This is a genomic window from Achromobacter sp. 2789STDY5608621, from assembly GCF_001299375.1.
GTDB lineage: Bacteria > Pseudomonadota > Gammaproteobacteria > Burkholderiales > Burkholderiaceae_B > Achromobacter > Achromobacter insuavis.
Genome location: NZ_CYTU01000045.1, coordinates 1 through 47,018, shown reverse-complemented (window position 1 = coordinate 47,018; position 47,018 = coordinate 1). Strand labels below are relative to the sequence as shown.

40 protein-coding genes and 1 pseudogene are annotated in these 47,018 nt (G+C 69.3%); 23 read left to right on the top strand and 18 right to left on the bottom strand.

Annotation, left to right across the window (positions count from 1 at the left end):
* A pseudogene (locus AOZ53_RS34865) lies at positions 1–207 on the top strand (mannitol dehydrogenase family protein); the annotation flags it as partial.
* Positions 208–238: 31 nt separating this feature from the next.
* On the opposite strand, the gene iaaH reads toward AOZ53_RS34865, so the two are convergent.
* Positions 239–1,684 carry an indoleacetamide hydrolase gene (gene iaaH, locus AOZ53_RS27390; RefSeq protein ID WP_082385790.1) on the bottom strand — a complete coding sequence of 482 codons (1,446 nt, stop codon included), beginning with the start codon at positions 1,682–1,684 and terminating at the stop codon, positions 239–241.
* Positions 1,685–1,874: 190 nt separating this feature from the next.
* Between iaaH and AOZ53_RS27385 the strand changes: the two genes are divergently transcribed.
* Positions 1,875–2,693 (top strand): helix-turn-helix transcriptional regulator, encoded by an 819-nt coding sequence (locus AOZ53_RS27385; RefSeq protein WP_054490173.1) that lies wholly within the window; start codon positions 1,875–1,877, stop codon positions 2,691–2,693.
* Between the two features lie 190 nt (positions 2,694–2,883).
* Here AOZ53_RS27385 and mutY read toward each other — a convergent pair whose 3' ends face one another.
* Positions 2,884–3,960, bottom strand: coding sequence for an A/G-specific adenine glycosylase (mutY, locus tag AOZ53_RS27380; RefSeq protein WP_054433169.1), 1,077 nt, complete (start codon positions 3,958–3,960; stop codon positions 2,884–2,886).
* A gap of 170 nt (positions 3,961–4,130) precedes the next feature.
* On the opposite strand from mutY, the gene AOZ53_RS27375 reads away from it, so the two are divergent.
* A complete protein-coding gene (locus AOZ53_RS27375) occupies positions 4,131–7,742 on the top strand; it encodes an indolepyruvate ferredoxin oxidoreductase family protein (RefSeq protein ID WP_054490172.1) in 3,612 nt (1,203 codons plus the stop codon).
* 62 nt (positions 7,743–7,804) lie between these two features.
* Here the strand turns inward: AOZ53_RS27375 and AOZ53_RS27370 are convergent, their stop codons facing one another.
* Positions 7,805–8,494, bottom strand: a complete 690-nt coding sequence (locus AOZ53_RS27370) for a M24 family metallopeptidase (RefSeq protein WP_054433171.1) — start codon at positions 8,492–8,494, stop codon at positions 7,805–7,807.
* A 287-nt stretch (positions 8,495–8,781) separates the two neighbouring features.
* Here AOZ53_RS27370 and AOZ53_RS27365 point away from each other — a divergent pair, with 287 nt between their 5' ends.
* A complete protein-coding gene (locus AOZ53_RS27365; protein ID WP_054433172.1) occupies positions 8,782–9,738 on the top strand; it encodes a GlxA family transcriptional regulator in 957 nt (318 codons plus the stop codon).
* A 13-nt stretch (positions 9,739–9,751) separates the two neighbouring features.
* Here AOZ53_RS27365 and cheD read toward each other — a convergent pair whose 3' ends face one another.
* From cheD to AOZ53_RS27350, 3 genes are all read right to left on the bottom strand, one after another.
* The gene (cheD, locus tag AOZ53_RS27360; RefSeq protein WP_054490170.1) at positions 9,752–10,528 is read right to left on the bottom strand and encodes a chemoreceptor glutamine deamidase CheD; all 777 of its coding nucleotides are present in this window, start codon (positions 10,526–10,528) and stop codon (positions 9,752–9,754) included.
* A gap of 288 nt (positions 10,529–10,816) precedes the next feature.
* Positions 10,817–11,725: a cell division protein FtsX gene (locus AOZ53_RS27355; RefSeq protein WP_054477822.1), complete on the bottom strand. Its 909-nt coding sequence runs from the start codon at positions 11,723–11,725 to the stop codon at positions 10,817–10,819.
* A complete protein-coding gene (locus tag AOZ53_RS27350) occupies positions 11,722–12,435 on the bottom strand; it encodes a cell division ATP-binding protein FtsE (protein ID WP_054433175.1) in 714 nt (237 codons plus the stop codon). Before AOZ53_RS27350 ends, AOZ53_RS27355 begins: the two co-directional genes overlap by 4 nt.
* Positions 12,436–12,750: 315 nt before the next feature.
* On the opposite strand from AOZ53_RS27350, the gene AOZ53_RS27345 reads away from it, so the two are divergent.
* From AOZ53_RS27345 to AOZ53_RS27325, 5 genes are all read left to right on the top strand, one after another.
* Entirely contained in the window at positions 12,751–13,767 is a 1,017-nt protein-coding gene (locus AOZ53_RS27345; RefSeq protein ID WP_054433176.1) for an amino acid ABC transporter substrate-binding protein, read from the top strand.
* Between the two features lie 126 nt (positions 13,768–13,893).
* Entirely contained in the window at positions 13,894–15,084 is a 1,191-nt protein-coding gene (locus tag AOZ53_RS27340; protein ID WP_054433177.1) for an amino acid ABC transporter permease, read from the top strand.
* A gap of 1 nt (position 15,085) precedes the next feature.
* A complete protein-coding gene (locus AOZ53_RS27335; RefSeq protein ID WP_054490168.1) occupies positions 15,086–16,189 on the top strand; it encodes an amino acid ABC transporter permease in 1,104 nt (367 codons plus the stop codon).
* Between the two features lie 60 nt (positions 16,190–16,249).
* Positions 16,250–16,990, top strand: a complete 741-nt coding sequence (locus AOZ53_RS27330) for an amino acid ABC transporter ATP-binding protein (protein WP_054490166.1) — start codon at positions 16,250–16,252, stop codon at positions 16,988–16,990.
* 256 nt (positions 16,991–17,246) lie between these two features.
* A complete protein-coding gene (locus AOZ53_RS27325) occupies positions 17,247–18,263 on the top strand; it encodes a Bug family tripartite tricarboxylate transporter substrate binding protein (RefSeq protein ID WP_054433180.1) in 1,017 nt (338 codons plus the stop codon).
* 113 nt (positions 18,264–18,376) lie between these two features.
* Here the strand turns inward: AOZ53_RS27325 and AOZ53_RS27320 are convergent, their stop codons facing one another.
* Positions 18,377–18,736 (bottom strand): hypothetical protein, encoded by a 360-nt coding sequence (locus AOZ53_RS27320; RefSeq protein WP_054490164.1) that lies wholly within the window; start codon positions 18,734–18,736, stop codon positions 18,377–18,379.
* A 98-nt stretch (positions 18,737–18,834) separates the two neighbouring features.
* Between AOZ53_RS27320 and AOZ53_RS27315 the strand changes: the two genes are divergently transcribed.
* The gene (locus AOZ53_RS27315; protein WP_054433182.1) at positions 18,835–19,197 is read left to right on the top strand and encodes a glyoxalase superfamily protein; all 363 of its coding nucleotides are present in this window, start codon (positions 18,835–18,837) and stop codon (positions 19,195–19,197) included.
* A 101-nt stretch (positions 19,198–19,298) separates the two neighbouring features.
* On the opposite strand, the gene AOZ53_RS27310 is transcribed toward AOZ53_RS27315, so the two are convergent.
* The 8 genes from AOZ53_RS27310 to gtdA form a co-directional block, all read right to left on the bottom strand.
* Entirely contained in the window at positions 19,299–20,474 is a 1,176-nt protein-coding gene (locus tag AOZ53_RS27310; protein ID WP_054433183.1) for an ABC transporter substrate-binding protein, read from the bottom strand.
* Positions 20,475–20,501: 27 nt separating this feature from the next.
* Positions 20,502–21,725 (bottom strand): 3-hydroxybenzoate 6-monooxygenase, encoded by a 1,224-nt coding sequence (locus AOZ53_RS27305; RefSeq protein ID WP_054433184.1) that lies wholly within the window; start codon positions 21,723–21,725, stop codon positions 20,502–20,504.
* 19 nt (positions 21,726–21,744) lie between these two features.
* Positions 21,745–23,097 (bottom strand): FAD-dependent oxidoreductase, encoded by a 1,353-nt coding sequence (locus tag AOZ53_RS27300; protein WP_054433185.1) that lies wholly within the window; start codon positions 23,095–23,097, stop codon positions 21,745–21,747.
* Positions 23,098–23,178: 81 nt separating this feature from the next.
* On the bottom strand, positions 23,179–24,183 hold the full coding sequence (locus AOZ53_RS27295; protein ID WP_054433186.1) for a Bug family tripartite tricarboxylate transporter substrate binding protein: 1,005 nt from the start codon (positions 24,181–24,183) through the stop codon (positions 23,179–23,181).
* On the bottom strand, positions 24,176–24,574 hold the full coding sequence (locus AOZ53_RS27290) for a chorismate mutase (RefSeq protein ID WP_006392672.1): 399 nt from the start codon (positions 24,572–24,574) through the stop codon (positions 24,176–24,178). Before AOZ53_RS27290 ends, AOZ53_RS27295 begins: the two co-directional genes overlap by 8 nt.
* On the bottom strand, positions 24,571–25,209 hold the full coding sequence (maiA, locus tag AOZ53_RS27285; RefSeq protein WP_054433188.1) for a maleylacetoacetate isomerase: 639 nt from the start codon (positions 25,207–25,209) through the stop codon (positions 24,571–24,573). Before maiA ends, AOZ53_RS27290 begins: the two co-directional genes overlap by 4 nt.
* 12 nt (positions 25,210–25,221) lie before the next feature.
* Positions 25,222–25,920: a fumarylacetoacetate hydrolase family protein gene (locus AOZ53_RS27280; protein ID WP_054433190.1), complete on the bottom strand. Its 699-nt coding sequence runs from the start codon at positions 25,918–25,920 to the stop codon at positions 25,222–25,224.
* Between the two features lie 59 nt (positions 25,921–25,979).
* A complete protein-coding gene (gene gtdA, locus AOZ53_RS27275; protein ID WP_054433192.1) occupies positions 25,980–27,032 on the bottom strand; it encodes a gentisate 1,2-dioxygenase in 1,053 nt (350 codons plus the stop codon).
* A 170-nt stretch (positions 27,033–27,202) separates the two neighbouring features.
* On the opposite strand from gtdA, the gene AOZ53_RS27270 reads away from it, so the two are divergent.
* Together AOZ53_RS27270 and AOZ53_RS27265 are read left to right on the top strand one after the other, a co-directional pair.
* Positions 27,203–28,138 carry a LysR family transcriptional regulator gene (locus AOZ53_RS27270; protein WP_006386930.1) on the top strand — a complete coding sequence of 312 codons (936 nt, stop codon included), beginning with the start codon at positions 27,203–27,205 and terminating at the stop codon, positions 28,136–28,138.
* Complete coding sequence (locus tag AOZ53_RS27265) at positions 28,138–28,695, top strand: hypothetical protein (protein WP_054490163.1); 558 nt, start codon at positions 28,138–28,140, stop codon at positions 28,693–28,695. Before AOZ53_RS27270 ends, AOZ53_RS27265 begins: the two co-directional genes overlap by 1 nt.
* A 19-nt stretch (positions 28,696–28,714) precedes the next feature.
* On the opposite strand, the gene glpK is transcribed toward AOZ53_RS27265, so the two are convergent.
* Both glpK and AOZ53_RS27255 read right to left on the bottom strand, forming a co-directional pair.
* Positions 28,715–30,238 carry a glycerol kinase GlpK gene (gene glpK / locus AOZ53_RS27260; protein WP_054433196.1) on the bottom strand — a complete coding sequence of 508 codons (1,524 nt, stop codon included), beginning with the start codon at positions 30,236–30,238 and terminating at the stop codon, positions 28,715–28,717.
* Positions 30,225–31,679, bottom strand: a complete 1,455-nt coding sequence (locus AOZ53_RS27255; RefSeq protein WP_054490161.1) for a DHA2 family efflux MFS transporter permease subunit — start codon at positions 31,677–31,679, stop codon at positions 30,225–30,227. The genes glpK and AOZ53_RS27255 overlap by 14 nt, the downstream gene beginning before the upstream one ends.
* Positions 31,680–31,777: 98 nt before the next feature.
* Here AOZ53_RS27255 and AOZ53_RS27250 point away from each other — a divergent pair, with 98 nt between their 5' ends.
* The 4 genes from AOZ53_RS27250 to AOZ53_RS27235 all read left to right on the top strand — a co-directional run bounded on the left by AOZ53_RS27250 (position 31,778) and on the right by AOZ53_RS27235 (position 34,381).
* Positions 31,778–31,966 (top strand): DUF3460 family protein, encoded by a 189-nt coding sequence (locus tag AOZ53_RS27250; RefSeq protein WP_054433199.1) that lies wholly within the window; start codon positions 31,778–31,780, stop codon positions 31,964–31,966.
* 16 nt (positions 31,967–31,982) lie between these two features.
* Positions 31,983–32,873: a segregation and condensation protein A gene (locus tag AOZ53_RS27245; RefSeq protein ID WP_054433201.1), complete on the top strand. Its 891-nt coding sequence runs from the start codon at positions 31,983–31,985 to the stop codon at positions 32,871–32,873.
* Between the two features lie 37 nt (positions 32,874–32,910).
* Positions 32,911–33,765: a pantoate--beta-alanine ligase gene (gene panC / locus AOZ53_RS27240; RefSeq protein ID WP_054433202.1), complete on the top strand. Its 855-nt coding sequence runs from the start codon at positions 32,911–32,913 to the stop codon at positions 33,763–33,765.
* Between the two features lie 115 nt (positions 33,766–33,880).
* Positions 33,881–34,381: a response regulator transcription factor gene (locus AOZ53_RS27235; RefSeq protein WP_054490159.1), complete on the top strand. Its 501-nt coding sequence runs from the start codon at positions 33,881–33,883 to the stop codon at positions 34,379–34,381.
* Positions 34,382–34,528: 147 nt separating this feature from the next.
* Here the strand turns inward: AOZ53_RS27235 and AOZ53_RS27230 are convergent, their stop codons facing one another.
* Positions 34,529–35,293: a copper resistance protein NlpE N-terminal domain-containing protein gene (locus AOZ53_RS27230; protein WP_054490157.1), complete on the bottom strand. Its 765-nt coding sequence runs from the start codon at positions 35,291–35,293 to the stop codon at positions 34,529–34,531.
* Positions 35,294–35,486: 193 nt separating this feature from the next.
* Here AOZ53_RS27230 and AOZ53_RS27225 point away from each other — a divergent pair, with 193 nt between their 5' ends.
* From AOZ53_RS27225 to AOZ53_RS27195, 7 genes are all read left to right on the top strand, one after another.
* Positions 35,487–36,341 (top strand): prepilin peptidase, encoded by an 855-nt coding sequence (locus tag AOZ53_RS27225; protein WP_054477844.1) that lies wholly within the window; start codon positions 35,487–35,489, stop codon positions 36,339–36,341.
* A 79-nt stretch (positions 36,342–36,420) separates the two neighbouring features.
* A complete protein-coding gene (gene coaE / locus AOZ53_RS27220) occupies positions 36,421–37,068 on the top strand; it encodes a dephospho-CoA kinase (RefSeq protein WP_054433209.1) in 648 nt (215 codons plus the stop codon).
* Positions 37,069–37,110: 42 nt separating this feature from the next.
* Positions 37,111–37,863: a cell division protein ZapD gene (gene zapD, locus AOZ53_RS27215; RefSeq protein ID WP_054433256.1), complete on the top strand. Its 753-nt coding sequence runs from the start codon at positions 37,111–37,113 to the stop codon at positions 37,861–37,863.
* A gap of 135 nt (positions 37,864–37,998) precedes the next feature.
* A complete protein-coding gene (locus AOZ53_RS27210; protein ID WP_054490155.1) occupies positions 37,999–39,276 on the top strand; it encodes an MdtA/MuxA family multidrug efflux RND transporter periplasmic adaptor subunit in 1,278 nt (425 codons plus the stop codon).
* Positions 39,277–39,291: 15 nt separating this feature from the next.
* Positions 39,292–42,390: an MdtB/MuxB family multidrug efflux RND transporter permease subunit gene (locus tag AOZ53_RS27205; protein ID WP_054433211.1), complete on the top strand. Its 3,099-nt coding sequence runs from the start codon at positions 39,292–39,294 to the stop codon at positions 42,388–42,390.
* A complete protein-coding gene (locus AOZ53_RS27200; RefSeq protein WP_054490153.1) occupies positions 42,387–45,497 on the top strand; it encodes a multidrug efflux RND transporter permease subunit in 3,111 nt (1,036 codons plus the stop codon). The genes AOZ53_RS27205 and AOZ53_RS27200 overlap by 4 nt, the downstream gene beginning before the upstream one ends.
* A partial coding sequence (locus AOZ53_RS27195) for an efflux transporter outer membrane subunit (RefSeq protein ID WP_054490151.1) occupies positions 45,494–47,018 on the top strand: 1,525 nt, incomplete at its 3' end. The genes AOZ53_RS27200 and AOZ53_RS27195, both read left to right, overlap by 4 nt.

Below are 47,018 nucleotides of genomic sequence, written 5' to 3'. Positions count from 1 at the left end.
GCGGCGGCGCGCGACGCGCCGCCGGGGCCGGCCGCCGCGCTGGCCTGGGCGCGGGAGATGACGGCCCTGGCCGCCGTGTTCGGCGACCTGGGCGGCGACGCGCGCTTCGTGCGCGAGGTGGCGCAGGCGGCGCAATCGCTGCGCACGCTGGGCGTGGCCGGCGCGCTGGACGCGACCCTGGCCGCCATGCGCGCGGACCCCGCCTGAGGCGCAGCCGCCGCCTGGGCGGGCAGGCGCATCATGCTTGCGGCGGCGCCAGCCGGCCCAGCAGCGGTTCGAGCGCCATGCCGACCGCGAGGATCTGGCGATCCGCGCCGGGCAGCCCATCCACTTCCAGTCCGATCGGCAGCCCGTCCGCCGACAGGCCGGCCGGCAGGCTCAGGCCGGGCAGCCCGGCATTGCTGCCCGGATCGACGTTGCGCGCCAGCCGCTGGAACGTTTCCAGGCTGCTGGCTTCCGGCGCGGCCAGCGGCGGCGGCACCGGCACCGTGGGAAACAGCAGGCCGTGCAGCGCGTGCTGCTCGAACGCGCGGCGGTAGACGTCGATGAGCGCGTCGCGATGCACCGCGATGGCGCTGTCGTACAGAGGCCGCAGCGGCAACACCTCGCCCGATGGCGTGGGCAGCACGCCCGGCACGATCAGGTTGTCGAAGATGGCCTTGACGTCCGGGCTGGAGATCTGCGCGACGACGTCCTCGAAGCTCACCCCGACCGCATGGCGTTGCAGGTAATCGATCAGGTCGGGCTTCTGCTCGTACAGGCAGAGCGGCATGCTGGTGGCGGCGTTGCTGGCTTCCAGGCCGGGCATGTCGAGCGGGACCAGGGTCACGCCGGCCGCGCGCAGGCGCGCCAGGGCGGCCTGCGTCGCGGCCTCGACCTGCGGGTCCAGGTCCTGCCAGAAATAGGCGGGCAGGCCCAGCCGCAGGTCGGCGGCCTTCAGCGTCGGCAGCGGCGCGGCGTCGCCGCTCAGCACGGCGTCCAGCAGCGCGATGTCGGCCATTTCGTTGGCGATGGGGCCGGGGGTGTCGCGGGTATGCGAAATCGGCGTGATGGCGGCGCCGTCATAACGCCCCACCGATGGCCGGAAACCGACGGCGCCGTTGAGCGCGGCCGGCAGCCGCACCGAGGCGCCCGTGTCGGTGCCGAGCGCGGCCGGGACCAGCCGCGCGCCCACGGCGGCGCCGCTGCCCGAGGACGAGCCGCCGGCGATGCGCTCGGGGTCATAGGCGTTGCGGGTGCCCGCGCCGCGCGGGCCGGGATAGGCGGTGTTGAAGCCGGACACGCCGAACGCCAGTTCATGCATGTGCGTCTTGCCGACGATGACGGCGCCGGCCTCGCGCAGCCGCCGCACCACCGGCGCGTCCTCGGCCGGACGGAAGTGGCGCAGGGCGGGGGTGCCGGCGGTGTTGGGCAGTCCCGCGACGTGGATGTTGTCCTTGATGGCCACGGGCACGCCCTCCAGCGGTCGGGCGGCGCGGCCCGCGGCGCGCGCGGCATCGGCGGCCCGCGCCTGGGCCAGCGCGCCGTCGGCGTCGACGGCGATGAAGGCGTTGAGGTCCTGGCGGGACGCGATGCGGTCCAGGCAGCTGCGGGTCAGGGCTTCACTGGTGACGCGGCCCTCGCGAAACAGCGCCGCGGCTTCGGTCACGGTCGGGCAGGTCGGGGGCGTCCGGGGGGTGGGCATGGCGTGTTGTCTCCTTGTGGCTGCCATTTTGTCGGTTCGATCCCGATCTATACCTGTTCGACCGTGGCGCTGTCGAGCACGGCGCGTCGAGCGGGCGCTCCGGCCCGTGGCTGGAGCCGTCCCGCGGCGCCGCCGCAGGCGCTAACATAGACGGCACTTATACACGTACAAGTCCCCCGCTTATCCTGGTATGAACACTTCCCCCCAGGCCGGCGCCGCCGGTCACGAAGGCTCCCGCCTGCGCCGCCAGGCGCTGGGCGAGTTCGTGCGCAGCGCCCGCTCGCGCATCACCCCGCAGATGGCCGGCCTGCCCGAAGGCATGCGGCGCCGCACGCCGGGGCTGCGGCGCGAAGAGGTGGCGCAGCTGTGCGGCATCAGCGTCACCTGGTACACCTGGATCGAGCAGGGACGCGAGGTGTCGGTGTCGCCGTCGGTGTGGTCGCGCATCGCGGGGGTGCTGCAGCTGGCGCGGGCCGAGCGGGCCTATCTGTTCGACCTGGCCGATTGCGCCGACCCGCAGCATGCGCGCGACGATGCGATGGGGGCGCCGGGGTCGTTGCGCGAGTGCGTGGATGCGATCACCGCGCCGGCCTACGTGCTGGACCGGGCCTGGAACCTGCTGGCCTGTAATGAGCCGCTGCGGGATCTGTTCGACGACTGGCCGGCCCGGGATCCGGAGCCCAACCTGCTGCGCTACATCTTCCTGGATCCGGCGGCGCGCGAGCTGGTGGTGGACTGGGAGCAGCGGGCGCGGCGCGTGGTGGCCGAGTTCCGGGCGGATGCGGGGGCGCATCTGGATGAGCCGGCGGTGCTGGCGCTGATTGACGCCCTGAACCGGCAGAGCGCCGTGTTCGCCCATTGGTGGACGCGGCACGCGGTGGTGGAGCGCGAGGGCGGTCTACGCGAGTTCCAGCACCCGCGCCGTGGCACGTTGGCCTATCAGCAGATCACCTTTCGCCTGGCGACGCATTTGGATCTGAAGCTGGTGATGTTGCTGGGGGAGGAGTGATCTTTAGGCGCGAGTGACTTAGCAGCGGATGTTGGGGCGGGCGGTTTGCTTGGCGTTTTTGCCAGCAATCTTTGGGGTGGGAAGGGGCTTGCGGGGTCGCCAAAGACGGCCGCGCGGGCGGCCTTCTTTGGCGTTTGGGTGTCTGGCGTCGGGGCGGTGACGCTGCGCGCGGGGGGGCGGTCGGAGGGCGCTACTTGCTGTTGACCAGCAGGTCGCCGGGGAGGCCGGCTTCGATCAGGCCCAGCAGGAGTTTCTTGACGGGGGCGGGCAGGGCGGTGTCGGGGAGCTCGGCCTGGGTGATCCAGCGCTCGGGTTGCGTGGGCTGGCGCAGCGAGGCGCTGCGCACGGGCACGTACCAGGGGCGGATGTGCAGGCGGTAGTGGGTGAAGGTGTGGGCGAAGGCGGCGAGTTCGAAGCGCTGTTCGGGGTCCAGGCCTAGGGCGCGGGAGGCGGCCAGGGGGTCGCCGGCGGCGTCGAATTCGGGCAGGCTCCAGAGGCCGCCCCAGATACCGGGTTCGGGGCGCTGCTGCAGCAGGAAGGCGCCCTGGTGCTGCAGCACCAGCATGGCGGTCTCGCGTTCCGGAATCGCCTTGCGCGCCTTGGGCGTGGGCAGCTCAGCCTGGCGGCCGTCGCGCTTGGCGACACAGGTATCGGCGACCGGGCAGCGCTCACAGGCCGGCTTGCCGCGCGTGCAGAGGGTGGCGCCCAGGTCCATCAGGCCCTGGGTGTAGGCGGCCATGTCCAGGCCGGGGGCGGCGTCGACGTTGGCGTCGGCCAGGGCCCACAGGCGTTGTTCGATCTCGCGCTTGGCGGGGTCGCCGGCGATGCCGAATTGGCGGGTGAAGACGCGCTTGACGTTGCCGTCGAGAATGGGCGAGCGCTCGCCGTAGGCGAAGGCGGCGATGGCGGCGGCGGTCGAGCGGCCGATGCCGGGCAGGGTGGCGATGGCTTCGGCGGTGGGCGGGAAGCGGCCGTTCCAGTCGCGCGCGATTTCCTGGGCGCAGCGGTGCAGGTTGCGGGCGCGGGCGTAGTAGCCCAGGCCGGCCCAGTAGGGCATCACGTCTTCCTGGGCGGCGGCGGCCAGCGCCGCGACGTCGGGGAAGCGCTGCAGGAAGCGTTCGTAGTAGGGGATCACGGTGGCCACCTGCGTCTGCTGCAGCATGATCTCCGAGAGCCAGATGCGGTAGGGATCCCGGGTGTTTTGCCAGGGGAGATCGTGGCGGCCGTGCTGGCGTTGCCAGGCGACGATGCGAGGGGCGAAGTCCATGCCCGCAATTATCGCATCGCCCTATTGCCGGGGGTGGGGCGAGCGGTTACAACCGTAGGACAGAGGCGCATCGAGCGCCCGGAATTCACCTCCCGCCGCTTGCCCGCATGCGCTTCAAGAGGGCGTGGTGCGTTGGCTGCCGCGGGCGTTCCACGACCCTCGGAGTAGACATGAATGCCCCCCTCACGCCCGCGCTGCGCGCGGCGCTCGAATCCGTCCAGCTGGACGACAAATACACCCTCGAAAGTGGCCGCGCCTGGATGAGCGGCATCCACGCCCTGGTGCGCCTGCCGATGATGCAGCGGCTGCGCGACCTGCGCGCGGGGCTGAACACGGCCGGGTTCGTGTCGGGCTACCGGGGCTCGCCGCTGGGCGGGGTCGACCAGAACATGTGGAAGGCGGCCAAGTACCTGAAGGCGCACCACGTCGAGTTCCAGCCGGGCATCAACGAGGACCTGGCGGCCACCGCGGTGTGGGGCACGCAGCAGGTCAACCTGTTCCCGGGCGCCAAATACGACGGCGTGTTCGGCATGTGGTACGGCAAGGGGCCGGGCGTGGACCGCTGCGGCGACGTGTTCAAGCACGCCAACGCCGCCGGCACCTCGCCGCACGGCGGCGTGCTGGTGGTGGCCGGCGACGATCACCCGGCCAAGTCGTCGACGCTGCCGCACCAGAGCGATCACATCCTCAAGGCCTGCATGATCCCGGCGCTGTTCCCGTCGAGCGTGCAGGAGGTGCTGGACTACGGCCTGCACGGCTGGGCCATGAGCCGCTACGCCGGGGTCTGGGTCGGCATGAAATGCATTACCGACATCGTCGAGGTGTCGGCCTCGGTGGACGTGGATCCGTACCGCGTGCAGATCGTGCTGCCCGGGGATTTCCAGCTGCCGCCGGACGGCCTGAACATCCGCATCCCGGACACGCCCCTGCAGCAGGAGGCGCGGCTGCTGGACTACAAGCTGTACGCGGCGCTGGCCTACGCCCGCGCCAACAATCTGAACCGCGAGCTGTGGCAGGTGCCGGCGCGCGACGCGCGCTTCGGCATCATGACCTCGGGCAAGGCCTACCTGGACACGCGCCAGGCGCTGTCCGACCTGGGGCTGAGCGAGGCGGTGTGCCAGCGCATCGGCCTGCGGCTGTTCAAGGTCGGCATGGTGTGGCCGCTGGAATCCACCGGCATGGCGCAATTCGCCGACGGCCTGGACGAGATCCTGGTGGTCGAGGAAAAGCGCCAGGTGCTGGAATACCAGTTGAAGGAAGAACTGTTCAGCTGGATCGGCAGCGGCAAGAAGATCCCGCGCGTGGTCGGCAAGTTCGACGACAAGGACGGCGGCGAGTGGTCGGTGCCGCAGGGCAACTGGCTGCTGCCGGCGCACTACGAGTTTTCGCCGGCGATGGTGGCCAAGGCCATCGCCGCGCGCCTGCTGCGCTTCGAGCTGCCGGCCGACGTGCGCGCCGGCATCGAGGCGCGGCTGGCCTTCATTGCCGGCCGCGAACAGGCGCTGGCGCGGCCGCGCGTGGTGGAGGACCGCAAGCCGTGGTTCTGTTCGGGCTGTCCGCACAATACCTCGACGCGGGTGCCGGACGGCTCGCGCGGCATGGCCGGCATCGGCTGCCACTACATGGTGACCTGGATGGGCCGCAATACCCAGGTCTACACGCAGATGGGCGGCGAGGGCGTGCCGTGGCTGGGGCAGGCGCCGTTCACCGAAGAGAAGCACGTGTTCGCCAACCTCGGCGACGGCACCTACTTCCATTCGGGCCTGCTGGCGATCCGCGCGGCGGTGGCGGCCAAGGCGCCGATCACCTACAAGATCCTGTTCAACGACGCGGTGGCCATGACCGGCGGGCAGCCGGTGGATGGCCCCATCAGCGTGCCGATGATCAGCCGCCAGGTGGCGGCCGAGGGCATCGACAAGATCGTGGTGGTGACCGACGAGCCGGAAAAGTACCAGGGCATGGCCGGCATGGCGCCGGGCGTGCCGGTGAAACACCGCGACGAGCTGGACGCGGTGATGCGCGAGTTGCGCGAACACCCCGGCGTGTCGGTGCTGATCTATGACCAGACCTGTGCCACCGAGAAGCGCCGCCGCCGCAAGCGCGGCGCCTATCCCGATCCGGCGCGGCGCGTGGTCATCAACGAGCGCGTGTGCGAAGGCTGTGGCGACTGTTCGCAGAAATCGCACTGCCTGTCGGTGGAGCCGCTGGAGACCGAGTTCGGCCGCAAGCGCGCCATCAACCAGTCCAGCTGCAACAAAGACTTCTCCTGTCTGAAGGGCTTCTGCCCCAGCTTCGTCACGGTGGAAGGCGGCAAGCTGCGCAAGCCGCGCGCGCTGGCGCCGGAAGGCGCGGTCGACGACGAGGTGCCGCAACCGGCATTGCCGGGCCTGGCGCAAGCCTATGGCGTGTTCATCGCCGGCGTCGGCGGCACCGGCGTGGTCACCATCGGCCAGCTGCTGGGCATGGCCGCGCACCTGGAAGGCAAGGGCTGTTCGGTGCTGGACATGGCCGGCCTGGCGCAGAAGGGCGGCGCGGTGTATTCGCACGTGGTGCTGGCGCAGACGCCGGACCATTTGATGAATACGCGCGTGGCGATGGGCGAGGCCGACCTGATGCTGGCCGGCGACCTGGTGGTGGCGACCAGCGCCGACGCCATGGCGCGGCTGCGCCCGGGCCGCTCGCGCGCGCTGCTCAACAGCGACACCGCGCCCACCGCGGCGTTCGTGACCAATCCCGACTGGACGCTGCCGGGCGCCAACCTGACGGCGGACCTGCAGGCCGCCTGCGGCAAGGACAACCTGCACACGGTGGACGCGTCGGCGCTGGCCGTGGGCCTGCTGGGCGACGCCATCTACTCCAACCCGCTGATGATGGGCTACGCCTACCAGAAGGGCTGGCTGCCGCTGTCGCGCGAGTCCTTGCTGCGCGCCATCGAGCTGAACGGCCAGCAGGTGCCCAACAACCTGGCCGCCTTCGCCTGGGGCCGCCGCGCGGCCCACGATCTGGCCGGCGTCACGCGCCTGCTGGCCAACGGCGGCGCGCCGGCGCATCCGGACGACATCATCGAGATCCGCCGTCCGCGCGCGGCCAGTCCGGTGGTGGAGCTGAAGAAGCCGGCCGGCGAGCTGGAGCGCCTGGTCGAAACGCGCCGCGCGTTCCTGACGCAGTACCAGGACGCCGCTTATGCGCAGCAGTACGCCGAGCTGGTGGACAAGGTGGCGCATGCCGAGCACGAGGCCACCGGTACCCAGCGCCTGGCGCTGGCGGTGGCGCGCTACTACTTCAAGCTGCTGGCCTACAAGGACGAATACGAAGTGGCGCGGCTGTACACCGATGGCGCGTTCCTCAAGCGCATCGGCGAGCAGTTCGAGGGCGACTGGAAGCTGCGCTTCCACCTGGCCCCGCCGCTGTTCGCGCGCCGCGGCCCTGACGGCCATCTGGTCAAGAAGGCCTATGGCCCGGGCATGTTGCGGGTGTTCCGCCTGCTGGCGCGCATGAAGCGCCTGCGCGGCACGCGCTTCGACCCGTTCGGCTATACCCGCGAGCGTCGCGCCGAGCGCGAGCTGGCGCGTGAATACCGCGAGACGCTGACGGCGATCCTGTCCAAGCTCAACCGCGGCAACCTCGACCGCGCGGTGGCGCTGGCCAGCGTGCCGGAGGAGATCCGCGGCTACGGCCACGTGAAGGAGGCGGCCATGGAAAAGGCCGCCGCGCGGCGCGAGGCCCTGCTCAAGGACTTCACCGCCAACGTGGTGTCGATCGGGGGCGCGCGGGCGGCGTGAAGGGCGACGCCTGGCCAGGCTGTTCCTGGCCGGCACCGCCGGGAGGGCGGCGGCGCGTGCGGCTAGGCCGGATAGTGCGCGTCGTCCAGCAGCATGTCCTCGAAGAACGCGCCGTAGCGGCCCTGCGGGTCGCGCAGGTGGATCTCCAGGATCCAGCGCATCTCCGAGGGGCTGATCGCCAGGTCGGCCAGCGAGCCGGTGTGGATCGCCGCGTGCGGGAAGTCGGACACGCGGTGGCCGGGCAGGTCGAAATTCAGTTCCCAGCCCATGGCGCGCGCCTGGCGGTCGGCGTAGGCGTACAGCGCCTGCCCGCTCAACCGCTCGCGCAGCCAGACGCCGCGCACATCATGGAACAGCGCCTCGGCGTCGCGCGCGCAGCGCGCCTGCCCGGCGTCGTCGCCCACCACGTAGCTCTTGCCGCCGTCGCCTTCCCAGGCGTCCAGCCGCGGCGCGATATCGAGAAAGAAGATGTCGTGTTCGCCCAGCGCCACGCCGGGCGTGGACGCCTGGCGCATCGCCTTCATGGTGTTGGCGCCGAAGCGCACGCGGGTGGGGTGCCAGCTGAGCGCCAGGCCGGCGTCGATCAACGTCTGCTTGGCCAGGGCGACGGCGTCTTCCTCGATCATGCCGGGGCGGATGCGGGCGGCGATGTCCTCGATGGCCTGGCGCGTCTTGTTGCGGGCCAGCAGCATGCCGTCCACGGAGAAGGCGGGACCGACGCGTTCGCTGGGGTCGGAGGAGGGTGTTTGCATGATGCGTTTCCTTGCGTGGCGAGCCCGGAGGGCGATGCAGGCAGTGTCGGCGCGCGCGCCGTGGCGGACCAGCGCCGCGTGGGGCGGATTGCGGCCAGGATGGCGCGTCCGGCGGCCAGGGCCCGGGGCGGCGGCGGATGGCGGCCGCCATGGCACGGTTTACGGCCAGGCCCGGCGGCGGCGGGCCGCGCGCCCAAGGGCTTGGGCTAAGGTAGCGTGTCGCGGCGCCGTTGCCGCGTTGTCCGTGGCGTACCGCGCGGCGTTCCCCCTTTCGCCTTCCCGATCCCATGAAATCCGTCGCCATCCTCGTCTTTCCCGGCGTGCAGTCGCTGGACGTCAGCGGACCGCTGGACGTGTTCGCCGAGGCCAACCGCTTCCTGCTGCCGGCCCGGCAGTACCGGATGGAGCTAATCGGCCTGACGCGCGGCGCGGTGCCCTGTTCCAACGGCATGCTGCTGACGCCGCAGCGCCATTACGCCGACGTCGCGGACGCGCCCGACCTGCTGCTGGCCGCCGGCGGCCCGGGCCTGCCGGCGGCGCGGGAATCGGACGAGGCGCTGGCCTGGCTGCGCGCGGCCTGCGCGCGGGCCGAGCGCTATGGGTCGATCTGCAACGGCGTCTTCCTGCTGGCGCGCGCCGGCCTGCCCGCGGGCGCCATGGTCACCACCCACTGGAACGATGCGCCGGCGCTGGCGGCGCGCTATCCGGACCTGCGGGTCGAGACCGACCGCCTGTACGCGCAGGATGGCCGCTTGCACACGTCGGCGGGGGTGACGGCCGGCATCGACCTGGCCCTGTACCTGGTGGCGCAGGACCACGGGCCGGAGGTGGCGCTGAACGTGGCCAAGCGGCTGGTGGTGTTCATGCAGCGCGCCGGCGGGCAGTCGCAGTTCAGCCCGTTCCTGACGCCCTTCGTCGAGGAGACCTCGGCGGTGGCGCAGGTGCAGCAGTACGTGCTGGGGCACCTGGCCGACGACCTGGGCGTGGACGCGCTGGCGGCGGTGGCCAACATGAGCCGCCGCAATTTCTCGCGGGTGTTCCTGCGGGATGCCGGCGTCACGCCGGCGGATTTCGTCGAGAGCGCGCGGGTGGACGCGGCCCGCGCGCGGCTGGAGCGCGCGTCGGCGCCGCTCAAGACCGTGGCGTTTGATTGCGGCTTTCGCGATGCGCGGCACCTGCGCGAGGTGTTCCAGCGGCGGCTGGGCGTGTCGCCCAGCCAGTACCGCGCCAGTTTCGGCTGCTGACGCGGCGGCGGATTCAGCCGCCCGCGGTTTCCGGCTTGCGGCGGCGGGTGACGCCGGTGTCGAAGCGTTCCACGCCGGGACGCGTGGCGGGACGGTCGAAACGCTCGACGCCGGGGCGATCGAAACGTTCCACCCCGGGGCGGGCGGCGGGGCGGTCAAAGCGTTCCACGCCGGGCCGCGCGAAACGTTCGACCCGCGGCGGGCTGTGGGTCTTGGCCTGCACGCTTTCGGCGGCGGCCTGTTCGCGCTTGGCGATGATCTCTTCGGCGCGCTGGTGGTGCGGCGCCATCTTGCGGACCATCACGCGGCCATCGCGCGGGAAGTAGTTGATGCGGCGCGCGTGCACGTCGCCCAGGTCCTGCGCCTTGACCGGAATGCCTTCCGTGCGCAGGTAGTTGAGCACGAACTGGCCGTTGCGCTCGCCGATGTTCATCTGCTGCATGGCGGAGAGCACCGCGCCGCCGCCGAACACCTTGGCCTCGAGGCGCTCGCGCGACGCGCCGGCCTTGAGCAGCTCGTTGATCAGGACTTCCATGGCGAAGGCGCCATAGCGCATGGTGGCCGAGGCGGGCGACTGCATGTCGCCCTCGGGCAGCATGAAGTGATTCATGCCGCCCACGCCGTTGACGGGATCGTGGATGCAGGCAGCCACGCACGACCCGAGCACGGTCGAGATCATGATGTCTTCGTCGGTGACGTAGTACTCGTTGGGGAGTACCTTCACCGCCTGAGACTGGAACGCGCTATCGAAATAATGGCGCGTTGCACGGGCTTCAAGACGGGCGACCATGGAACGGAATCAAGGGCAAGAACAACGATTGGGACACGAAGGCAGCGCTCGGCAGGACAGTAAACGTTTCAAAATATGAGGAAAGATGTCGCTTTATTCTTGCACATCTGGCCCGTAATAGGGGGAAAACCTGTGTAACCGCAACTTTGTTATGTCCCTGATACATATGGCCGTTTCCCCGATAGCGAGGGCGCGCGCGACCCATGGCGGGACGGTGTTTCCATCCTAACCAGGGTCGGGCGGGGCCGTTCCCCGGATCACGGGGAAGAAGGGGGGCTATACGCGGGTTTAGAAGCGCGTGCTGCGGGTCACGGACCAGCGGGCCGACAGCGCGCCCAGGGCGGCCGAGGCCACGATGGCCGTCAGCAGCACTGGGGCGCCGGGCAAATGTAGGGCGAATTCCGCCCCGTAGCTGTGGGCCAGGCCGAGCAGGGCGTTGTTCAGCGGCGACAGCGCCACCGCCGCCACGCCGATGGCCAGCAGCGAGGCCAGGGCGCCGGACAGCGCGCCCAGGTACAGGAACGGCCGCCGTACGAACGATTCGGTGGCGCCCACCAGGCGCGCCACCGCGATTTCCTCGCGCTGCGACAGGGCCTGCATGCGCACGGTGTTGAAGACCGTGGCCAGCACCACCACCGCCACGCAGGCGGCCAGGAAGCCCAGGCCGATGCGGGCGAAGCGCAGGATGGCCTCCAGCCGCTGCACCCAGGCGCTGTCCAGTTGCACCAGGTCCACCTGGTTCCATTGTTTCCAGGCCTGCGCCAGCTTGTCGGCGCGGCCGGCCAGGTCTTCGCCCTCGGCCAGGGTCACCACCACCGCGTCGGGCAGGGGGTTGCCGGGCAGCACGGCCAGCGCCTGCTGCCAGGCGGGGTTGGCGCGCAGGTCGGCCAGGGCGTCGTCGCGGCCGACCACGCGCACCGCGCGCACGTCGTTGGCGTACTCGCCCTGGATGCGCCTGGCGATGTCGGCGGCGGCGCCGGCGGGGGCGTCGACCCGCAGGAAGACGGTGACCTCGGGGGTGACGGACATCTGCCGCGCCACCGGCTGCACCGACACCAGGATGGCGCTGCCCAGCAGCGGCAGGGCCAGCGCCAGCGCCATCACCAGCAGGTTGGCGAGCGAGGAGAACGGCTGCTTGACCAGCCGGCGCAGGGTGACCATGAGCGCATAGCGATGCTGCCGCAGCCAGGCGTTCATGCCGGTTCTCCGGCGCTGCCGTGGCCGGCGTCGGCCGAGGGCGTGGCGGGACCGTGCGAGTCGGCGAACTTGCCGGGGTCGATGCGCAGGGTGCGGGTGGCGTAGCGCGCCATGAGTTCCTGGTCGTGCGAGGCGATCAGCGTGGTGACGCCGACGCGGTTGAAGTCGCGGAACACATTCATGATGCGCTGCGCGTTGTCGTGGTCGAGGTTGGCGGTGGGTTCGTCGGCGATCAGGATGGCGGGCCGGTTGACGATGGCGCGCGCGATCGCCAGGCGCTGCTGCTCGCCGCCCGACAACTCGATGGGGTTGAGATCTTCCTTGCCCGACAGGCCGACCTTGTCCAGCGCGGCGCGGGCGCGGGCGGCGGCCGAATCGCCGGGGTGGCCGGTGACCGCCAGCGGCAGCATCACGTTTTCAAACGCGCTGCGATCGAACAGCAGGTGCGTGTCCTGCAGGATCACGCCGACGGCGCGGCGCAGGTAGGGCCGGGCGCGGGCCGGCAGCTTGTCGAGCCGCTGGCCGTTGACCTGGATCGAGCCGCGGCTGGCGGGCTCGAGCCCCCCGATCAGCTTGAGCAGGGTCGACTTGCCGGCGCCGGATGGCCCCGACACGAAAACGAACTCTCCCGCGCTCACGCGGAAGTTGATGTCGGCCAGGATATTGCGGCCGCGGCCATACGATTTGAATACGTGCTGGAATTCGATCATGGCGGCTGTCGGATGAAGCCGCAATATTAACTCGGGGACAGTAAGCTGGCCTAAAACCGCGAGAGGGGCGCGCGGGAAAAAGTGTCCTGATGTGACCGCCGGCCCCACGCAAAAGTGACCGGTTGGACACGTTTTTTCGAACGAAAATGTGTCCCCGTTTTTATCGCAAAACCCCGTTTGATTTCATCCAGTGTCCCTATATTTCAAGGGAATTCCCGGATGCGGAGGCCGCTTTGTGGACGCTACCATCCGCCCCATGCGTAAAGCCCAACCCGGCCTTGCGTTCGGCTTCGCTACACCCCTACGGAGATCACGATGAAAGTACTGAAACTCGCTGCCATTGGCACCGCCCTGTTCGCTGCGTCCGCGGCTGCCAATGCGGGTGCGACCTTCGATAACGTCAAGAAGAAAGGGTTTGTCCAATGCGGCGTTTCGACCGGCATCCCGGGCTTCTCGATCGCGGACAGCAAGGGTGAATACAAGGGCCTGGACGTGGACCTGTGCCGCGCCGTCGCCGCCACCATGTTCGGCGACGCCACCAAGATCAAGGTCACGCCGCTGAACACGCAGCAGCGCTTCACCGCCCTGCAATCGGGCGAAGTGGACGTGCTGACCCGCAACACCACCGTCACGCTGACCCGCGACACCACGCTGGGCCTGATCGGCGTGGGCGTGAACTACTACGACAGCCAGGGCGTCATGGTCTCGAAGGACCTGAACGTCAAGAGCGCCAAGGAACTGAACGGCGCCACCATCTGCGTGCAGCCCGGCACCACCACCGAGTTGAACCTGGCCGACTGGTTCCGTGGCCAGAAGATCGAATTCAAGCCGGTCGTGATCGACAAGTACGACGAAATCATCCGCGCCTTCTCGGCCGGCCGTTGCGATGCCTTCACGACCGACAAGTCGCAGCTGGCCTCGACCCGCACCACGCTGGAGAATCCGGACAAGTACATCATCCTGCCGGAAGACTTCTCCAAGGAGCCGCTGGGCCCCATGGTGCGCCAGGGCGACGAGCAATGGTTCAACGTGGTCCGCTGGTCGCTGAACGCGATGCTGGAAGCCGAGGAATACGGCATCACCAAGGCCAACGTCGATGAAATGACCAAGAGCACCAACCCCAACATCCAGCGCATCCTGGGCGTGACCCCGGGCATGGGCAAGAACCTGGGCGTGGACGACAAGTGGGCCTACAACATCATCAAGCAGATCGGCAACTACGGCGAGAGCTTCGAAGCCACGCTCGGCAAGAGCAGCGCGATGAAGCTGGACCGCGGCCTGAACGCCAGCTATAAGCAAGGTGGCTTGATGTACGGCTGGCCGGTGCGCTAACACACGGCTGCCCGGCATGGCGCCCTCGCGGCGCCATGCCTAGCCCGCCTTCGAGCGGGCGGCAGGAGTGGGCGGCGCGGTCTTTCGGGCCCAGCCGCCCGGTGTCCGACTTCTGTAGATTCATTCATGACGACTCCCAATAAAAACGCCCCGATTTCGGCACCCCCCCGGCGTCTGAACTGGAACGATCCCGGCGTGCGCGCCGTGGTCTATCAAGTGATAGCACTGGCCGCCGTTGCCACGGCGGTGTGGTTCCTGGTTTCAAACACGCTTCACAACCTGTCCGTGCGCAACATCGCCACGGGCTTCGGTTTCCTTCAACGCGAGGCCGGCTTCGCCATCGGCGAAACGCCCATCGCCTATACCCCCGCCGACACCTATGGCCGCGCCATCTGGGTGGGCCTGCTCAACACGCTGCGCGTGGCCGTGCTCGGCATCGTGCTGGCGACCATCCTCGGCACGCTGATCGGCGTGGGCCGGCTGTCCAAGAACTGGCTCGTCGCCAAGATCACGTCGATCTACGTCGAAGTGATGCGCAACGTGCCGCTGCTGCTGCAGCTGTTCTTCTGGTATGCGCTCATCACCGAGAACATGCCGGGTCCGCGCCAGGCGCACAACCCGCTGCCGGGCGTGTTCATCTCCAACCGCGGCCTCAAGGTGCCGGCGCTGGAGGGCAACTCGCTCGACTGGATGCTGGCCGGCCTTGGCCTGGCCATCGTCGCCATCCTGTTCCTGGGCCACTGGGGCAAGAAGCGCCAGGAAGCCACCGGCCAGGTGTTCCCGCTGGGCCGCGCGGCCATCGGCCTGTTGATCGGCCTGCCGGTGATCGGCTGGCTGGTCAGCGGCGCCTCGCTGACGCTGGACATGCCGGAACTGAAGGGCTTCAACTTCAGCGGTGGCCTGACGCTGTCGCCGGAGTTCGCCGCGCTGCTGGCGGGCCTGGTGATCTACACGTCGGCCTTCATCGCCGAAGTGGTGCGCTCGGGCATCCAGGCGGTCAACAATGGCCAATGGGAAGCGGCCGGGGCCCTGGGCCTGCGCCGCAAGCAGGTGCTGCGCCTGGTGGTGCTGCCGCAGGCGCTGCGCGTGATCATCCCGCCGATGACCAGCCAGTTCCTCAACCTCACCAAGAACAGCTCGCTGGCCGTGGCCATCGGCTATCCGGACATCGTGTCGGTGGTCAACACCACGCTGAACCAGACCGGGCAGGCCATCGAGGGCATTCTCATCATCATGGGCGCGTACCTCACGGTCAGCCTGTCGATCTCGATCTTCATGAACTGGTACAACAAGCGCATTGCGCTGGTGGAGCGTTGATATGAGCAGCACTACGCAACCCCCCAGCGAAGGGCTGCCGCCGCCCAAGACCCATGTCGGCGCGTGGGCGTGGCTGCGCTCGCGCCTGTTCTCCTCGCCGCTGAACATCCTGATCACGGTGCTGGTGGCGTGGTTCCTGTTGATGTCGGTGCCGGCGCTGGTCGAATGGGCCTTCATCAAGGCCAACTACACCGCCGCCAACGCGCAGGAATGCCGCGCCTCGGTGGGCGGGGCCTGCTGGGCCTTCATCATCGAGAAGCACCGGCTGATCCTGTTCGGCACCTATCCGTTCGACGAGCAATGGCGGCCGCTGATCGCGACCATCATCCTGGTCGCGGTGATCGTGTGCAGCGGCATCCGCCGTTTCTGGAACTGGAAGCTCGCCATCATCTGGACCGTCGGCCTGACCGCCGTGGCGATCCTGATGTGGGGCGGCGTGCTGGGCCTGACCTACGTCGAGAACGCGCGCTGGGGCGGCCTGCCGCTGACGCTGATCCTGTCGACGTTCGGCATCGCCTTCGCCTTCCCGATCGGCGTGCTGCTGGCCCTGGGCCGGCGCTCGAAGATGCCGGCCATCAAGGCGCTGTGCGTCGTGTACATCGAGCTGATCCGCGGCGTGCCGCTGATCAGCCTGCTGTTCATGTCGTCGGTGATGTTGCCGCTGTTCCTGCCGGAGGGCTTCTCCATCGACAAGCTGCTGCGCGCGCAGATCGCGATCATCATGTTCGCGGCCGCGTACATCGCCGAAACGGTGCGCGGCGGCCTGCAGGCGATCCCCAAGGGCCAGTACGAGGGCGCCGATTCGCTCGGCCTGAACTACTGGCAGCAGATGCGCAAGATCATCCTGCCGCAGGCGCTCAAGATCGTGATCCCGCCGCTGGTCAGCATCTTCATCGCGCTGTTCAAGGACACCTCGCTGGTGGTGATCATCGGCATCTTCGACCTGACGCTGGCGGCCAAGGCGGCCCTGTCCGACGCGGCATGGCGCGGATTCGGGGTGGAGGCGTATCTGTTCATCTCGCTGATCTACTTCGTCTTCTGCTTCTCCATGTCCAAATACAGCCAGGCGCTGGAAAAACGCCTGGCCACCGGTCACGCACGATAGAACCTTGCCGCGGGTCCGCCCCGGGCGGGCCCGCAACGCGATATTTACGGGAGTACAGGCATGTCTGATGCCATCATTCGACTGCAGGACGTGAACAAGTGGTACGGCCAGTTCCACGTGCTGCGCAACATCAACCTGGACGTGGCGCCGGGCGAGCGCATCGTGGTGTGCGGGCCGTCCGGCTCGGGCAAGTCCACCATGATCCGCTGCATCAACCGGCTCGAGGAGCACCAGAAAGGCCACATCATCGTGGACGGCACGGAGCTCACCAACGACCTCAAGCACATCGAGACCATCCGCAAGGACGTCGGCATGGTGTTCCAGCACTTCAACCTGTTCCCGCACCTGACGGTGCTGGAGAACCTGACGCTGGGCCCGATGTGGGTGCTGAAAAAACCGCGCGCCGAAGCCGAGGCCACGGCCATCAAGTACCTGGAGCGCGTGCGCATCCCGGACCAGGCCAAGAAATTCCCCGGCCAGCTCTCGGGCGGCCAGCAGCAGCGCGTGGCCATCGCCCGTTCGCTATGCATGAGCCCCAAGATCATGCTGTTCGATGAGCCGACCTCGGCGCTGGACCCGGAAATGGTCAAGGAAGTGCTGGACGTGATGGTCAGCCTGGCCCAGGAAAGCGGCATGACGATGCTGTGCGTGACCCACGAAATGGGCTTTGCGCGCAAGGTCGCCAACCGCGTCATCTTCATGGACCGCGGCGAGATCATCGAGCAGAACAGCCCGGACGAGTTCTTCGACCACCCGCAGAACGACCGCACCAAGCTGTTCCTGAGCCAGATCCTGCATTGAGGCCGGGCGGGCCCTGGCCCGCCGCGACCAGACCCGGAAAACCGCCCTCCCTGGAAGGCGGTTTTTCTTTTTGAACCCCGGCGGCTGCCCGGATGCCCGAGGCGCGCGGAAGGGGCTCGTCCGCCGCGCCGGTCCCCCGGGGACGACGGCTGGCGCGGGAAAAGCACCCGCTTTTCCCGGTATCCCTTTGTTACGGTGTTCATGCCACTGCGGTATGCTACCGACCGCCATCGATGCAATGAGAGGAGCAAACGAGATGAAACCGACCCCCCGCAGCGCCCTGCGCCGCGCCTTGCTGGGCGGCGCCGCGGCGCTGGCCGCCACGCTGGCCTTCGGCGCGCCCGCGCTGGCCCAGGCTACCGATTTCCCCACCAAGCCGCTGCGCTTCGTGGTGCCTTACCCGCCCGGCGGCCCGCTCGACACCATGGCCCGCATGCTGGCCGAGAAGGTGCGCGGCTCGCTCGGCCAGCCCGTGATCGTGGAAAACCGCTCGGGCGCCGGCGGCAACATCGGCGCCGACCTGGTGGCCAAGGCCCCGGCCGACGGCTACACGCTGGTGATGGGCGCCGTGGCCACCCACGCCATCAACCCCTGGCTGTTCGCCAACCTGCCGTATGACCCGGTGAAGGACTTTGCGCCGATCACCATCGTGACGTCGGTGCCGAACGTGCTGGTCATGAACGTCGAGTTCGCCGCCAAGAACAAGATCGAGACGCTGGCCGACCTGATCGACTACGCCAAGAAGAACCCGGGCAAGCTGAACTACGGTTCGGGCGGCAACGGCAGCGCCGGCCATCTGTCCGGCGAACTGCTCAAGGCGCGCGCCGGCATCAACGTCGAGCACATTCCTTACCAGGGCGCGGCGCCGGCGCAGTTGGCGCTGCTGTCGGGCCAGTCGGACTTCATGTTCGACAACCTGGCGGCGTCCGCCCCGCTGATCAAGGACGGCAAGGTCAAGGCGCTGGCCGTGACCACGGCCAAGCGCTCGTCGCTGCTGGCCAATGTGCCCACCGTGGAAGAGTCCGGCATCAAGGGCTTTGACCTGGGCACCTGGTTCGGCGTGTTCGCCACGGGCGGCACGCCCGCCCCGGTGGTGGCCAAGCTGCACAAGGCCTTTGCCGACGCGATGGAACTGCCCGACGTGAAGCAGCGCTCGCTGCTGATGGGTTCGGAAGTGGGGCCGATGACGCCCGAAGCCTTCGCCGAATTCGTCAAGAACGAAAAGGCCAAGTACCAGGAGATCGTCAAGATCTCCGGCGCCAGCCTGAACTGAGGTTGGCGCGTTCCGCCTGGAACGCGCCCGTCCGCATGCCGCCCGCCGCGAGCGGGCGATGCATCCGCCGGGGGCCGCGATCGCGGCCCTCGCGCTTTGTTCCTGTCTTGCGGTTATCCGCGCGGGGGGGCCAGCAGGCCGTCCACCAGCCGCGCCAGCAGCTTGCGGTCGGTTTCCAGGTCGGTGCAGCCGTACTGGTCGGCCTCGCGGTTGACCCAGGCGTCATGCGCGCGCCATTGGCCGTCCATCGCGTCCAGCCGCAGCGCGTAGATCCAGATGCCAGTCCAGCTGCGATGAAAGCGCAGCACGCCGTCATCCAGATAGATGAACCACTTGTCTTCCATCTCCGCGGGGATGCGCCCCTGGCGCAACCGCGTGTATTGCTCGGCCGTGTAGACGGCGTCGAACGGCAGCTTGGCGCGCTTCTTCGGCGCGGGCAGGTGTTTCCAGGATGCGGCGTGAGCGTCGGGCATGGCAACTTTTTTGGTCTATGCTGGCTGGTGCGCGTGGCGTGTGAGCGGCGCGTCGTTTTCATGGGCGCGCGCGACCCCTCGCATACTAAGGCCTGATCATGCATTTGTCCCCCGCCATTCCCATCCTGCGCATCTTTTCGGTCGACAAGGCGCGCGAGTTCTACCTGGATTTCCTCGGTTTCGAGTGGGACTGGGAACATCGCTTCGAACCGGGCCTGCCGCTGTACGCGCAGGTGCATCGCGGCGAGCTGGTGCTGCACCTGAGCGAGCACTATGGCGATGCCACGCCGGGCGCGGCCATCTTCGTGCGCACCACCGGCGTTGACGATTACCAGGCCGAGCTGATCGGCAAGCAATACGGCTACGCGCGGCCGGGCGTCGAGGACGCGCCCTGGGGCCGGCTGCTGCGGGTGACCGACCCGTTCGGCAATCGCCTGACGTTCTGCGAATCGCAGGACTGAGTCCGCGAGCCGCGCTACCCGGGCGCGCGGCTCACATGCCCAGGTAGCGCCGCGCCCGCTCCAGCGTTCCTGGCGGATCCGCGGCGTCAGGTCCTCGGCGGCTACATCTTGCAGTCGGCCGCGTGCACATCGGTGTGGTCGCGGGCGATGACCTTGAGGTTCTTGTAGACCAGCTTGCCGTCCGCGCCGGCCTCGATGTGCAGCAGATACCAGTCCTGCACCGGATGCTGGTTGGGACCGAACTTGAACTTGCCGCGCACGCTGGGGAAGTCGGCGCGGCGCAGCGCGTCGCGGAACGCGTCGGCCTTGCCGGTGATGTCGCCGTTCACGGCCTTCAGGCCCGAGGCGATCAGGTTGGCGGTGTCGTAGGCCTGCGCCGCATAGGCGGTGGGCGCGCGGTTGTAGGTCTTGGTGAAGGCTTCGACGAAGTGCTTGTTCTGCGCGTTGTCCAGGTCCGCGCTCCACAGCGAACTCAGGTAGAAGCCCTTGCCGGCGGTGCCGGTGGCGGCCAGCATGCGTTCGTCCATCGAGTAGATGGGCGTGATCATCTTGATCTTGTCGGCCAGGCCGGAGTTGGCGTACTGCTTGGTCAGGTTGATGCCGGCGCCGCCCGGATGGAACTGGAAGATGGCGTCCGGGTTGAGCGAGCGGATGCGCGCCAGCTCGACCGAGAAATCGGCCTGTTCGAGCTTGGTGTAGATCTCCTCGGCGATCTCGCCCTTGTAGGTGCGCTTGAAGCCGGCGACGGCGTCGCGCCCGGCCTGGTAGTTCGGCGCCATGACGACGACGCGCTTGGCGCCCAGCTCGTTGGCGGCGATGCCGGCGGTGTCGGCGTACGAGTCGTTCTGGAAGGCGACGGCGAAGTAGTTGGGGTTGCAGGCCTTGCCGGCGTAGTTGGAGGGGCCGGCGTTCAGGCTGACGTAGAAGCCGCCCGCGTTGAGCACCGTCGGCCCGACGGCCGCCATGACGTTGGAGAAGTTCACGCCGGTGAACAGGCGCACGCCGCCCTGCACCATCTTGTCGGCGATCTGCTTGGCGTTGGCCGGCTTGAGCGCGTCGTCCTCCACGCGCACGTTGACCGGCACGCCGCCGAGCTTGCCGCCGCCTTCCTTGACCGCCAGCATGAAAGCATCGCGCTCGTCCTCGCCGATGTAGCCGGCCGGCGTGGACAGCGTGCCGATGAAACCGATGTCCACGGGTTTCTGCTGGGCCTGGACGCCGCCGGCGGCCAGTGCCAGCAGCAGCGCGGCGCCGCCGCGGGTGATGCGTGTCGTCATGGTTGTCTCCTCCTGTGCCTGCTTTTTTTATGGCTGGATGGGTCCCGCGAGACAGTTCTCCACCTTCCAGCCGTAGAGCCACTGCAACGCGTCGTAGAACTGGGACTGGCCGCGGCCGGTCCACAGCATGTTGCGCACGGTGCGTTCGACGCCGCGCGCGTGATAGAGCCTGCCCATCTCCCGGGTCGACCAGACCACGCGCGCGCTGCGCGGGATGCGCACCGATTCGTACAGGCGGAAAGCGGCTTCCAGGTCGTGGTCGCAGCGTTTGACGGCTTCGCCCAGCGTCACTGCGTCTTCGAGCGCCATGCAAGCGCCCTGGGCCATGTACTGGGTCATGGGGTGGGCGGCGTCGCCCAGGATGGTGAGGCGGCCCTGGCCCCACTGTTCGACCGGCTCGCGGTCGGCGGTGGCCCAGCGCTTCCACGAAGTGGGGCGGTCCAGCATCTGGTGCGGGCGCGGGTGGATGCCCTGGAAGTACGACAGCACTTCCTCCTTGCTGCCTTCGCGCACGCCCCATTGTTCCTGCTCGCGGCTGTGGAAGGTCACCACCAGGTTGTATTGCTGGCCGCCGCGCAACGGGTAGTGCACCAGGTGGCAGTGCGGGCCGGCCCACAGCACCGGCGCGTTGATGCGCAGTTCCTCGGGCATGTTGTCGCGCTCGACCACGGCGCGGTAGACCACGTGGCCGGTCACGCGCGGCGGATCGCCGATCAGGTGCTCGCGGATCACGGACTTGACGCCGTCGGCGCCCACCACCGCGTCGGCCTGGTAGCGGTTGCCTTCGGTATCCGTGACTTCCACGCGCTTGCCGTCTTGCGCGACGCTGGCGATCTGGGTCGAGGTGCGAAAGCGGATCAGCGGGTTCTGCTGCACCGCTTCCAGGATGGACAGGTGGATGTCGGCGCGGTGGATCACGGCGTAGGGGCCGCCGAAGCGCTCGCGGAAAGCGTCGCCGGTGTCGATGCGCACCACTTCGCGCGCGTCGACCGCGTCCATCATGATGATGTGGTCGGTGAAGACCGCGCGCTGGCGCGCCGTGGCGCCCACGCCCAGCGCGTCGAGCGCGGCGAAGGCGTTGGGGCCGAGCTGGATGCCGGCGCCGATCTCGCCGATGTGCGCGGCCTGTTCCAGCAACTGCACGGCGATGCCCTGGCGCGTCAGCGCCAGCGCCGCGGCCAGGCCGCCGATGCCGCCGCCCACCACGATCACGGATTGGGGCGCGCCCTGTACTGTCGGTGTTGCGTTCATTCCTGGATTCCTTGCGTGTTCAGTCGTGGCCGCCGAGGAAGGCGCCTTGCCGTTCCAGCTGCGCCTGCAGGGTGGCGACCGGCAGGTCGGCCGGCGCGATGCCGGCGCGCAGCGCCAGCGCCGAGGCAGTGCCGGCGGCCTCGCCCATGACGAAGCAGCTGCCGCTGACGCGGGCGGCCGACTGGCCCTCGTGCGTCATCGAGGCGCAGCGTCCAGCCACCAGCACGTTGCCGGCCACGCCGGGGCCGCGGCGCGGCACCATCATGCGGAACGGCAGCTGGTTGTAGCCGCGCGATTCGGGGATGGGCGGCCACATCCACTGCACGTCGCCGGCGGTGTGCATTTCCAGCGGCCAGCCGTTGACGCCGATGCTGTCCTCGAAGTCGGCGCAGCCCAGCACGTCTTCCTTGGTCAGCACGGCTTCGCCGACGATGCGGCGGGTTTCGCGGATGCCCAGCTGCGGCGCGATGTCGAGCACGTAGGCGTGCTCGAAGCCCGGCACCTTGGCGCGCAGGAACTTCAGGTACTCGGTGATCTGGCGGCGGCCTTCCAGCTCGCCGGCCGAGAGCGAGGCGGCGTCGGTGCCGTCGGCCGCGCTGCCGTCGGCGTTGGCCAGCTGGGTCACGTTGACGCGCCACTCGTAGTCATGCTTTTGCGGCCGCACGATGGCGCCGCGCCGCGGGAAGGTGAATTCGCCGCTGGCGGCGGCCTGGTCCATCAGTTGCGGAATGGTCTTCCAGGCCTCCTGGGCGCGGGCGCCGTCGACGTTGCCGACCTTGAACATCAGCGTGGGGTAGAGCATGTGGCCGTGCGCGTCGCCCTTCTCGAACGGCAGGCCGCCCCATTGCGCGATGTCGGCGTCGCCGGAGCAGTCGATGAAGACCTTGCCGCGCACCGCGCAGCGGCCGGACTTGGTCTCCAGGAACAGCGCGTCGACATTGCCGGCGGCATCGCGCGCCAGGCCGGTGGCCAATGCGTGGAACAGGATCTGTGCGCCGCTGTCCTGCACCATGCCGTCGGCGGCGCACTTGAAGGCGGCGATGTCGTAGGCCTGGGCGTGGATCTTGCCCAGGATCAGGTGCGGGTCGTTCAGTCCGTCCAGCGCGCGCATGCGGTCCAGCAGCTCGTCCGTCATGCCGTGCACGACCTGGCGGATGGCGCCGCGGATGTTGGCGTGCAGTCCGCAGAAGTTGGAGACCCCCGCCGCCGTGCCCATGCCGCCGAGAAAGCCGTAGCGTTCCACCAGCAGCACGCTGGCGCCGTTGCGGGCGGCGCTGGCCGCGGCCAGGATGCCGGCGGGGCCGCCGCCCAGCACGACGACGTCGTATTCGCCGTAGAGCGGGACCTGGCGGGCGGGTTCGGTGAGGGTCATGCTTGTCTCCTTGCTTGTCCTGCGGACTGCGTCTGGTGTTGCGAAATGCCGGGCGGCGAGGCCGCCCGTTCACGGGCCTGGTTACTGGCCCTTGATGCCGAGCTTGGTGATGAGGGGCTCCCAGCGCTTGAGCTCATCGTCCATGTAGGCGCGGAACTCGGCCGGGGTGCTGCCCACCGGGTCCATGAACTGCGCCTGCAGGCGCTTGACTACCTCGGGGTCGCGGATCGCCTGGATCAGCGCGTCCGACAGCTTCTTCTGGATGTCGGCGGGCACCTTGGACGAGATCACGAAACCGATCCAGGCCGAGCCCTCGATGCCGGGCACGCCGACTTCGGCCAGCGTGGGGATCTCGGGCAGCAGCGTGGAGCGCTTGGACGAGGTCACGGCCAGCGCCTTCAGGCGGCCGTCCTTGACCATGCTCATGACGGCGATCGGCGGCAGCGCGGCGAACTGCGTGTCGCCCGACAGCAGCGAAGTCAGCGCGGCCGGCGACGACGGATACGGCACGTGCGTGGCGCGCGCGCCGATCCGCTGCAGCAGCAGCTCCACCGCCAGGTGCGAGACGGTGCCGGCGCCGGGCGAGGGGAAGTTGTACTTGTCCGGGTTCTTCTTGAGCGCTTCCAGCAATTGGCCGACGTTGTCGATGCCGGAGTTGGCCGGCACCACCAGCACGTTGGGCTGGTGCACCGCCAGCGTCAGCGGCGCCAGGTCGGTGGCGGGCGCGTAGGGCAGCTTGTCGAACAGCAGCGTGTTGTTCACCAGCGGGCCGGTGATCGAGACGCCGAAGGTGTAGCCGTCGGGCTTGGCGTTGGCGATGGCGAAGGTGCCGATGTTGCCGCTGGCGCCCGGCTTGTTTTCCACCACCACGGTCTGGCCGAGGATGGCGCCGGCCTTCTCGCCGACGATGCGCGCCACCTGGTCGGGGCTGGAGCCCGGACCGAACGGCACCAGCGCCTTGAGCGGCTGCGACGGCCAGGCGTCGGCGGCCTGCGCCGCGCCCAGCGGCGCCAGCGCGATCAGCCCCAGCGCCAGCGCGCGCGCCGTGAAAGCGCGCGCCCGCGCCAGGGTCGAGGGGTTATGCATGCTTGTCTCCCGCAATCTTCATGTTGTTGAAATAGGTCTGTTCATTGGCGATGAAGGCCGCCACCATGGCGCGGTAGGCGGCATCGACCACCTGGTCCAGGTTCTCGAAGCCCTGGTCGTGGCGCTCGGCCAGGCGCCGCACTTTCTCGAACACCTCGGCCTGGCGCGCCGGCGCGCTGACCTGGAAGGCGTCGCGCTTGAAGCGCGCGGCGTCCTTGACGTACATGGCGCGTTCGGCCATCAGGCGCACGATCTCGTCGTCGAGCCGGTCGATGTTGGCGCGCACCTCGGCCAGGTTGGCGCACAGCGGGCGGTAGGCCGGATCGGTGTATTCGCGCAGCGGCGCGCCCAGGGTGTCGGGCTCCTGGCCCGGGGAAGCTTGCGTGGTCACTTGATGTAGTCCGGTTGGTTGCCAGGCGCGGCCCGCTGGAACGCGGGCTGCGCGGCGCAGTGTTCATAGACGGCGATCAGGCGCGGGTAGGCCGACAGGTCGCAGCCCATGCGCTGGGCGTTGGCGATCTGCGGCACCAGGCAGCAGTCGGCCAGCGTCGGCGCATCGCCGAAGCAATAGGCGCCGTGGCCATGACGCGCCAGCAGGGTCTCGACCGCGGTCAGGCCTTCGCGGATCCAGTGGTGATACCAGGCGTTCTTCTGCGCGTCGGTGGCGCCCAGCTCTTCCTGCAGGTAGCGCAGGATGCGCATGTTGTTGACCGGATGGATGTCGCAGGCGATGGCGTTGGCCAGCTCCAGCACGCGGGCGCGCTCGCGCGGCGCGGCCGGGATCAGGCGCGGCTCGGGGTGCGTGGCGTCCAGGTAGTCGATGATGGCGAGCGATTGCGACAGCTGGAAATCGCCTTCCGTCAGCAGCGGCACGCCGGCCGACGGATTCTGCGCCACGTAGTCGGCGGCGCGCTGTTCCTGTTTGCGCAGGTTCACCGGCACGATGTCGAACGGCAGGCCCTTGAGCGCCAGCGCGATGCGCACGCGGTACGAGGTGGAGCTGTTGAAGAAGCTGTGCAGTTGCATGGGCGGGCGTCCTCAGGCGATCTGCACGCTGAGCGTGCCCAGGCCGTCGACGCCGCCGACCAGCTTGTCGCCGCGCGTCACGGGGCCCACGCCTTCGGGCGTGCCGGTGTAGATCAGGTCGCCGGCTTCCAGGCGGAAGTAGCGCGACAGGTAGGCGATGGTCTCGGCCACCGACCAGATCAGCTGGCCGACGTCGCTGCGCTGCTTGTCGGCGCCGTTGACCTGCAGCCAGATGCCGGCGTGGTGGATGTCGCCGGCCTGCGCGGCGGGCACCAGCGGGCCGATCGGCGCGCTCTGGTCGAAGGCCTTGCCCAGCTCCCACGGGCGGCCGGCCTCGCGCATCTTCATCTGCAGGTCGCGGCGCGTCATGTCCAGGCCGACGGCGTAGCCCCACACGTGTTCCAACGCGGACTCGACCGCGATGTTGGCGCCGCCCTTGCCGATGGCCGCGACCAGTTCGATTTCATAGTGGAAGTTGGCGGTCTCGGACGGATAGGGCAGCGTCAGCGTGGCGTCCCGCGCCACCGGCACCACGGCGTCGGCCGGCTTGCAGAAGAAGAACGGCGGCTCGCGGTCGGGATCGAAGCCCATCTCGCGGGCGTGGGCGGCGTAGTTGCGGCCGACGCAATAGACGCGGCGCACGGGAAAACGGTCCGGGCTGCCGGCGACGGGCACGGCGACGGGGTCGGCGGGAGCAAACACGTAAGACATGAATCAACCTTTGAAGGCGGAACGGAAAGGGGGAGGGCGGGCGCGGCGGCCCGCCCGCGTCAGGCGATGCGTTCTTCGCGCCACAGGCCCAGCGCGTCCTGCACCGGGCGGTCGGAATAGCTGAACAGGGTGGCGTCTTCCAGCGCCGCCAGCTGCACCGGCAGCCACGACGGCGCCACGAACACGTCGCGCGGACCGAAATGGAATTCGGCGTCGCCGATGCGGGCGATGCCGCGGCCTTCCACCACGCTGTAGACGGTGGAGTCGGTGCTGCGATAGGTCTTGCCCTGGAAGCCGGCCGGCAGCAACTGCATGAAGGTGGCCATGGTGGGCATGGGGTAGCCGCCCGTGGCCGGATTGAGGTAGCGCAGCTTGACGCCGTCCCAGGGGTCGAGCTCGCCGTGGCGGTAGAGCGCGTCGAGCGCTTCGCGGCTGCGCTCGTAGGGGTAGTTGAAGATCGGCGAGGTGCCGCCGGCGGCGCGGTGGCGCACCGGCGCCATGTTGTGGCCGTAGCGCGCCATGCTGTCGCCTTCCGGCCGCGTGACGGGCTGGGTGGCGGACGGATAGTTTTCGGCGAAGCCGGCGTCCAGGAAGCGCAGCAGCGGAATGTCCAGGCCGTCGAGCCAGACCACCGGTTCGCCGCCGTCGACGGTCTCGGCGTTGCCGTGGTCGTGCCAGGTCCAGGACGGCGTGATGATGAAGTCGCCCGGATGCATGGTGGTGCGTTCGCCGTTGACGGCGGTGTAGGCGCCGCGGCCCTCGACGATGAAGCGCAGGGCCGACTGGGTGTGGCGGTGGCTGGGCGCGATCTCGCCCGGCAGGATCAGCTGCAGGCCGGCGTACAGGCTCTGCGTGATGCTGGCCTGGCCGGGCAGGCCCGGGTTCTCCAGGATCAGCACGCGCCGCACGGCTTCCTCGGCGGTGATGAGCGAGCCCGAGGCCAGCACGTCGTCGCGCACGTCGTCGTATTTCCAGATCGCCGGCACGCAGCGCGGCGCGGGCTGGCGCGGCACCAGGTTGTGCAGCGACTCCCACAGCGGGGCCATGTGCTTCTGGGCGATGCGCGCGTAATAGGCGGCGCGGTCCGCGCCGGGGGGGTGACCGTCGGGCATGTCTGTCTCCTGGGGGCCGGCGTCGGGGTCGGCTTCTGTTGGCCCGTCGCGGCGGGCGCGGCGGGTCACGATATGGAGACGATTATGCGTAACGAGCTATGTGTTTTGAAATGAAATTATCTTATTATCCATACCAATAACTATATGGATAAGAGACAAAAGGGGACTCCATGGACTGGACTCACCGGTTGCGCCTGCGCAACCTGAAAATGCTCCTCAGCCTGGCCCAGACCCGCAACATCAGCCACTCGGCCGCCATGCTCAACACGACCCAGCCGGGGTTGTCGAAATGGTTGAAGGATCTGGAAGACGACATCGGCCTGCCGCTGTTCGAGCGCCATGCGCGCGGCCTGCGGCCGACGCCGCACGGCGACGTGCTGATCGCGCACGCGCAGCGGGTCGAGGCGCAGCTGGACCGCGCCAGCGCCGACATGGCCGCGCTGCGCGAGGGCGGCGGCGGCCGGGTGGTGATCGGCGCTTCGGGCGCCTCGGCCTCCGACACCGTGCCGCTGGCGGTGATGAAGCTGCTCGAACGCATGCCGCAGGCCCGCGTGAAACTGGTGGAAGGCACCACCGACCGCCTGTTGGCGCAGCTGGCGCAGGGCGACCTGGACATCGTGGTGGGCCGCTCGGCGCCCGAGCACCATGATCCGGCCATCCGCTTCGAAGCGCTGTACCTGGAGCCGATCCACCTGGTGGCGCGGCCGCGCCATCCGCTGTTCGCGCTGGAGCAGCCCGGCTGGCCAGAGCTGCTGTCATACCGCTGGATCCTGTGGCCCAAGGGCACGCCGATCCGCAACGCGGTCGACGCCGCGCTGGCCGCGGCCGGCCAGGCGCCGCCGGCCGACCACGTCGAATCCAATTCGGTCACCATCAACCTCACCCTGATCAACAACAGCGACATGATCGGCGTGGCCTCGCACCGCGCGGCGCTGCGCTTCACGCAGATGAAGGCGATGCGCATCATCCCGGTGCGCTTGTCGGGCTTCGGCTCGGTGGCCATGTACTGGCGCGAGGACGCCTTCCGGCCGACCGCCGTGCAGGAGGCGATGGCCGCGCTGCGCAACACGGTGGCCGAACACGCCCCGGGCGTCACGAGGCTGTGATGGCGCCGTCCGGCCCCGGGCTGAATGCGCTGATCGCGCAATGCCGCCGGCTGGAGGCGGCGCTGCGCGACGAGGCGGGCGCGCCGGATGCGTCGGCGGCCATGCACCGCTTCGTCGCCGAGATGGATGCGCGCGCCGCGCCGCCGGGGCTGTGGTCGCCGCTGGCGCTGGCGGTGCTGACGATGGTCGGCGGCATCGGCGTCGGCATCGGCCTGTTGAGCCTGCTGCTGCGCCCGGCCGGCCCGGCGCTGGCGGCCTTCGCGCTGGTGCTGGCCTGCGCCGTCACGGCGCTGGCGCTGGCGATCGGCGTGGTGGCGTTCATGGGCGGCTACAGCCGGGGGCTGGTGCTGCTCAAGCGCACCGCGCTGACATTGGCCGCCGCGGGCGGGTTGGGGCTGATCGCGTGGTCGCAGGGCGACATGCGCGCGGTCGGCCCGGTGGTCGCGCTGCTGGGCGGCGCCGGCGCGTGGCTGCTGATGAACAGCAATGCGTTCTATGTGTTCGCCGGCTATCGCGTGGCGTTGCGGCTGATGCAGGCGCAGGCGCGGCGGCCGTAAGCCGCCGGGCCGCGGCCGTTCACTTCGCGGTGTTGGACCAGCCCTTGGACAGTTCCACCGCCTGGCTCCAGCGCCGCATGCGTGCCTCGCGCACCGAGTCCGGCCAGGCCGGTTCGAAGGTGCGCTCGGCCTGCCACTTGGAGGCGAACTCGTCCTGGCCCGACCAGAAGCCGACCGCCAGGCCCGCCAGGCCCGCCGCGCCCAGCGCGGTCGATTCCGGCACCCGCGGGCGCACCACCGGCACGCCCAGCAGGTCGGCCTGCATCTGCATCAGCAGGTCGTTGCGGGCCGCGCCGCCATCGACCCGCAGCTCGGTCAGCGCGATGCCGCTGTCGCCGTTCATGCAGGTCAGCAGTTCGGCGCTCTGCAGCGCGATGGATTCGAGCGTGGCGCGGGCGATGTGGGCGCGAGTGGTGCCGCGCGTCAGGCCCACCAGGGTGCCGCGGGCATAGGGATCCCAGTGCGGCGCGCCCAGGCCGGCGAAGGCCGGCACCATGAAGACGTCGTCGGTGTCGGCCACGCTGGCGGCCAGCGATTCGATTTCCTCGGAGCGCTGGATGATGCCCAGGCCGTCGCGCAGCCATTGCACCGCGGCGCCGGCGACGAACACGCCGCCTTCCAGCATGTAGGCCGGCCGCCAGCCTGGCTGGCCCTGGACCGGCAGGCCCCAGCCGACGGTCGACAGCAGATGGTTGTGCGACTGCACCGGCTTGTCGCCCACGTTCATCAGCATGAAGCAGCCGGTGCCATAGGTGTTCTTGGCCATGCCCGGCTTGAAGCAGGCCTGGCCGAAGGTCGCGGCCTGCTGGTCGCCGGCGACGCCGGCGATGGGAATCGAGCCGCCCAGCCATTCGGGCAGGGATTCGCCCACCACCGCGCTGCTGGGCGCGATTGACGGCAGCACGCTGCGCGGAATGTTGAGCAGCGCCAGGATCTCGTCGTTCCAGTCCTGCGTGTGCAGGTCGAACAGCATGGTGCGCGAGGCGTTGCTGGGGTCGGTGCTGTGCACCGCGCCGCCGGTCAGCTGCCAGATCAGCCAGGTGTCGACGGTGCCGAAGGCCAGCTCGCCGCGCTCGGCCTTCTGGCGCGCGCCGGGCACGTGATCCAGCAGCCAGGCCAGCTTGGTGCCCGAGAAATAGGCGTCCAGCACCAGCCCGGTGCGCGATTGCAGGAAGTCGGCATGGCCGTCCTGGCGCAACTGGTCGCACATCGGCGCGGTGCGGCGGTCCTGCCAGACGATGGCGCGGGCCAGCGGGCGGCCGCTGGCGCGGTCCCAGATCAGGGTGGTTTCGCGCTGGTTGGTGATGCCGATGGCGGCCACGTCGGCGGCGCTGGCGGCGGCGTTGCGCAAGGCCTCGCGCGCCACGTCCAGCTGGCTGTGCCAGATCTCGCCGGGATCATGTTCGACCCAGCCCGGCCGCGGGTAGTGCTGGCGGAATTCGCGCTGGCCGATGCCGCGCACCACGCCGTCGCGATCGAACACGATGGCGCGGGAGCTGGTCGTGCCCTGGTCCAGGGCTAGGACAAATTCATTCGTCGTCACTGTTTTTGGCGCCGTTCAGGTGTGCCCCGGCCAGCGGGTCGAGGCGTCTAAAGGAGAAGACCGAAGCCGCGCACAGCAGGCCGATGACGATGAAGCCGGCGATCACGTCGCCCACCGCCAGCGTTTCGGCCCCGCGCAGGGTCATGCTGATGTTCAGGGTCACCGCGGCCACGCCCACGCCCAGGCTGATGCCGAGCTGCTGCGCCATGGCGGCGAAGCTGCTGGCGCGGCTCATCCTGGCCGGGGGAATGTCGGCATAGGTTAGCGTATTTACGCCGGTGAACTGCAGCGAGCGGAAGAAGCCGCCGATCAGCAGGATGGCGATCAGCAGCCAGACCGGCGTGGCCGCCGTGAAGGTGGCGCAGACCATGATGAAGGCGCCGGTCAGCACCGCGTTCACGGTCAGCACGCGGCGAAAGCCGAAATGCCTGACGATCGGGGTGGCCACGAACTTCATCAGCAGCGCGCCGGCCGCGCTGGCGAAGGTGATCAGGCCGGCCGAGAACGGCGACAGGCCGAAGCCCACCTGCAGCAGCATGGCCAGCAGGAAGGGCGTGGCGCCCACCGCGAAGCGGCACAGGTTGCCGCCCAGCGTCGAGATGGCGAACGTGGGAATGCGCATCAGCGACAGGTCGATGATCGCGTAATCGATGCGGCGCGCGTGCCAGCCGTAGAGCAGGCCGCAGACGATGCCCACCGCGATCAGGCCCAGCAGCAGCGGCAGCGGCATGACGTCGCGGCCGATGGCTTCGAAGCCGCTGACCAGCGTGGCCAGGCACACGGCGCTGAGCAAAAAGCCCAGCCAGTCCAGGCGCGGCGCCGTTTCTTCCTTGATCTCGGCCACGTAGCGCAGCACCAGCGCGATGCCGAGCACGCCGATGGGAATGTTGATCAGGAAGATCCAGTGCCACGACATGTAGGTGACCATGAAGCCGCCCAGCGGCGGCCCGATCACCGGGCCCAGCAGCGCCGGGATCGACAGGAACGACATGGCTTTGAGCAGGTCCTGCTTGGGCACGGTGCGCAGCAGGATGATGCGGCCCACCGGCACCATCATGGCCCCGGCCATGCCCTGCACGATGCGGGAGATGACCAGTTGCGGCAGGTCCTGCGACAGGGCGCAGGCCACGGAACTGAGGGTGAACAGGCCGATGGCGGCGATGAAGACGCGGCGGGCGCCGTAGCGGTCGGCGGCCCAGCCGCTGACCGGCACGAACACGGCCACCGACAGCAGGTAGGAGGTGATGGCCACGTTCAGCCGCACCGGGGTCGATCCCAGGGCCCGCGCCATGGCCGGCAGGGCGGTCGCCACCACGGTCGCGTCCAGCATCTGCATGAACAGCGCACAGCCGACGATGAAGGGAATCATGCGTGCCGCGCGCACCGCGTCCGGGGTTGAAGGAGGAGCGGGATTGGCTGCGGCTGCGGATTCGGCGGACATGGCGGAGGGGGGCGGTGGGAGCCGGAAGATTGTAACGCCGGGTTCCGGCCCCGGGTGCAGTAAACTGGCGGCATCCGAAACCCACTGAAATTGGTGCCATGGCGACCAACTACGAATCCGAGATCACCCAGTTCCTGAAAGACTACAAGCAGTCGCACCCTGGCACCGAAGAACGCCAGCGCGAAGGCCGCGCCCGTCTTTGGGACAAGACGCAGGACGCGGAACTGCTGGAAGGCTTCCGCGCCGCCCGCGTGCCGCAAAAGCCGTACGTGTATCAGGCCGACTGATACCGTTGCGGCAGCCATGGCCCACACCCCCTCCGTCCCGGGCGATGCCCTGGCCGCGCTAGTGGAACCGTCCGTCGACAGCACGCCCGACACCGTTGATAGCGTGGCGTTCGCGCGTCTGTACGGCGAGCCGCTGTTCCAGATGCCGACGGATCTGTACATTCCGCCGGACGCGCTGGAGGTCTTCCTCGAGGCCTTCGAGGGGCCGCTGGACCTGCTGCTCTACCTGATCCGCAAGCAGAACTTCAACGTGCTGGACATCCCGATGGCGGATGTCACGCGGCAGTACCTGTCCTATGTGGAACAGATCCGCATCCACAACCTGGAGCTGGCCGCCGAGTATCTGCTGATGGCGGCCATGCTGATCGAGATCAAGTCGCGCATGCTGCTGCCGGTCAAGAAGACCGACACCGGCGAAGAGCCCGAGGATCCGCGCGCCGAGCTGGTGCGCCGCCTGCTCGAGTACGAGCAGATGAAGCTGGCCGCGCAGAAGCTCGACGCCTTGCCCCAGCTGGGCCGCGACTTCGTCACCAGCCACGCCGTTGCCGACCTGAGCGTCGAGCGCATGCTGCCCGAGGTCAGCGTCGATGACCTGCGCGCCGCGTGGGCCGACATCATGAAGCGGGCCAAGCTCAACCAGCACCATCACATCACTCGCGAACAGCTGTCGGTGCGCGACCACATGACGCACATCCTGCGGCGCCTGAACGACGTGCGTTTCATCGAGTTCGGCGACCTGTTCATGGAACGGGTGCGCGAAGGCGCGCCGGCCGCGGTGGTGGTGGTGCACTTCATCGCCATGCTGGAACTGGCGCGCGAGTCGCTGCTGGAAATCACGCAGGCCGAGCCTTACGCGCCCATCTACGTGCGCCTGGCCTATACCAGCGTCGCGGCGGTCGCGGCCTGATCCCCCCGGGCTGTGCGCCCGATCCCGGAGATTCCCCTTGAAAGTCGTCCACACCATCCAGGAACTGCGCGATCACCTGCGCGGCCAGAATCGCGTGTCGTTCGTGCCCACCATGGGCAACCTGCACGAAGGCCACCTGGCGCTGATGAAGCTGGCGCGCCAGCACGGCGACCCGGTGGTCGCCAGCATCTTCGTGAACCGCCTGCAGTTCGGGCCGAACGAGGACTTCGACCAATACCCGCGCACCCTGGCCGCCGACATCGAGAAGCTCGAGCGCGAACGCGACGTCTACGTGCTGTTCGCGCCCAACGAGCGCGAGATGTACCCCGAGCCGCAGAACTACCGCGTGCAGCCGCCGGACGACCTGGGCGACATCCTCGAAGGCGAGTTCCGTCCGGGCTTCTTCGCCGGCGTCAGCACCGTGGTGCTCAAGCTGTTCTCCTGTGTGCAGCCGAAGGTGGCGGTGTTCGGCAAGAAGGACTACCAGCAGCTGATGGTGGTGCGCAACATGTGCCGCCAGTTCCAGCTGCCGGTGGAAGTGCTGGCGCACGAGACCGTGCGCGCCGACGACGGCCTGGCGCTGTCCTCGCGCAACCGCTACCTGAGCGACGCCGAGCGCGCCGAGGCCCCGGCCCTGTACGCCGCGCTGCACAACGTCGGCCAGCGCCTGGCGGCCGGCGAGCGCGATGCCGCCAAGCTGGAGCGCGAAGCGGCGCAGCACCTGACCGATCGCGGCTGGAAGGTCGACTACATCGCCCTGCGCCGCCAGCGCGACCTCAAGCGTCCGGAAGCCGCCGACCTGCAGGCCGGCGAGCCGGTGGTGGTGCTGGCCGCCGCCAAGCTGGGCGCGACGCGCCTGATCGACAACCTGGAACTGTCCTACACGGCCTGAGCCGGTTGCGCCGCGGCCCGATCCTCCCGGGCCGCACCCCTGGCAAAATTGCCAGCTTATGCCGCCGCCGGGGGCGGGGCAGACTCTCTGCAAGTCTTCATTGCAGAGCCGTTCCATGCACGTTCCCCGCACCGACCTCGATCGCCTCCTGTCCACCCTGACGCCGCGCGAACGCCAGATCGTCGCCTATGTCGCGGCCGGCCGTCCCAACAAGGTCATCGCGATCGACCTGGACATTTCCCTGCGCACCGCCGAGGCCCATCGCGCCCGGATCTTCGCCAAGCTGGGCGTGCGCAACGCCATGCAGCTGGCCTGCCGGCTGTGCGCCCATGGGCAACTGGGCGTGTCGCCGGTGCTGGGCGCGCCGCTGCCGTGCGGGCGGGGCGCGGCGGGGCCGGCCGAGCCCCTGCATGAATGGCCCCTGCGCGAACCCGCCCAGCCCGGGCCGACGCCATTCGAGCCGACCGCGCTCGATCCGGCCCGGCCCGCACCGATCCCGCCCGCGCCGGATGGTCCCGCGCCAGTCACGCGCTATGCGCCGCGGGCGGAGCCGGTCCACGTCATTCTTGCGGATTGTTGCGCATCGCTTATCAATAAAGGGTATTGGAGTAAGTAGGCACTTACTTATAGAGCCGACCGACCATGCATGGGCCGTCACGTCGCCCGGGGCCCGCCGCAAAAACCAAGGGCCTGCGGATGCGGCATCCGGCAGGCCCTGTGGGGGGGAAGGGTCAGGCCAGGGTCGATGCCCGGCCCGCCGGGCTCAGGGGCACTGGGGCGCCTGGGCCTTGGCCAGTTCGTCGATCGGATCCAGGTCCGGCTGGCGGGTCAGGTTGTAGTTCAGGTTGGGCGTCTGGCCGCCGATGGAGCGCACGCGCAGCACGTTGTTGGCGGCGACCACGAATTCGACCCGCATGTTGCCCTTGCTGTCGAGCAGCAGGACGCGCGGCGGGCGCTCGTCGGTGGCGTCCCAGCAGCCTTGCTCGACGATCGGCGCGGCCTTCTGGGGATCGTTTTCCAGGTAGGCGGTGCGGCCGCGCCAGCGGCCGTTGGGCGCCAGGGTCAGGGTGACGCGTTGCGCCGTGCATTGCATGGCGGGCGAGAAACACGGCAGGGTGCCCATGTAGGTCTGCGGCTGCGGCACCAGGCTGTTGGCGGCGGCGCTCTGCGCGGCGGCGGGCGCCGGGACGGGCGCGGGGGCCGCGGCGGCGCCGCTGTCCGCGCCTTCCGGCATGGGCTGGCCGTCCTCGGTGGTGGCGCCCTGGGCCGCGGCGGCCTGGGTCGGGGTCTTCTTCTGGTCGGGTTTCAGCGCGATCTGCACCTGCGAGGGCGCCCGCAGCACGGTGCGGTAGCCGGCGCCGGAACCCTGGTACTGGGCGTCGGTGACGGTGCTTTCGACCGGAGGATCGTAATAGCCTTCGGTGCGTTGCTGGGCGCAGCCCGCGGCACCCAGCACCGTGCCCGCTAGCAGCAGCCCCATCATGCTGAGTTTGCGGGGGCGGGTAAGGATTTCGACGCGCGCGGCCATGGCAGCTGATCCGTAAGTTGAGTCTGTCTCCGATTTTACGCACTTATGCGAAGATTCGATACGATCCCCATCATCCTGAAAGGCGTTGCCGGCACTTTATGCACAAATTACGACACGGCTCCCGGCTGCCCGCCCGCCGCCTTGCCGCCAGCGCTCGCGCGCCGGCGCGACGGACCGCGTCGCGGGAGCGCGCATGACGCTGTGGCATGTCTTCCCGGTGCCGCTGGCGGCGTTCATCGCGCTGGCCGCGCTGGCCGGCCTGCTGGTCGGCGGCTGGCTGACGCGGGTGACTTACCGCCTGCCGCGCATGATGGAGCGCGAGTGGCAGGCGCAGTGCCAGGAGGCCGCGGGCCAGGCCCGGCCGGCCGCCGATTCCGGCCTGCTGGCGCCGGCCTCGCATTGCCCGAGCTGTGAGACCCCGGTGACCGGCTGGCGCCGCCTGCCGCTGCTGGGCTGGCTGGCGCTGCGCGGCCGCTGCGCCGCATGCGGGGCCGGGATCGGCTGGCGCTATCCCGCCATCGAGTCGATCACCTGCCTCCTGTTCGCCGCCTGCGCCTGGCGTTTCGGCGCCACGCCCATCGCGCTGTGCGCCATGGGCCTGTCGGCGGCGCTGGTGGCGCTGGCCTGGATCGACCTGGAATCGACCCTGCTGCCGGACGCGATCACGCTGCCGCTGGCCTGGGCCGGTCTGCTGGTGAATCTGTTCGACGCCTTCACGCCGCTGTCGATGGCGGTGGTGGGCGCGGTGGCCGGCTACCTGTTCCTGTGGGTTATCTTTCATGCATTCCGGCTGCTGACCGGCCGCGAAGGCATGGGCTACGGCGATTTCAAGCTGCTGGCGGCGCTGGGCGCCTGGTTCGGCGTCGGCGCCTTGCCGATGCTGCTGCTGGGCGCGTCGGTGGTCGGCGTGGTGGTGGGCGGCGCCCTGACGCTCAGCGGCCGGGCCAGCCGCGGCCAGGCGCTGCCGTTCGGCCCGTACCTGGCATTGGCGGGCGTGGCCGTGCTGCTGCTGGGCGGCGAGCAGGGCCTGGGATGGTTGCTGCATTGAACGCGCGCGCGGCCAGCGGCGGCTCGCGCCCGATGGCGCGGCGGTCCTGTCCGGTCCGCGCCGCAAACGAAGGACGAACATGTTCAAGATCGGTCTGACAGGGGGCATCGGCTCGGGCAAATCGCGCGTGGCCGACATGCTGGGCGAATGGGGCGCGTCGGTGGTCGATACCGATGAGATCGCGCGCGCGCTGACCGCGGCCGGCGGCGCCGCGATGCCCGCCATCGAACGCGAATTCGGGCCCGACGCGCTGACGCCGGCCGGCGCCCTCGACCGCGACTGGATGCGCGAGCGCGCGTTTGCGGATCCGCAGGTCCGCCTGCGCCTGGAAGCCATCCTGCACCCGGCCATCGGCCACGAAACCGAACGCCAGGCCGAGGCCGCGCAAGGCGCCTATCTGGTGTTCGTGGTGCCGTTGCTGGTCGAGTCGATCGGGCGTTGGCGCGACCGCGTCGACCGCATCTGCGTGGTCGATTGCGATCCCGACACGCAGGTGGCCCGCGTGCAGTCGCGCAGCGGGCTGACGGACTCAGCCATCCGGCGTATCATGGCGGCACAGGCTGCGCGGGCGGACCGGCTCGAAGTCGCGGACGACGTCATCGACAATGGCGGCGCGACATCGCCGGAGCAATTGCGCGTGCAGGCGAAGACCCTGCATGATCGCTGGCTCACGTTGGCGGCCACGACGGGCCGGCAAGCCCCGGGCTTGGCCGGCACCCCTGAATAATCTCGGCCCGCCGGCCGACCTCTGATGGGCCTGTTTACAAGCGTGATTGTTTACGAATATCCCTTCAATGAGCGCATCCGCGCCTACCTGCGGCTTGAATACCTGTTCGACAGGTTGTTCTTCTTTGCCCGCGAGGGGGATTCACGCCAGCACCAGGTCGCCGTCACCTCGTTGTTCGACCTGCTCGATGTCTGCGAGCGCACCGACGTCAAAGGCTCGGTGCTGCAGGACCTCGAACGCCAGCGCGTGGCGCTGGTGGGCCTGCGCGACCACCCCGGGGTGGCGCAGGACGCGCTCGAAGGCATGCTGCGCGAACTCGAAAAAGTGGCCTCGGCCCTGGCGGCGCCCGGCAAGACCGGCCAATCCCTGCGCGAGAACGAATGGCTCACCAGCCTGCGCGGCCGCCTGGCCGTGCCCGGCGGCGCGACCCAGGTCGACATGCCGTCGTACTACGCCTGGCAGCACAAGTCCGAAGCCGCGCGCTGCGCCGACCTGCAGGCCTGGCTGGCGCCCTTCACCGCCCTGAACGACGGCCTGACCCTGGCGCTGCGCCTGTTGCGCGAGTCCGGCCGCAAGACCGACATCGTGGCCGAGCAGGGCGCCTACCAGGAGATGCTGGGCGGCAAGCAGTTCCAGCTGCTGCGCGTCTGGGTCGATCCGGCGCAGGGGGTCTTTCCCGAGATCAGCGCGAACAAGTACATGATCTGGATCCGCTTTTCGACCCAGGACGGCGAATTCAAGCCCCAGCAGGTGGCGCGCAGCATCCCCTTCCAGATCACGCTCTGCAATTCGTAGTCCGGCGGGCGCGGGCGGGGGTCATCCCGCCCCGATTCCTGTTGCGGCCGATTTCAGCAGTAACGGACAATGGCTGAAATGTCGGTCGTCTAGGTCACAATACGGCTTTCTCCGTCAGTGCCGGAACCGTTCCCCATGTCCGATAGCCGTCCCGTTTCTCCGCCCTCTCGCTGGACCCGCCGCAGAATCATCGGGTTAGCGGTGCTTTTGCTGGTGGTGGCCGGCATCGCCTGGCTGGCGTTGCGGCCGGCGGCCAAGCCGGGCGGCGGCGGCCCCGGCGGGCGCTCCGGCGGCGGACGGCCCAACATGGCCGCGGCCATGGCCAACCTGGCCGTGCCGGTGCGGGTGGCCAGCGCCGTGACGCAGGACATCGACATCTTCCTCAAATCCCTGGGCACCGTGACCGCCTACAACACCGTCACCGTGCGCAGCCGCGTCAGCGGCGAACTGGTCGACGTGCCGTTCCAGGAAGGCCAGCAGGTCAAGGCCGGCGACCTGCTGGCGCAGGTCGACCCGCGCGCCTTCCAGGTGGCCCTGGACCAGGCCCGCGGCACCCAGATGCAGAACCTGGCGCTGCTGGAGAACGCGCGCCGCGACCTGCAGCGCTACCAGGCCCTGTTCAAGCAGGACTCGATCGCCAAGCAGCAGGTCGACACCCAGGCCGCGCTGGTGCGCCAATACGAAGGCACCATCAAGAGCGACCAGGCCAATGTCGACAATGCCCGCCTGCAGCTGGACTACGCCCGCATCACCGCGCCGATCAGCGGCCGGCTGGGCCTGCGCCAGGTCGACCGCGGCAACCTGGTGTCCAGCTCGGACACCAACGGCCTGGTGGTGATCACCCAGACGCAGCCGATCTCGGTGGTCTTCACGCTGCCCGAGACGCAACTGCCGGAAGTGCGCGCCGAGCTGGCCGAGGGCAAGACCCTGGCGGTGGAGGCCTACGACCGCGCCGATACCCGCCGCATCGCCTCCGGCACGCTGGCGACGCTGGACAACCAGATCGACGTCACCACCGGCACCCTCAAGCTCAAGGCCAAATTCGAGAACCAGGACGACGCGCTGTTCCCCAACCAGTTCGTCAACGTGCGCCTGCACGTGCTGACGCGCAAGGGCGTGACGGCGATCCCGACGGCGGCGGTGCAGCAGGGGTCGGCCGGCGCCTTCGTGTTCCTGGTGCAGCCGGACAACACCGTGCAGGTCAAGCAGGTCAAGCTGGGCGCCATCAACAATGGCATGGTGGCCGTGAACGAGGGCCTGCAGCCGGGCGACCGCGTCGTGACCGAAGGCACCGACCGCCTGCGCGCCGGCGCCAAGGTCGACGTGGTGGGCGGCGACGAGGTGATTCCCGCCGCCAAGGACAAGTCGCTGGGCGGGGGCGCGCCGGCGGGCACCACGCCCGCGACGCGATAAGCGGGGGGCCACGCCGTGAGCCCGTCGCGCCTGTTCATCCTGCGGCCCGTGGCCACCACGCTGTCGATGGTGGCCATCCTGATCGCCGGCTTCATCGCCTACCGCCTGCTGCCGGTCTCGGCCCTGCCCGAAGTCGATTACCCCACCATCCAGGTGACCACGCTGTATCCGGGCGCCAGCCCGGACGTGATGACGTCGCTGGTGACCTCGCCGCTGGAGCGGCAGTTCGGCCAGATGCCGGGCCTGAACCAGATGTCGTCGACCAGCTCGGGCGGCGCCTCGGTCATCACCATGCAGTTCAACCTGACGCTGCCGCTGGACGTGGCCGAACAGCAGGTGCAGGCCGCCATCAACGCGGCGTCGAACCTGCTGCCCAGCGACCTGCCGGTGCCCCCGACCTACAACAAGGTCAACCCGGCCGACGCGGCGGTGCTGACGCTGGCGATCACCTCGCCCACCATGCCGCTGCCGCAGGTGCGCGACCTGGTGGACACGCGGGTGGCGCAGAAGCTGTCGCAGATTCCGGGCGTGGGCCTGGTGAGCGTGGCGGGCGGGCAGCGCCCGGCCGTGCGCGTGCAGGTCAATCCGCAGGCGCTGGCGGCCAACGGCCTGGGGCTGACCGACCTGCGCACCGCGGTGGTGGGCGCCAACGTCAACCAGCCCAAGGGCAACCTGGACGGGCCGCTGCGCTCGACCACCATCAACGCCAATGACCAGCTCAAGTCGCCGACCGACTACAACGACCTGATCATTGCCTACAAGAACAACGCGCCGCTGCGCCTGTCGGACGTGGCGCGCGCGGTCGAGGGCGCCGAGGACACGCGCCAGGCCGCCTGGGCCGGCGACAAGCCCGCCATCCTGCTCAACATCCAGCGCCAGCCCGGCGCCAACGTCATCGACGTGGTCAACCGCATCCAGGCGCTGCTGCCGCAACTGCGCGCCGCGCTGCCGGCCACGCTGGACGTGACGGTGGTGTCGGACCGCACCCAGACCATCCGCGATTCGGTGGCCGACGTGCAGTTCGAGATGCTGCTGGCGGTGGCGCTGGTGGTGATGGTGACCTTCGTGTTCCTGCGCAGCATCACGGCGACGCTGATTCCCAGCGTGGTGGTGCCGCTGTCGCTGGTGGGCACGTTCGGCATCATGTACCTGGCCGGTTTCTCCATCAACAACCTGACGCTGATGGCGCTGACCATCGCCACCGGCTTCGTGGTGGACGACGCCATCGTCATGATCGAGAACATCGCCCGCCACATCGAAGAGGGCGAGACGCCGCTGCAGGCCGCGCTCAAGGGCGCCTCGCAGATCGGCTTCACGCTGATCTCGCTGACCTTCTCGCTGATCGCGGTGCTGATCCCGCTGCTGTTCATGACCGAGGTGGTGGGGCGGCTGTTCCGCGAGTTCGCCATCACGCTGGCGGTGTCGATCCTGATCTCGCTGGTGGTGTCGCTGACGCTGACGCCGATGATGTGCGCGCGCCTGTTGCGCGCCGAGTCCGAGCAGAAGCACGGCCGCTTCCACCAGGTCACCGGGGCCTTCATCGACCGCACCATCGCCGCCTACGACCGCATGCTGCAGAAGGTGCTGCGGCACCAGCCGCTGACGCTGCTGGTGGCGCTGGCGACCTTCGCGCTGACGGTGCTGCTGTACATCCTGATTCCCAAGGGCTTCTTCCCGCAGCAGGACACCGGGCTGATCCAGGCCATCACGCAGGCGCCGCAGTCGATTTCCTTCTCCGCCATGGCCGAGCGCCAGCAGGCCGCGGCGCGGCTGGCGCTGGAGGATCCCGATGTGCAGGCGGTGTCGTCGTTCATCGGCGTGGACGGCAGCAACGCCACCCTCAGCGCCGGCCGCATGCAGATTGCGCTCAAGCCGCAGTCCGAGCGCAAGGGCGACCTGCCGACCGTGATGGCGCGGCTGCAGGAGGCCTTCGGCAAGCAGGACGGCGTGACCGTCTACATGCAGCCGGTGCAGGACCTGACCATCGAGGACCGGGTCAGCCGCACGCAGTACCAGATGACGCTGTCCAACCCGGACCTGAAGGTGCTGAGCGAATGGACGCCCAAGCTGATCGACCGGCTGCGCCAGGTGCCGGGCCTGAAGGACGTGACCGATGACCTGCAGGACGACGGCCTGCAGACCTGGGTCGAGATCGACCGCGACGCGGCTTCGCGGCTGGGCATCACGGCGGCGGTGGTGGACGAGGCGCTGTACGACGCCTTCGGCCAGCGCCTGATCTCGACCATCTTCACCCAATCCAACCAGTACCGCGTGGTGCTGGAGGTGCAGCCGCAGTTCCAGATGAACCCGGCCTCGCTCGGCCAGATCCACGTGCCGACCTCCACCGGGGCGCAGGTGCCGCTGTCGTCCATCGCCCGCATCACCGAGGGCAAGACGGTGCTGGCGGTGAACCGGCTGGACCAGTTCCCGATGGTCACGGTGTCGTTCAACCTGGCGCATGGCGCGTCGCTGTCGGCCGCGGTCGAGGCGATCACCGCGGCCGAGGCCGAGATCGGCATGCCGGCCAGCGTCGAGACGCGCTTCCAGGGCGCGGCGCTGGCGTTCCAGAACTCGCTGTCGAGCACGCTGTGGCTGATCCTGGCGGCGATCGTCACCATGTACATCGTGCTGGGCGTGCTGTACGAAAGCTACATCCACCCGATCACCATCCTGTCGACGCTGCCGTCGGCCGGGGTGGGGGCGTTGCTGGCGCTGCTGATCAGCGGCACCGAGCTCGACATGATCGGCATCATCGGCATCATCCTGCTGATCGGCATCGTCAAGAAGAACGCCATCATGATGATCGACTTCGCGCTCGACGCCGAGCGCAAGCGCGGCCTGTCGCCGCGCGCGGCGATCCATGAGGCGGCGCTGCTGCGCTTCCGGCCGATCCTGATGACCACGCTGGCGGCGCTGTTCGGCGCGCTGCCGCTGATGCTGTCGACGGGCACCGGCGCCGAGCTGCGCCAGCCGCTGGGCCTGGTGATGGTGGGCGGCCTGCTGCTGAGCCAGGTGCTGACGCTGTTCACCACGCCGGTGATCTACCTGATGTTCGACCGCATGTCGCGGCGCTGGCGCGGCATGCGCGAGGCGCGCGCCGGGAGCGCGCCGTGATCCTGTCGGCGCCCTTCATCGTCCGGCCGGTGGCGACCACGCTGCTGTCGCTGGCGATCGTCCTGGCCGGCATGCTGTCGTTCTTCCTGCTGCCGGTGGCGCCGCTGCCGCAGGTGGACATTCCCACCATTTCGGTGTCGGCCAGCCTGCCGGGCGCCAGCCCCGAGACCATGGCCTCCAGCGTCGCCACGCCGCTGGAACGCTCGCTGGGCAGCATCGCCGGCGTGACCGAGATGACCTCCAGCAGCACCCAGGGCTCGACCCGCGTGACGCTGCAGTTCGACCTGTCGCGCGACATCAATGGCGCGGCGCGCGACGTGCAGGCGGCCATCAACGCCGCCCGCTCGCTGCTGCCGACCAGCCTGCGCAGCAACCCCACGTACCACAAGTCCAATCCGTCCGACGCGCCCATCATGACGCTGGCGATGACCTCCGACACGCTGAGCCAGGGCCAGATGTATGACCTGGCCTCGACCATCGTGGCGCAGAAGCTGTCGCAGGTGGACGGGGTGGGCGAAGTGACGGTGGGCGGCAGCTCGCTGCCGGCGGTGCGCGTGACGGTGCTGCCGGGCGCGCTGGCCAACCGCGGCGTCTCGCTCGACGACGTGCGCACGGCGCTGGCCAACGCCAACGCCAACCGCCCCAAGGGCGTGCTGGAAAACGACCAGTACCACTGGCAGATCATGGTCAACGATCAGCTCAGCCGCGCCGAACAGTACCGGCCGCTGCTCGTGGCCTGGCGCGACGGCGCGCCGGTGCGGGTGTCGGACGTGGCCAGGGTCGAGGATTCGGTCGAGGACCTGTACCAGACCGGCTTCTACAACCAGCGCAACGCGATCCTGATGATCGTGCGGCGCCAGGCCGACGCCAACATCATCGAGACCGTGGACGCGGTGCGGGCCCAGCTGCCGGTGCTGCTGGCGCTGATGCCGGCCGACGTGCAGCTGACCGTGGCGCAGGACCGCACGCCCAGCATCCGCGCCTCGCTGCACGAGGCCGAGCTGACGCTGGTCATCGCGGTGGGCCTGGTGGTGCTGGTGGTGCTGCTGTTCCTGCGGCGCTGGCGCGCGGCGATCATTCCCAGCGTCGCGGTGCCGGTGTCGCTGATCGGCACCTTCTGCATCATGTATCTGTGCGGCTTCACGCTCAACACCATCTCGCTGATGGCGCTGATCGTGGCCACCGGCTTCGTGGTGGACGACGCCATCGTGGTGCTCGAGAACATCATGCGCCACGTCGAGAACGGCATGTCGCCGATGCGGGCGGCGCTGCGCGGCTCGCGCGAGGTGGGCTTCACCGTGCTGTCGATGAGCCTGTCGCTGGTGGCGGTGTTCATTCCGATCCTGCTGATGGGCGGGGTGGTGGGACGCCTGTTCCGTGAATTCGCGGTGACGCTGTCGGCGTCCATCATGGTGTCGCTGGTGGTGTCGCTGACCCTGACGCCGATGATGTGCGCGCGTCTGCTCAAGGCCGAACCCAAGGAGCCGAAGCCGCCGGGCCGCCTGGCGCGCTGGGCCGAGGGCGGCTTCGCCTGGATGCAGGACGGCTACCGCCGCAGCCTGGCCTGGGCGCTGGCGCACGGCCGGCTGATGATGCTGATCCTGGCGGCGGCGGTGGGCCTGAACGTGTATCTGTACACGGCGGTGCCCAAGGGCTTCTTTCCGCAGCAGGACACCGGCCAGCTGCTGGGTTTCTTCCGGGTCGACCAGGGCACCTCGTTCCAGGCCACGGTGCCCAAGCTGGAGGCGCTGCGCAAGGTGGTGCTGGCCGATCCGGCGGTGCAAAGCATGACCGGCTTCGCCGGCGGGCGCGGCGGCAGCAACAGCAGCTTCATGCAGATCCAGCTCAAGCCGCTGGCCGAGCGCGGCGTGTCGGCCGACCAGGTCATCAACCGCCTGCGGGCGCGGCTGCAGAACATGCCGGGCGCGCGCATGTTCCTGGTGTCGCAGCAGGACATCCGCATCGGCGGCCGCCAGAGCCAGGGCTCGTACGACTACACCCTGATGTCCGGCGACCTGCAATTGCTGCGCACCTGGATGCCCAAGGTGCAGCAGGCCATGTCGAAGGTCCCCGAGATCACCGACGTCGACACCGACGTCGAGGACAAGGGCCGCGAGATCAACCTGGTGATCGACCGCGACGCCGCCACGCGGCTGGGCGTGAGCATGTCGACCATCTCCACGGTGCTGAACAATTCCTTCAGCCAGCGCCAGGTGTCGGTGATGTACGGGCCGCTGAACCAGTATCACGTGGTGCTGGGGGTGGACCAGAAGTTCGCGCAGGATATCGAGTCGCTCAAGCAGGTCGAGGTGATCACGTCGGCCGGCACGCGCGTGCCGATGGCGGCCTTCGCCCGCTTCGAGAACGCCAACGCGCCGCTCAGCGTGCAGCACCAGGGCCTGTTCGTGGCCGACACGGTGTCGTTCAGCCTGGCGCCGGGCGTGTCGCTGGGGCAGGCCACCGCCGCCATCGACGCCGCGGTGGCGCGCATCGGCCTGCCGTCGGATCAGATCCAGGCCGGCTTCCAGGGCACGGCGGCGGCGCTGCAGCAGACGCTGGCGCAGCAGCCGTGGCTGATCCTGGCCGCGCTGGTCACCATGTATATCGTGCTGGGCATCCTGTACGAGAGCTTCGTGCATCCGCTGACGATCCTGTCGACGCTGCCGTCGGCCGGGCTGGGCGCGCTGCTGGCCCTGCTGCTGGTGCGCACCGATTTCACGCTGATCGCCCTGATCGGGGTGTTCCTGCTGATCGGCATCGTCAAGAAGAATGCCATCATGATGGTGGACTTCGCGCTCGAGGCCGAGCGCAATCAGGGCATGGCGCCCAAGGAAGCCATCTTCCAGGCCTGCCTGACGCGCTTCCGGCCGATCATGATGACGACCATGGCCGCCATCTTTGGCGCGCTGCCGCTGGTGGTGGCCACCGGCGCTGGCGTCGAGATGCGCCAGCCGCTGGGCATTACCATCGTGGGCGGGCTGGTGCTGAGCCAGATCCTGACGCTGTACACCACTCCGGTGGTCTATCTCTACCTTGACCGTTTCCGCCTCTGGGCCGCGCGCGGGCGCGCCCGGCGCGGCGGGGCCGCTTCGATAGAACAACTATGATCCGCAACGCCAAGCCTTTCCCTTCCGTCTTCCTGCCGCGCGCCGGCATCACGCTGGCGTTGTGCGCCGCGCTGGCCGCCTGCGCCGTCGGCCCTGACTACCAGCGGCCGGCGCTGGACGTGGGCGCGGCCTACAAGGAAGGGCAGGACGAAGTGCCCGGCTGGAAGCGCGCCGAACCGCGCGATGACGCCGACCGCGGCCAGTGGTGGCGCGTCTATGACGACGCCACGCTCAATGGCCTGGTGGACGCGCTCAACACGTCGAACCAGACCATCGCCCAGGCCGAGGCCAATTACCGCCAGGCGCTGGGCCTGGTGCGCGGCGCGCGCGCCGGGTTCTTCCCCACCGTGGGCGCGGGCGCCGGCCTGACCCGCTCGGGCAGCGGCGGCGGCAGCGGCGGTTCGTCGTCCTCGTCGTCGGGCGGCGGCAACGTGTCCAACCAGTATTCGCTGACGGGCAGCGTCAGCTGGGAGCTGGACGTGTGGGGCCGCGTGCGCCGCAATGTCGAGGCCTCCGAGGCCAGCGCGTCGGCCAGCCTGGCCGACCTGGCGGCGACCCGCCTGAGCGCGCAGGCCGCGCTGGTGCAGGCCTATCTGCAGTTGCGCGTGCTCGATGAGCAGAAGCGCCTGCTGGACGCGACCGTGGCCGCCTACGAGAAATCGCTGCAACTGACGCAGAACCGCTACAGCGTGGGCGTCGTCGGCCAGGCCGACGTCGCCGTGGCCCGCACCCAGGTCGAGAGCACGCGGGCCCAGTCGATCGACCTGGATTGGCAGCGCGGCCAGTACGAGCACGCCATCGCGGTGCTGATGGGCCAGGCGCCGTCGCATTTCAGCCTGCCGCCGGCGGCGTTCTCGGTGCAGCTGCCGCAGATCCCGGTGGGCCTGCCTTCCGAACTGCTGGAGCGCCGTCCCGACGTGGCCGCCGCCGAGCGCCGCGCCGCCGCCGCCAACGCCCAGATCGGCGTGGCGCAGGCGGCCTGGTTCCCCAGCCTGACGCTGTCGGCCGATGGCGGCTTCCGCAACGGTCAGTTCGCCGAGCTGCTGACCGCCCCGGCGCGCTTCTGGTCGTTGGGGCCGGCGTTGGCCTTGACGATCTTTGACGGCGGCGCGCGCCAGGCGCAGGTCGAGCAGGCGCGCGCGTCCTACGACGCGCAGGCCGCGGCTTACCGGCAGGCGGCGCTGACCGGGCTGCGCGAAGTCGAGGACTACCTGATCCAGCTGCGCGTGATGGAGAACGAGCAGACCGTGCAGCGCCGCGCGCTCGAGGCCGCGCGCGAATCGCTGCGGCTGATGCAGAACCAGTACAAGGCCGGGCTGGTGGATTACCTGAGCGTGGCGGTGGTGGACGCCACCGCGCTCAGCAACGAGCGCAGCGCGCTCAGCCTGTATGGCAACCGCCTGGTGGCCAGCGTCAACCTGATCGTTGCCCTGGGCGGCGGCTGGAACGGGCTGCCCGCGCAAGGGGCGGGCGCGGCCGGCGGCGGATCGCAGGCCACGGCGCCCGCCGCGCCGCAGGCGG

What these genes read in the sequence shown, in the direction of transcription:
- iaaH (WP_082385790.1), bottom strand. Translation starts at nt 1,684, where the DNA reads ATGCCCACCCCCCGGACGCCCCCGACCTGCCCGACCGTGACCGAAGCC.
- AOZ53_RS27385 (WP_054490173.1), top strand. Translation starts at nt 1,875, where the DNA reads ATGAACACTTCCCCCCAGGCCGGCGCCGCCGGTCACGAAGGCTCCCGC.
- mutY (WP_054433169.1), bottom strand. Translation starts at nt 3,960, where the DNA reads ATGGACTTCGCCCCTCGCATCGTCGCCTGGCAACGCCAGCACGGCCGC.
- AOZ53_RS27375 (WP_054490172.1), top strand. Translation starts at nt 4,131, where the DNA reads ATGAATGCCCCCCTCACGCCCGCGCTGCGCGCGGCGCTCGAATCCGTC.
- AOZ53_RS27370 (WP_054433171.1), bottom strand. Translation starts at nt 8,494, where the DNA reads ATGCAAACACCCTCCTCCGACCCCAGCGAACGCGTCGGTCCCGCCTTC.
- AOZ53_RS27365 (WP_054433172.1), top strand. Translation starts at nt 8,782, where the DNA reads ATGAAATCCGTCGCCATCCTCGTCTTTCCCGGCGTGCAGTCGCTGGAC.
- cheD (WP_054490170.1), bottom strand. Translation starts at nt 10,528, where the DNA reads ATGGTCGCCCGTCTTGAAGCCCGTGCAACGCGCCATTATTTCGATAGC.
- AOZ53_RS27355 (WP_054477822.1), bottom strand. Translation starts at nt 11,725, where the DNA reads ATGAACGCCTGGCTGCGGCAGCATCGCTATGCGCTCATGGTCACCCTG.
- AOZ53_RS27350 (WP_054433175.1), bottom strand. Translation starts at nt 12,435, where the DNA reads ATGATCGAATTCCAGCACGTATTCAAATCGTATGGCCGCGGCCGCAAT.
- AOZ53_RS27345 (WP_054433176.1), top strand. Translation starts at nt 12,751, where the DNA reads ATGAAAGTACTGAAACTCGCTGCCATTGGCACCGCCCTGTTCGCTGCG.
- AOZ53_RS27340 (WP_054433177.1), top strand. Translation starts at nt 13,894, where the DNA reads ATGACGACTCCCAATAAAAACGCCCCGATTTCGGCACCCCCCCGGCGT.
- AOZ53_RS27335 (WP_054490168.1), top strand. Translation starts at nt 15,086, where the DNA reads ATGAGCAGCACTACGCAACCCCCCAGCGAAGGGCTGCCGCCGCCCAAG.
- AOZ53_RS27330 (WP_054490166.1), top strand. Translation starts at nt 16,250, where the DNA reads ATGTCTGATGCCATCATTCGACTGCAGGACGTGAACAAGTGGTACGGC.
- AOZ53_RS27325 (WP_054433180.1), top strand. Translation starts at nt 17,247, where the DNA reads ATGAAACCGACCCCCCGCAGCGCCCTGCGCCGCGCCTTGCTGGGCGGC.
- AOZ53_RS27320 (WP_054490164.1), bottom strand. Translation starts at nt 18,736, where the DNA reads ATGCCCGACGCTCACGCCGCATCCTGGAAACACCTGCCCGCGCCGAAG.
- AOZ53_RS27315 (WP_054433182.1), top strand. Translation starts at nt 18,835, where the DNA reads ATGCATTTGTCCCCCGCCATTCCCATCCTGCGCATCTTTTCGGTCGAC.
- AOZ53_RS27310 (WP_054433183.1), bottom strand. Translation starts at nt 20,474, where the DNA reads ATGACGACACGCATCACCCGCGGCGGCGCCGCGCTGCTGCTGGCACTG.
- AOZ53_RS27305 (WP_054433184.1), bottom strand. Translation starts at nt 21,725, where the DNA reads ATGAACGCAACACCGACAGTACAGGGCGCGCCCCAATCCGTGATCGTG.
- AOZ53_RS27300 (WP_054433185.1), bottom strand. Translation starts at nt 23,097, where the DNA reads ATGACCCTCACCGAACCCGCCCGCCAGGTCCCGCTCTACGGCGAATAC.
- AOZ53_RS27295 (WP_054433186.1), bottom strand. Translation starts at nt 24,183, where the DNA reads ATGCATAACCCCTCGACCCTGGCGCGGGCGCGCGCTTTCACGGCGCGC.
- maiA (WP_054433188.1), bottom strand. Translation starts at nt 25,209, where the DNA reads ATGCAACTGCACAGCTTCTTCAACAGCTCCACCTCGTACCGCGTGCGC.
- AOZ53_RS27280 (WP_054433190.1), bottom strand. Translation starts at nt 25,920, where the DNA reads ATGTCTTACGTGTTTGCTCCCGCCGACCCCGTCGCCGTGCCCGTCGCC.
- gtdA (WP_054433192.1), bottom strand. Translation starts at nt 27,032, where the DNA reads ATGCCCGACGGTCACCCCCCCGGCGCGGACCGCGCCGCCTATTACGCG.
- AOZ53_RS27270 (WP_006386930.1), top strand. Translation starts at nt 27,203, where the DNA reads ATGGACTGGACTCACCGGTTGCGCCTGCGCAACCTGAAAATGCTCCTC.
- AOZ53_RS27265 (WP_054490163.1), top strand. Translation starts at nt 28,138, where the DNA reads ATGGCGCCGTCCGGCCCCGGGCTGAATGCGCTGATCGCGCAATGCCGC.
- AOZ53_RS27255 (WP_054490161.1), bottom strand. Translation starts at nt 31,679, where the DNA reads ATGTCCGCCGAATCCGCAGCCGCAGCCAATCCCGCTCCTCCTTCAACC.
- AOZ53_RS27250 (WP_054433199.1), top strand. Translation starts at nt 31,778, where the DNA reads ATGGCGACCAACTACGAATCCGAGATCACCCAGTTCCTGAAAGACTAC.
- AOZ53_RS27245 (WP_054433201.1), top strand. Translation starts at nt 31,983, where the DNA reads ATGGCCCACACCCCCTCCGTCCCGGGCGATGCCCTGGCCGCGCTAGTG.
- AOZ53_RS27235 (WP_054490159.1), top strand. Translation starts at nt 33,881, where the DNA reads ATGCACGTTCCCCGCACCGACCTCGATCGCCTCCTGTCCACCCTGACG.
- AOZ53_RS27230 (WP_054490157.1), bottom strand. Translation starts at nt 35,293, where the DNA reads ATGGCCGCGCGCGTCGAAATCCTTACCCGCCCCCGCAAACTCAGCATG.
- AOZ53_RS27225 (WP_054477844.1), top strand. Translation starts at nt 35,487, where the DNA reads ATGACGCTGTGGCATGTCTTCCCGGTGCCGCTGGCGGCGTTCATCGCG.
- coaE (WP_054433209.1), top strand. Translation starts at nt 36,421, where the DNA reads ATGTTCAAGATCGGTCTGACAGGGGGCATCGGCTCGGGCAAATCGCGC.
- AOZ53_RS27210 (WP_054490155.1), top strand. Translation starts at nt 37,999, where the DNA reads ATGTCCGATAGCCGTCCCGTTTCTCCGCCCTCTCGCTGGACCCGCCGC.